We start from the raw sequence: 57,671 nt of genomic DNA, 5'->3' as shown, positions 1-57,671 counted from the left end.
CAGTTTTAGAGAGTGATGAAACTTTACAATTACAGGATTCCGGATAACCTAAAAACAGCCCAACCACGAGGTTGAGCCGTTCAACATTTACAATTAAATTAAAGTTTTACCACATTAGCCGCTTGCGGCCCACGAGCACCTTCAACAACCTCAAAAGATACTTCTTGGCCTTCTTCTAATGTTTTGAATCCTTCAGCCTGAATAGCAGAGTAATGTACAAATACATCATTTCCATCTTCAGATTCGATGAATCCAAACCCTTTTTCTGCATTAAACCATTTTACTTTACCGTTTTTCATGAAAAAAAATCCTCCTAAATCGGCACAGGATAAGTGCCATGTGTAAAATTCACCATTTACAACGTATTGCATCTTCTTACATTACTCGAGTCCATTTCGTAAAGGCTTTCATCTATGAATAATGGATTATCAAACTACATTATTCTAGTACCTTTAGATTGTGAAATCATTCGAAACATTTTGGAACAAGTGTCTTGAAAAAACAAACACGTGCTAACGGCTGTTTTTAATATAACATTTTCAGTTAATTCTGTCAATGTGGATAAATCCGACAAACCCTTATATATCAATGTTTAAACGTGTCGAAACATGACAAAACATCCCGAAAAATTATTATTCTATCTTAGTTTTCTCAGATTAGATTCTTCATTTGAACATGAATTCAAATTTGCCTATTCTTTTAATTGCTCAGGGAGGCTTAGAATAGATTGCACAACTACATCCAGCTTTGCCTCGATTCGATAAAGTAAGTAAAGGGTAACGATAATTGGAAACCCTACCTCGCTTATGAATGGAATGAATTGCTCCACCTCTCTCTCCTCCTCTCCTTATATAGGCAGCTTTTAAATGCTCTAGTTTTTCTGGCTCGTTGTAGTTTTCTCATTTTCCCGAAAATATACGTTGTGCTGTTGTTCTTTTTTTATTTCAAAATAACACTAAGGCATTTGGATCTGATCTACTACTGGTTCAATACTAAGATTTCAAAAGGAGCCAGATTGTTCTTCTCCCGGCTCCTCCGCAAAAATTAAATCTCATATTCCGTAACATTTCGCTCAATCACACGGGCACCTTTTATATTCGCCAATCTTCCTTTTGAACTACGGAAAGCATTTGAAGCGATAATAGCTTCCATTGCTGCTTTCACCTCAGCCTCATCAATCGGTCCTTTCGGCGCATCTACGGTCAGATTTTGACTTTGTCCAAATTCTGTAAGAAACTGTAACTCCAATGTTTTCGCCATATTTTCACCTCCTCATCTAAAACTGCATATCCTACAAAAAACAAAAGCTTTACACGCTAACCTACAATTTCAAAATTATCCGTACGCTCTACACCCAGAACCGGATAGACTGATAACTGTCCCAACGCTTGCGCAGTTTCGAATAGCTGGTCAGCCGTTGCATTTTTATCAATATTGCTATAAGTCTTCGCCTTGTAGAGCGGTTCTCCTTTTTCATTCAAACCTATCTCAAACAATATTCGTAGCTTTGAATCTAGAATTATCGCTTCTGCCATCTTTTTCACCTCCCTCCACCCTTTATATATAGTGAAGAGTAAAAAAAGGGCAGGGAGAAAAAAGCTCCATTATGATGGAGTGCTAGATGAAATAGCCACCGTGAGTCCGCTCGGGATATTTGTTTTCTGGAGGCTGACAACAATCCCCTTAAATGGACTAATCTTTCAAGATCCAAGTAACCTTTTGCTTCAAGCGATTTATTTCCTTTCTAACAAAAATTTACCAAGACTTGAATTTAGCAGTTTTAAAATTTCGAAGCACTCCTGCAAGATAAGGTACTACTCAGCTACTTCATTTCGCTTTTATTCAGCTCCTATTTAAGAACTTTGTAATCTTTGTTAAGTCGTCTATTGTCGAAATATCAGAATCGAACACTGGAATCACAACTTTTCTTTTTTTGGAAATAACTTTTCAATTTTTAAACGATATGTATACTCATTTTCTTTTTTCTTGTTATAAATTCACCATCTTCTTCACTTGGGATTCGTTTGTTGACGACCATTGTTGTTACATCATGTATTGCTCAAAAAAATTCATGCTACTTTCATAAAAAAGATAAACACTATCGCTATCCAGTCTCTATTTTACTTACATATTCTTCAATTTTAAGGTGGGGCATTTTTCCGAAAAATGTGATTGCTTCTTTCTATGCTCCAAATGACAAGAATTAAAATGAGCGTGATGAAAGCGCATACAATACATCAATATATTCTGAATATTATAATTAAATAACGTTTGTCACACTACTTCTCTATTGCAAATGAACAAGCATTAAGATAAGTCCGGCATATAATATTGTACGTACCATCTATTAGCTGGGTCGATTTCTTTAAACTAGACTTCTAATTAAAATAAATCTACCACCGTACCATAAACGAAAAAGATTAAAAATAGACTCAGAAAAAAGGAGGTTTATTTATGGATTTACTAGATTTCTTAAACAAAAACTATTATATTCTTGTCCCTGCACTGTGGGTAATTGGTTACGCCTTAAAGCAAACTCCAAAGATTGCAAATTGGACAATTATCTGGATTCTCTTAGGTTTATCAATTACGATTGGAACATTTGCTTTTGGCTTTTCCGCAGACGCAATTCTGAATGGCATCATTGCAGCTGGAGTAGCCGTTCTTGGGCATCAAATGTTTAAACAAACTTTAGGGGGAAGAAATGGAAAGAGAAAGATCATTACTGTTGAGGAAAAAAAGACGGAGAAAATCGAAGAAACATAAGAAATGATAAAATACTTTCTAACTTACTCATGTCAAAATTCTCCTCAACAAGATTTTTTTACTCTCCTTTCCAAATTAAAAATACAAACTCTCTTAAAACTTTAGAAGCCTCTTATGTAAAACAATATTATTAAAATGAAAAGACCGAGATTGTACAAAAAGAGCAGAAATACTCCTGCTCTTTTTGCTCTGCTCCATATTTTTCAACGCTCACTTAGTTATTCCATCACTCTGTTACAATCTTGGATCAACAGGATCCGATTCCATCGCTAGAACACCGAGGACACATTCATGCACTCTTGAAATCGATTCTCCTTTGACGAATCTTTCGACTCCTTCTAACCCTAAGGCGAATTCTTTTAAAGCAAGCTTTTGCTTCTTTCCTGTATTTCGTTTCTTTAGCCTTTTTAAATTCTCTGCCCGTAAATAATCCATTCCATAAATAATATTAAGATACTTCCTCCCCCTTACTTTTATAGCAGGCTGCACAAGCCTTCCCTTCGATTTAGACATAAATGTTTCTGGTTTAATAACGATTCCTTCATGTCCATCATCGGTGATCAATTCCCACCATTTGATTACCGCTTCTTCACTCTTTGGATCGTCTATAATCATATATTCCGTTTCAACAAAAAGATTATCTACTAATGTAAGTTGCTTGTTCTTTTCCATATGCCAAGTATGCGGTTTATTAAAGAATGTTTCATGACTATGGGCTAGTAAATGGAAAGGAGCAATTTGAATTTGATGAATCTCGTTAATTTCCCAGCAGTATTTCTGGAAAACTTCCTTGAAGACATGGGCATTTGATAGTTTCTCTTCATATTCTTTGAGCCATGACTTTAGTTCTTTATTATTCTCTACTGCATTTTCAAGCCTCTCCTTTAATAGACTTCGATCTAATATTGCCTGTTCCGAGACATGGGCATACTGACTAACAATCAGTTCTTTCGCTTTTAAATTCCACGGCATAATTTCAGCATCTAAAAGAAGAAAATCGGTATTATTTTTTGCAAAATAATCACTTTTGACTAAACTATTATTTAGTTTCGATACTACTTTTAACTCCATCTCTTCATTAAAAAATCTCCTGCCTGTCCGCGTATATATAATTCCTAACGTTTTGCGACCAATATATTGAAGAGCTGTTTCCTTATCCTTGAATAAAAATAAAATCCCCCTGCTGCCCATATGTTTCTTCTCAGCGACCATACGTTCAATTCCCATGCTTCGATAGTAGTCTATTACTTCTCTCGGATGTTCTAGGTAGTCCTCTAATGTGGAAGGAGTTGGCGCAGGACTCATCGTAGGTGGAATATAGACCATCTCTTCAATCGGGATAGTAAAATGCGATACGGTGTCAATTGATGGAACAATATGCTCCTTAGGTATTTGTATTTGACCTAAAGCTTCGGTTAAAACGGTATACCCATTTAGAAAATTCCCTATATTCGGAGGATCTAGTCTTTTTTTCTTTTCTTCTATTAAAGGATTATTTTTTTCATGGGAATATACTTCTTTTGCTTGAACAGAAATAACTTCCTTTTCTGGATAACGAAAAGCTGTTAACTGACCTCCAAAAACGACTCCTTGATCAATATTAATCGTATTGTTGATCATTAACGGTTTTAGCTTAGGATCATGTCCCCAAACGATCAACGTGCTATTATGATGATGAATTGTCCAATCCTTCCGTTTTGGTCTGCCATTTTCGTCTAATCCGTCCACATCTCCATAACGGCAAAAATCACTAATTTTATAAGACTGTTTGCCAATAAATTCATCTTTAATCCCAGCATGGGTACACACAACTGTTGGGATACTGTTCTTCGTTAAAACATAATGGGATGGGGCTTTAAGAAGGAAATGCTTTAATTCCACTTTGAAGTCATCAGCTTTATCTTTACCCATTACTTCTGCATACTTCTTCAGCTCTTTCTCTACATTTTCATCCCCGTGAGTTAACGTTACGTTTCTCCCATCTAACCAACGGGCAATTTTCCACCCGTGATTGCTATCTATCATATAAGCAAGTTTTTCTTTTGAATGACGTAAGAAAAACTCCAAAGTTTGCAAAGATTTGGGTCCTTTGCTCATAATGTCTCCAAGTGACAGAAACTTTCTTCCTGTTGGGTGAATGTAAAAACCTTCCGGATTTTTTACATAACCTAGCTTTTCCAGTAGAAGAATTAGCTCATCATAACAGCCATGTATATCCCCGATTATATCTATTCCATTGTCGGCTGCTAAATAAAGCGGATTACCCCTTCTCCTAGTTACTTCTACTTCATCCGTATTGGAGATAAAATAATGAGCGAAATATCCTTCTTTCTTTATGAAACGTCTCCCGCTTTTAAATATTTGATATTGCTGTTTTATTCTCCTGCTACCTCTTGGATGTTCACGGCTATTATCTCTTTCAAGCAAAATATTCAGATCGACATCCATGACTAGAGCCATAATCGGCACATGATTTTTCTCAGCGATCGCAATATATCTTTTGCGGTCTTCAGGATTAAGATGGGTTGCATCGACAATAGTTAGTTTGTTTAATCTACATCTAGTTTCAATTAACTCATCCATTAGCGTAAAAGCTTCTGCAGAAACTTGTTGATATTGATCATAAAGACTATTGGCTTCATCATGAGACCGTTGTTTCCAATCAATAAATTGAACATCACCTACTAATATTCTAAAATTATCAGAACTTGCTATCTCAGATGGAAGAATCTTACCTCTGTTTATTAAATGTTTTAAAAAAGTAGATTTCCCGCTATTTGAAGGGCCAATAAGTAGGATAATTCCTGCATAAGGTAGCACAATTTCCATGTTTACTGCTCCTTTCTCATAAACAAACACATTTGTGTAGGGGTGCCGTAAAGTTCGTGCTCCTCACCTATCCCATCAAAAGTTAATTCGTAATCATTTTTTCCATTTTGGATTTCACACCATTCACGAAATTCGTCTCTCGTCCACTCAAAGCGATGATCCGGGTGTCGATACTCTTCATTCATTTTATACACTTTATTATATTCTTGATTTGGCGTCGTAATCATGACTACCTTAGGCTTGTAATCATTTAAAATGGTTTTCATGATTTTCGGGAGTCGGTGCTTGTCGATATGTTCGATTACCTCACAAAGGATTACAATATCTTTATTTTTTAATCTTTCATCAAAATAAAAAAGAGAACCTATGATTTGTTCTGGCATTAAAAAATTTTCTTTCCGTGCCATTTTCTCATAACGTTTTAAAGCTTTTATGGAAGCAGATTCTGACGGTTCCACTGCTAAAATTTCTTTAACCCCTTCTATAAATCCTAGTTGAACAGATAATTTCCCTTCACCAGAACCAAAGTCTACAATACTATCTTTAAAGGGAATTTGTCGAATACTATCAATAATTTTCTCGTATCTCAGATCATTTAATCTCATAGTTCTTATTTCATCATTATTGTCTTGATTATTTGAACCTTTCTCAGTTTGCTTTTCCACTAAGCTGTACAGATCTTTAAATCGTAATGCTTGGCGTAATATAAACTCTCTTTGCGGATGTACATCAAGCCAACCTTCTCCATATCTTTCTAACTTTTCTATTTCTTTATCATCAATGTAATAATGCTTATAATTATCTAAAACAGGAATCAACACAAATAACTGCCGGAGCCCCATTTGCAGCGTTGTTAAACCTTCAACCGTAATATATCTGGCAGAGCTTTTAGTTTTGAAATTCATATGATAGTCGATTTCTCCAGCAGAAATGGTCGTTTTATACCCCATTGGAGCAAATAAATCGATAATATCATTATCAGATAATTGAGAAGAAAGTGGACCAAAGCTAAATTGTAGATTAAATCGATGATTTACCCAATGCTCATATTCTTCATGTGGCTTTCCATTCAATGCAGTTGCAAGAGCAGATCTTAAAAATGTACAAAAGATGCTACTAACAACAAATTCACGATCATTAATATATGAAGTTATCTCGTATCTTTCAGAATTATTCCTTGAAAGTTCGATTGGATCCGGTGTGACAAAAAAGGTCACTTCCACTTCCTCTTTTGAAAACTTACTAAAAAACATCCGTACGAAATGGTTATTTACTTGTCTTTCATAAAGATGGTTTGGATTTTTTGCCAATAAGTACGAAAGCACCTGAACATCCCGTCCTGACGCTCTAATTGTTAATTGCACCGTATGAACACCTACTATCTTTTTTACGCATAATTTGTAATTTGACTTCCTGTGAGTCCAAAGATCATAAAAATTGACTTTTTGACACCGTAATTAAACTGCCTCATAATGCCATGTACCGTCATCAGAAAGATATTTCCGACATTGATTATTAGCAACCAAATATTCTAAATGGGCCAGAGCCTCACCTATAGCAAATCTCATTTGATGAAGATTTAAATGTTGAAATAATGAGATGGTCACTTCATATACTGTTGCTGGCTGCTTAACGATATGATATGTAAACTCCAGCCGTTCTTCATGATGATCAATCAACTCATCAATGCGGCTATTAGCATTTTTAAAAGGCTTAAAGTGCGACGGGAACACATATTGTGCATTTAATTTTTTAATCTTCTCCAAAGAGGTAATGAATGATTGCAATGGATTGGGATTCCCTCTAAATCTGTAAGAAATATTTGGTGATACTTTCGGAAGAATATGATCGGTTGAGAAAAGAATACTATTCTCCTTATTATATAAAACAAATAATCCATCAGAATGTCCAGGTGTGAACATGACTTCAAACTCTAGCTTCCCAAACATGATTTTCATTCCTTCGACAACTTCATGCTGGACAACAGGATATGGCTCAACCCGCGCAGTGAAACTTTCTTCATCGGTCATGAGCTGATCCATTAATTCTCGTGGAAGACCGCATGTAAAATAGTCTTGACGCTTCCTCTTTAATGATGAGCTTTCCCAATAAGTTAAACCAACTTCAGCATCTGTTTTTGTCATCCACACATCTGCACCTGTTAACTTTTGCAAACTGCCAGCATAACCAAAATGATCGGGATGGTAATGGGTAATAACAATATTTTTAATGTCATTTTTGGCAACGATCGGAGCCCATATATTTTTTGTTACCTCCGAATGTAACCCTGTGTCCAAAACCGTTTTTCCATTACTGCCATCGGCGATAAAACAATTGACATGATTTAGTCGGAAAGGTAAAGGGATGGTTATTTGTTCAATTCCAAACTCAGAAAGCATGCTCTTCCTCCTCAATCAATCTCAGGTTGAATTTTATACAAATAAAATGATAGCAATTTTCAGAAACTTATACAATAACTTAAATTTTGCCTAGCTAGTTAAAAATAAAAGGCTATCTTTCTTGATATATTCAAAATTAAATAAAGAAAGCAACACATAATGTGAACTGTACTTTTCACTCAAATACTGTACACATGTGCTGCCGATTTATATTTTTTTATCAACTTCTGAAGTATCAACATTTGTACCAAACCAGTGAACGAGCTTTTCTTTAGCTTTCCCTTTTACTTCATCATCAATATGAACAGCAACTTGAAATAAAGCAACACCAAGCGCACCTAAGTCATCGGTAAAGCCTACACCTGCCATAAAGTCTGGGATTAAATCAATCGGAAGAATGAAGTATCCAAGCGCTGCTAAAATGGTTATGCGCGCTTTTTTAGGCAGCTCAGGCTTCTGAAGTGTGTAATAGAGCAACAGTGCTGTATACACGACCGAATGCCCTGCCTTTAACGCAAATCGCTTTAATTTGCTCCAAAACTTTTGCTCTGAGTAGTGCTTTTCCATTCCTTCCATCTCGATAACACCTTCTTTCAACTGCCTTATATTATATCTTATCTTCGGCAAATTTACATGGATAACTAATAAACTTTTAACGCCTCAAACTTAAATCCACCGTATCGATAATTTTGGTTTTTGTACATTTCCTTAACGCTATCCTCTCCGTCTGCTACTAAAATAATTCGTTTGTCGGCAAACTCCTCCATGATAAATTGTTGAAGTTGGCTTGCTACTCCTCTACGGCGATAGGAAGGTAAGATAACAAGGCCGTCTATTTCAACCGTTTCATGCCCAATAATAGCGTCGACCATACCAGCTGGATTGCCATCATAGTAGGCCATCAACTGCATAAATTTTTGAGAGCCGAAGTTTTGCACATGTATATCTCTTTTTTGTCTCGCAAAATCCAGACTAATCTCTGAGTCAATTTCATATGCGAGTTTGAGAAACTGACACAAGTTTTGATCTGTTACTTTGTCAACAGTAATCGTTTGATTTTTATCCACTTTAGCAAAATCACTCGGTAAAATATAATAAAATTCTTGAGAACCAATATTAAAACCAGTATTTTTTAAATACTGCCAAAGCTCGTCGGGTATCTTTTCGTTCTCTGGAAATAAAAGCTTAACATGCTCTTGCCCGTTTTGTTGGTGAAAATCTCTTAAATATTGCACCGATTCTACTAATTCTGCCAACGTCGGCACTCTCTTAAACTGTATGAAGTTTCCATCATATAATAATAGCATTTCAGCAGTATGATAATGCCTTATTAACTGATTTTCAAATACCATTTTCCCTCTATAAAAAATATCACTAAACACCCCGCTGAGCCCCCTCACTTTTATCAATTAATTTACTCAAAACGCGGTTCTTTCTAAATAATGGCACCTTTTTTCTAATAATGCGTGCGCCGATGAACATAATGACGCATATCGTTGCTATGAATAAAAATCCAGAAAGTTGAAATGCTACCTCAGCAAAATTCATTCACATCAACCCCCTTTTTCTTTATTATGTGGGCGCACAGGCTCTACCCAAAATGAAAACAAAGAGCAAAAATAAAATGGTAGATCCTAGATAAATAACCGCCAGCATGGAAGCCAATAACAGCTTGTAAAATGCATGATTAAAAATGGCACCTGCATGATTCTTTTCTTTCTTTTGAGTAGTCTCTCTCTTTCTTGCTGTAATTGCTCAATAAAACAATCTTTATAATAATTTACCATTGTACGCATACAATCGATGTTGCTCTACAAACCCCGCATGACGGTAAACACTTAACGCAGCATTATTGTCTGACTCGACTGTTAAAGTAATCACCTCAATCTCTTGAAATGAAAAAAGAAAGTCCAGGCCAGCGATGATTAGCTCTCTTCCAATTCCCCGATTTCTAAAAGCGGGAGAAACAGAAATAAAATGAATATCCCCTTCAGCAAATTTCGGATCTGCTTCACAAAAAATGTAGCCACAAAAATGCTGCTCCAGCTCTGCCACTAATATTTTTTGTGTTTCCCCATGCATTTTAATCATCTCATCAGCACTAAAGTAAGCATTTGGAAAGGACTCCTTATGCAGGTAACGGATATGTTGAAAATCTTTTTTCTCCATTTCACGAATCGTTACTGGAGAAGCTGTTTTTAACGGTAAATGATTTGCTGAAATTTGCAAAATCGAATGCTCACCACTTTTTACTGCCCCGAGACTTTCCATAAACTGATTTCCATTTACATTGTGCACATTGTAAAATCCATAAACCGTCTCCAACGAAAAAGGGAGCTCTTCAATAAGTTTTTTCCACATTTGTTCCGCCACTTTATGCCACTCTAAATGGGCAATAAAAGGACCCCACACTTCCGCTTCTTTTGATTCCTTATCAATATCTAAACCAAGTACCCCAACCAATTGCCGATTCTGAAATGCACCGATGACAGAATCCGCAAATGCAAGATCGGAAAAATCAGTCGAAAGTGCATGCTTGATTTCCTCACTATCTATGCCACAATAACCGACATGCTGAGTCGGTTGAAGATTCATTTTACTAATAAAAGCGGAAACTTTTTCAATCTCTTTCATTCTTCTAATTTCAATCATAAATATCTCCTCCATTACGTCTTAACTTATTTTATCATATCCCTAGAAGGCATCTGACTAATTTTTCTATTTATTAAAATAATAAGATTGACATAACACCAAATGGTGTCGTATATTTTTTCATATATAACCTTTTGGTGTTATATTAAAAACTTTGGAAGGAAGAGTGAAAATGGAAGATATTAAAGATATAGAGCAAACGGTGGTCATCAATGCCCCTATTCAAAAAGTATGGAATCATGTTTCTACCTCTGTTGGAATAAGTGAATGGTTCATGCCGAATGATTTTGAAGCAATAGTTGGACATGAATTTCATATTCAGTCCCCTTTCGGCCCATCTCCATGCAAGGTGTTGCAAATCGAAGAACCGCATCTTATTTCGTTTGCTTGGGACACTGACGGCTGGATCGTTTCTTTTCAATTGAAAGATCTAGGAGATCGTACAGAATTCACCGTTATTCATGGCGGCTGGAAGGCACCAGATCATATTGTACCAAAAGCAGGTGAAGACGCTACAATTATCCGCGACAGAATGAACGGCGGCTGGGCAGGAATTGTTCAAAAACTTCAAAAGGTAGTTGAAGGATAGGTGGGAGCAGCAAAGCATGACGTCTTTCAAGCTATTGCTGATCCTACTCGAAGAGAGATGCTTCGACTACTTGCTGTTAAAAATTTGCCTATTTCTGAAATTACAGCACATTTCCCAATTAGTCGGACGGCCGTTGTCAAACATCTCCATATTCTTTCTGAGGCACAACTTGTTCAAGGAACAAAAGTCGGACGAGAGAAAATCTATCAATTACATCCTGACCCCCTTGTAGAAGTGAAGGATTGGCTATCGTTTTATGAACAATTTTGGAGCAATAAGCTTGCCCTATTAAAGTACCAAATGGAGAAAGATTAAATCGCTTGGGCTATTCCAAGCGATTTTTCTTAAGGAATGAACTAAACACAGCTAAAGAGATTTCAACCAGCTCCAAATTGTATCCAGTCATGTCAGCGATTTTTTTTGCCCATTCTGAGTTCGACTGTAATGCTTCCTCTTCCTTTAACCCTTCATTTGAGCTAAAATAACTCTTCCAATCGTAAAATTCCCAATGTGCTACTTCTTCTTTATATGGAACACGACATTCAAGCAGCGGCTTATGAGAAATATTTCGTTGCGAAAGCTCAGCGGCAATTAAAAACTCGTTCATCTCAATCGCTTCAAGCTGATAAGATTGCTTCGAGACCTTTCCGTTCGGTCGATAATAGAAAATTTCCACCTCGTCATTTCTGGGAAGTACTTGAACAGATGCCGCTGGAAAAAATCCAGTAAGCAACTCGTTCGTATAATCTTCACTATTTAAATCAAGCAGTATTGGATTTAGCCATTGATCGCCCAGATCACATAAGTAGCGATATCCGTTCTCATCTTCTGCAACTACCGCAGCATGCGCCCTCTTCGTCTTCATTTTTGAACCGATAGGATAAGCGGTTATCCCCTCTTTGTGAAATTGATCAAGCAGCCATATTGCTAAATCAAAACAATTTCCTGTAATGCCATATTGTTGACGATGCTCTTTCATAAGGGCTATATCACGCTGTTTTTTTTCTGTTCCTAAAGTACTGTACCAAGCTTTCGTCAATGTTTCCATAGGAAAGCGATCAAATTTTCGCCAAACAGATAGAATTTGTTGTGGAGCGTTCATGTTTTACACCTACTTCATCTTTTTCTTTGTTTGATTTCATTTTGCATGGGTTTTGACAACAACTACTCATACTCATTTTTTACATCACAGTTCACATAGACTGCAGTATCAATTTAAGGAGCGGAGGGTAACGAAAAATACTGGACTTAAAAATATTCTCTATACATGCTTTAAACTCCTTTTTTATCACAAGTGAAGCACTACCATTTTTCATAATTGTTTTTTCTATTCTTCTCTACATTGTTGTCTTCCAACTATTCGTTTAGAATGAGACTATACTTAAAATTCAGGTGATGAACAATGTTTAAAATTTTACTTATTGAAGACGATATCTCTCTATATCACGAGATAAAAGAAAGATTAACGGGTTGGTCCTATCATGTTTCAGGAATAAAAGACTTCGGCAACGTCTTGCAGGAATTTTCCACCTTCAAGCCTGATTTAGTTATCATTGATATTCAATTGCCAAAATTTGATGGTTTTCATTGGTGTCGAATGATCCGTTCCCATTCAAATATTCCGATCGTTTTTCTATCTTCTAGAGATCATCCAATGGATATGGTAATGGCAATGCAGCTTGGGGCCGATGATTTTATTCAAAAGCCTTTTCATTTCGATGTTCTCATCGCAAAGATACAAGCGATTCTTCGACGTGTCTATAATTACAGCACAGAACCAGTTCAGTTAAAAACATGGTGCGGAGCTACTATTGATTATGAAAGAAACATGGTGACGAACGAGAATGGAACGATTGAACTAACCAAGAACGAGATTTTCATATTGAAACAATTAATTGAGAAGAAAAACAAGATTGTTACAAGGGAAGAACTGATTAGAAGCCTGTGGGAAGACGAGCGTTTTGTAAGTGACAATACCTTGACGGTAAATGTTAATCGCTTGCGTAAGAAGCTGGGGGAAATCGGTCTTGAACCGTTTATTGAGACGAAGGTTGGGCAAGGTTATATGGCAATTGAAGAGGAATTAGCATGATAATAAAGTATATTCAAGAACGTCTCAGCTGGATTCTTTTTTTCCTTTTTAGCCAACTGCTCATTATCCTTATTACTTTTCTAGAATCAACAATCCCCTTGCTACCGATACTATATAGTGTTTTCCTAGCGACAATAGCGTTTATTGTTTTTCTCACTATCCGCTACCATAAAGAAACAAGGTTTTTCTTAGTCCTTGAACAATGGGAAAAGGATTTTGATCTCTCGAAATTAACTTATGCCGAAAGTCCCTTTGAGAGAATGGTCGAAGAAAAAATCTCCAGTCAAATCGAATATTTCAAACAATTCGCAACAGCCAACAAATGGGAGCTTGAACAGGAGAAAGATGAACTATTATCTTGGATACATGAAGTAAAAACCCCGTTAACTGCCCTTCGCTTAATGATCGAGCGAATCGAAGATGAAAAATTAAAAGAAAGAATGAGCTATGAATGGCTTAGAATCGAACATCTTCTCGACCAACAGCTGCATCAAAGGCGACTGCCATTTATGGAAAATGACCTGTACATAGAAGAAACAGATTTAAAAAATATCGTAATTCAAGAAATAAAAGGGCTGCAATCATGGTGTATGCAAAAAGGAGTCGGTTTCGAGATAAGCCTTGAGAAAACACATGTTTTAAGTGATGCGAAATGGCTTTCATTTATTATAAGACAGCTGCTTACAAATGCAGTCAAGTATAGTAAATCTTCCGATATTCACTTAAGTAGCTTCAGTATAAACGACTCTGTTGTTCTAAAAATAACAGATTTTGGACGCGGGATTGCTCCTAAAGACCTGCCTCGCATTTTTGATCGAGGTTTTACTTCAACTTCCCATCATCAGGATCATTCAGCAACTGGGATGGGGTTATTTTTGGCAAAAAAAGCGGCACAATCTCTTTTCATAACGATCGAGGTTGAATCAAAGTTAGGACATGGTACAAGCTTCACTTTGACTTTTCCAAAAAAGAATACATTACTCAGCTTGGCGACTCACGTATTTCATGATTAGTGTGAACGAAATCTTTCTTGCATGTGACAAAAATGTCACATGCTTTTCCATTTTGTTTGCTCAATCGCGGGAATTTTCTAGTTCCCCCCTTTTATAATAGGCCTATAAAGAAAAAAGGAGTGCTTGGTATGACCATATTAGAAGCCACAAAAATATATAAAAGTTATGGAAATAAATTTAATAAACAAGAAGTCTTGAAGGGTTTAGATATTCATATTGAAAAGGGTGAATTTGTCAGCATCATGGGTGCTTCAGGATCTGGTAAAACCACCTTACTAAATGTGTTGTCATCCATCGATAAGTCAAGCGAAGGTTCTATTAAAATTGAGGGTAAGGAAATAACTAGGTTGAAGGAAAAAGAACTTGCAGAGTTTAGAAAAAAGCATCTTGGATTTATTTTTCAAGAATACAATTTGTTGGACACGCTCACGGTGAAGGAAAATATTCTTTTACCCCTATCAGTAGCCAAGATATCTAAACAAGCAGCAGAGCAAATGTTCACCACCCTTGCAAAAGAACTCGGGATTTATGAAATTAAAGACAAGTACCCAAATGAAATTTCAGGTGGGCAAAAGCAACGTACCTCAGCAGCGCGAGCATTTATCCATGAGCCAAGCATCATTTTTGCCGATGAGCCCACGGGAGCATTGGACTCAAAATCAGCTTCTGATCTTCTTAGTAAACTGAGCGATTTAAACAGAAATCGAAAAACAACAATCGCCATGGTCACTCACGATCCAATTGCAGCAAGCTTTAGTCATCGTGTCATCTTCATAAAAGATGGCCGCATCTTTTCTCAAGCATATAGAGGCGAACAAAGCAGAAATTCTTTCTTAAAAGATATTATGAAGACACAAGGCGTCTTGGGCGGTGTACAGTATGAAGATTAATGAACTTATTTTACGCAATTTAAAAAAGAACTTAAAGAATTACTATCTTTATGTCTTTGCATTAATCTTTAGTGCTGCTTTATATTTCGCCTTTGTAACCCTTCAATATGACCCATCTTTAGATGAAACAAAGGGCACGGTTAAAGGTGCGGCGGCAATTCGGTCTGCCTCGATTTTATTGGTTGCTATAGTATCCATTTTTCTTCTTTATGCAAATAATATTTTCATAAAAAGACGCAGCAAAGAGATTGGTTTATTCCAGCTAATCGGAATGACGAAAGGGAAAATTTTTCGCATATTAAATACAGAAAACTTTGTTCTCTATTTTATCTCTTTAGGATTAGGAATTTTTGTCGGATTTGCCGGTTCAAAATTAATTCTCATGATTCTTTTTAAAATTACAGGTATTGAGACGGAAACGTCATTGCGCTTTTCAAGCGAGGCTCTTTTGCAAACAGTCGTCATTTTTACGATCATCTATTTGTTAATTATGCTTATGAATTACTTATTTATTAAACGACAAACGATTTTATCATTGTTTAGAGTAAATTCATCAACAGAGGGCAAATTAACACGAATGTCCTTTTGGCAAATTTTGATAGGAATTATGGGAATAATCCTTATTATTACTGGCTACTACGTTTCCTCGAAACTGTTTAGTGGAGAATTTACTACATCGATGGAATTGGTACTAGCGATGACTTTTATTCTTGCTTCCGTTATATTAGGAACCTATTTATTTTTCAAAGGCTCAGTTAGCTTTATTTTTCATCTTATTCGAAAAGGTAAAAAAGGCTATTTAAACATTAATGAAGTACTATCTCTTTCTTCTCTAATGTTTCGAATGAAATCAAATTCGCTGATGTTAACGATTATTACGACAGTGTCCGCGTTGGCTATCGCTTTATTGTCATTGTCCTATATCTCATATTATTCTGCTGAATCAAAAGCCAAAAACTATGTGGTTAGTGATTTTTCAATTACAAATGAAGAAGATGCTAAACTTTTTAAAGAAGCGCTGGATAGTAAACAAATCCCATATACTACTAAAACCTTTAATATTATACAAGTTGAATCTGATCTCAATGATATCATTGAAAGTGATACAGAAGGATTGTACGCAGACATTGGCAAATTTGTGCTTCCTGTGATAAGTGAGAAAGAAGCAGTGGGCTTTAATGTTTCGGCTGATGAAACTATTTTTTCAGGCTATGATGACCTTCTGCAAAAGTTTATGGAGTTTGCAGACTCTGGAGAGGTAGTGTTGACGGGAAAGACTGAAAAGATTCCTCTAAAATATAAAGGACTTGAGAAAGATTTTCTAGTTTCCTGGCAATTTACCGGTGGTGGCGTGCCTGTCGCAATCGTTGATGACAGCATCTTTAAGCGATTATCCACTGACTTGGATCCAGCCATTCAAAAAAGCTCCTCCTTGTTCGTTGGCTTTGATATAAAAAAGGAAGAGCATTTGGAGAAAGCAAATCAAATTTTTGAAGAATTAGAATTTGACGAAAATTCATTACATGCATCGCAAATGCAGACTAGTAATGCAGAAAAAGGAAATATGGGGCTTGTCATGTTTATTGTTTCCTTCCTAGGCTTGACCTTCCTCATTACATCCGGCTGTATCCTTTATTTTAAACAAATGGGTGAGAGTGAAGAAGAAAAACCAAACTATACGATTTTACGAAAACTAGGCTTCAGTGAGCAGGATTTAATAAAAGGCATAAAGTTTAAGCAGTTATTCAATTTTGGAATTCCCCTCATTATTGGTCTGTCGCACAGCTATTTTGCTGTACAATCGGGGTGGTTCCTGTTCGGTTCAGAATTGTGGACACCAATCATCATCGTCATGGCTATCTATACCGTACTTTACTCGATCTTCGGCTTCCTATCTTTGTTTTATTATAAAAAAGTAATAAAGTTGTCGCTATGAATAAGAGGGTGTCCAAAAAAACTAAGCATTTTTGGATACCCTTGATTTCTCATAAGAAATCTTCGGAAAATGGTTCGGACAAGGATAACCTTGGATGAAACGATGTGAAAACATCTGGCTCTAAACATAAGTGTATAAAACGACTTTCCATAAAAAAATGCCTGACTAAACGAGCACGTTGGAATGCAGAGGTTTTCGCTTTTTTCATGTAGGTTTGATATTTAATCAGTTTATTTGAATGTTTTAACTGATCGGAAGAGGGAGACCCAATGAAAATAATACCTGAAAAAAATAAGCGATTTGAATTTGAAGACTGGATTAGAGAAAATGGTTCCTCATTATCTCTCTATATATATAAACAAGTAGGAAATAAGGAATTAGCAGAAGATTTATATCAGGAAGTATTAATTGCAGCGTATTTAAAGTTAGAACAATTTGAAGCGCGAGCTAATTTCAAGAGCTGGATGTATAAGATCGCAATCAACAAATGTCGTGATTTTTGGAGAAAGCAAAAGACCCTCCAAAAATTCTGGGAGGAAAAGGTTTATCATTATGTAATGGAGTGTTCGATCCCAGAGCCTGAGGATTATGTGTTAACTAAATATTCAACAGAAGAAATGATCGATACGATCAACGAGTTGCCTACGATTTACCGGGAGCCCATTCTTTTATACTATTTTAAGGACAAGTCATTACTAGAAATAAGCACAGCCAAACAACTGCCGATATCTACAGTAAAAACAAGGATAAGAAGAGCAAGAAATCAATTAAAAGAAATGCCACTATTAGCGGAAATAGTGGCAAATTAACTTTAGGTGAAAAAAGAAAGTTTTCACTGATGTGATCGTCAATACGAAATAAAAATTCCTTTGGAAAATGCGGCTGCCTTTATCGTTTTCTCCCTTTTGCTTTTTTTGCATTGGAATTTTTATTCTTTCTTGACCCAATCGATAAAACTCTCGATAACACTATCTGTATAATTTAATAAAATCTATCAATAAGTTTCCCCTCTGCCAATTAGCGTCGGCATGATTAATTAAACTACCTTAGTCGCTGTAGAGTAAGATTAATTATTTGCTTGCAAAAATGCGATCAATAGCCGCCACTTCAAGCTCTGTTAATTGGACTTCGACAGCTTTAAGATTACTGGTAATTTGTTCAGGCGTTTTTGCTCCTGGAATAACGGCATTAATCGCCTCCCGAGTTAAATACCATGCCAAAACAACATGACCAACCTGACAATTTTTCTCATTAGCGATTTTATGTAATTGATCCATTTTAGCCAAATTCTCAAAGTAAGCATCCCCTTTAAATAATGGGTGCTGCTTTTGACTATCGGTTAATGGCGTATCTTTTTTATACTTCCCTGTTAACAAGCCTTTTGCTAACGGGAAATACGGGATGAAAGAAATTTCTTTCTCCGTCACGTAAGGAAATATCTCTCGTTCCGCTTCCCGGTTGAACAAATTGTAATGGGATTGCAGCACTTCGACATAGCCATCTTGATTTGCTTCCATTAACTGCTCTAAATTAAAATTCGAAACACCGATAGCTCTTATCTTCCCTTGCTCTTTTAGCCTTTGCAATGCACCTACTGCTTCTGCTTTAGGCGTTGTTTCATCAGGAAAATGAATATAAAATAAATCAATATAATCCGTTTGAAGTCTTCTTAATGAATCTTCTACGCTTTCAATCAAAAATTGCGGTGTATTATTGTGAACGACCTTGTGATCAACAAACGTATAGGACGCTTTTGAGGCAATGACAAAATCATCCCGTTTACCATGTTCTTTCATGACTTCACCAATTAATTCCTCTGACCTGCCTAAACCATAAAAATAAGCAGTATCAATGAAATTCATGCCATTATCAATTGCAGTACGAATGATTTTTTTTGAAATTGTTTCGTCAATATCCTCATAAATATTATGGCCACCAATCGCATTTGCCCCCAGTCCGATCGGGTTTACTTGCAAATCCGTTCTTCCGATATGAGTTTTTAACATCCATCATCCTCCTCTCATTTCATACACTTTTACTATAAACGTCTAATTTTTGATTTGCGAATATAAGGACTCAATTTTAAGAATATTTTTCTTAATTAAAAATGCAGCAGCAGGTCATGATAAACATTGATTAATAATATTTTTAAGTAAACAGCAACACCGTCATATAACACACCTTTTGAATAAAACGTCTCAGGTGCCATATCAACTAAAGTATGATTTATTGCTCCAGCGAATAGAATTCAATTCACTATGCGGATGCAGCTCCATTTTTAAGTTTCTAAATTCTTCTTCCAGCTCGCTTAATGAAAGTTTATATAATTCATTTTCTTCTTTTTGACAGACGAAATAAGGATGGAGTCTACAAATCAGATCATTGCGCCGTTTTTCGACAGCATGACGAAGCCATTTTCCCATGTATAGCTCTCCCTTCTTCCTTTTTGTGTAAAAAAAGACTCCTTTATTCACTACGTTGTAAAACGTGAAGGAATAAAGGAGCCATTGGTTGACCAAAAGGCATTTTTCTTACTTTACCAACTTATTTACTAGGTTTAAAACTTTGCTTAAACTTTATAATGATTTGAGGCTTTTGTCAATAATTTTTTCAAATTGTTCCAATCAAGTTCACTCAAAAAGTAATATATATATTACATTATGTCAATTATATGTTACAATGGGTGTGAGAGGTGAACTTTAAAGGTGGAGAATAACGTTAAAATCGCTAGAATTCAAGTTGATTTAACACAGCAACAACTTGCAGAAAAAATTGGGGTCACTCGGCAAACCATTAGTTTGATAGAAAAAGGCAAATATAATCCATCCTTGAAATTATGCCTAGAGATTTGTTATGCCGTCAACAAATCATTGGATGAGTTATTTTGGATTGATCAGGAGGAATCAAAAACATGAAGATAATTAAAGATGAACGATTACAAATGCAAAGTTTAAAAAATATTCGCATCGCTTTTATCGTACAAACGGTTGGGATTCTCGCAATTCTACTGTATGAAACGATAACCGTGGGATTTACTCAGGCTAGAGCAAATCCAATATGGATCGTCTTTATGCTTTCTGCAGTTGTTTTAGGTTGGCTAAACCTCAGAATTTCTGTTGACACCTATGAAAATACAAATCCACGAAAAAAACCGGCACCCTATTATCGAGTTATCATGCTTTCTTTAGGAGTCGGTATCGCTGTCATGCTGCTCGCCGTATTAGGTCCTGACAAAAGCAGCGTTAATGAAGCACTGCTTGTCGGCGCAATTGTTTTCATTTGTTTTCTTGCACCTTTTTCATTTGTGCATTTCTTGCAAAAGAAGCGGACAGAGGATCATGAATGATGAACTCATTTAATTTCAGCACCTGATGCTTTCTTCAACTCCGCGAAAGCAAGAGCTCAGGTTGTTCAAGGCCTTGACTCTAAAGAAAATCGAGCAAGGCCAAAATTTTACTACATTGCTTTAAAGTTTCACTTTTTACTGCTTAATCAGCCAGCGATAAACGAACTTAGGAAGAAAGCTTTTGAATCGATATCTCCTCATTGCATTTTCCTCCCTTATCTTGTAAATTTTTATCCTTTATAAATCCACTTTAATAAGTTTGTAAAATCTGCTTCTGACACTTCCTTTGGATTTCCTTGTGTACATATGTCCTTTTGTGCACTCTTGACAATCTCTAATAAATGCCTCTCATATGAGAGTTCAGCAATATTAGCCGCCTGCATAGTCTGTGGAATTCCCAATTTTTCATTTAGCACTTTTATGGCGGTAGAAAGACTGATGACAGCTTCTTTTCGAGTTGAGCAAGGTAACCCAAGGATTTTTGTCAACTCCATATACTTCTTGGCAGCCTCTGAAGTTTGATAGGTATTGTCGCATAATCCGCCATTATACTGGATAACGTAAGGGAGCAATAAGGCATTGCTTCTGCCATGCGACATATGAAACTTGGCTCCTATCGCATGAGCTAAGCTGTGGGTAATTCCTAATGAAGCATTTGTAAATGCAATACCGGCCATACATGAGGCAAGATGCAATTTCCCTCTCGCTTCCAAATCATTGCCAAATCGAAATGCTCTAAGCAAATACTTAAAGACACTCTTTATCGCCTTTTCGGCATACAGATCTGTAAATTCTGTTGCCCTATTGGAAACATATGCTTCTATGGCATGGGTCAATACATCCATTCCTGTATCAGCCGTGACGGAAGGTGGAACCGTTTTTGTCAATTGTTCATCTAAAATGGCTACATCTGGAATCATTCGCTCATCATTTAAAGGAATCTTTATATTGTTTGTCATATCTGTAACAACCGAGTATGATGTAACCTCAGAACCCGTTCCACTGGTGGTAGGTATCGCAATAAATAATGGTTTAACACCTCTTTTATCGCCTGGTTTTTTTTCCATTATTTGATAATAAAAAAGTAGGATTGCTTTTGCTACATCAATGGGTGAGCCTCCGCCGAGAGCGATTATCACATCTGGCTTCTCTTCAAGAAAAAAAGCAAGACCGTTTTGAACGGTTTCAAGCGAAGGATTTGGCTCCACCTCTGCAAAAATTTTACAAGCTCCTGCTTGCAATCGATCTGTAATAGCATCTGCGATCCCGAACTTCACCATCATTTGATCGGTAACAAGAAAGGCCTTTCTTGCCTTTAATTCTTTCAAATAGTCAATGGAATCGCTGCCGTTATAAATTTTTGGTCCTACAAAAAAGGATTTCATCTGCCGCTACCTCCGTGTCTCTAGCTTAAAGCTTCTTAAATTGTGAAAATAATCACATAAATACAAAGATGAAGAAACTGCAAATAAAGATTGTTGTCGCTGGAGGATCAATATACGTATCTACATAGGAATTAAACGTTTTGTCTGCAATTTCTCCAAGAACTCCAGCAATTACTGCAAACAATGCGCCGTACAGTATGCTGCCAGTAGCAATTGTAGCGTAACCAGCTACCAGGGTGATATGATGTGTTGCTGGAATATCAAATCCAAATTGTAAAAGGATTAAAAGAGATGCGCTGATAACAAAACCAAGAACATTAATCTGAGTAAGATCAACAAGATAGGAAATAACCAGTCCAAATCCGAGCGAATAGATTATGATAAACCATAAGGATTTCGCCCCAGGTGCAAAATCCCTCTTCTCTCCATTCGTGGGTGCAAACTTTCCAATTAATCCTGATTTGCCAAAAACAAATCGAGAGATAACACATGAGATAAACACCGTTAAAGCAACTGTATCGACAGGTGTTTCAAAATGAACCAATGCGCTGTTAATAAGATGACCGATAATTCCAAACATCCCGCCGATCAATAAAACACTAATATCATTTGTCTTCTTTAAAGGAGTTACAATATCCAATGCACTGTCAAGCACTTTCTTTTTGTTTGCGGCAAATGCCGCAGCTGCGACACCACCGGCAAATGCAATATGAGGACCTAGCAATGTTCCAAATACGACATCATTCAATATAGTCGGAGGCCCACCAGCTGCGATGACGCCTACCCCAATTAATCCGACAAACCCAGCAAAAATGAAAGCCGGCAATGCTCCAAATAATGCACCAAATACCCCACCACCAAATGATGCTAAAATTAATTCCCAGGACATACAACCCTCTCCTCTTCAAATTCTTTTTTGAGCTTAATTATGGAAAAATAGAATTTAGTAAAGTGCGCTAGCTTATTATTGTTATCTAACTGATAGACCATCTACTAAAACACATTTTCTTCTTCTAGCAAAGTTTTTTGCCGATGTTAGCCCTTCTCCTGTAGGACCAGCAATTGTAAAGGTGGTATAGCCTTCCCCTCCAACGCCGATTCCCGCATAGGACGGTCCATTTTTTACAAAGATTGTCGTTTGGATTGCCTTTGCAAATTTGGTGAGATTGTCGACGTTCTTTGAATGCATAATCGCTGTATGACGGAAGCCGTGCTCCACTTTAACCGCCAAATCAATCGCAGCATCCACGTCTTCAACCCGTACAATTGGCAGAATAGGCATCATTAATTCGGCTGATACCAAAGGATGGTTGCCCTCAACATTCATAATTGCGACTTTTGCACCGGCTGGTACTTCAGTGCCAATATGCTTTAGAATATAGGTAAGGTCTTTCCCCACAAATTTCTTATTAGCGTGTCCATTATCGACAACCAATTCCGTTAATTTCTCGATCTGATCCTTGCTCTTTATAAGAAATGCCCCATTTCTCGTCATATAAGAAACTAAGTAATCAGCAACCTTTTCAACCACAATGACTTCTTTTTCTGCTACACAAGGCAGGTTGTTATCAAAGCTGCAACCATCAATAATGTCCTTCGCTGCCTTTTCTAAATCTGCCGTTTCATCAACGAGTGCAGGTGGATTTCCTGCACCGGCGCCAATCGCTTTTTTCCCACTTGATAAGACCGCTTTGACAACGCCTGGACCGCCTGTTGCCACCAGCATTCTGATTTTTTTATGTTTCATCATCACGTTTGCCTGTTCAATCGTTGGCTCCTGCACCGTTGTAATGACATTGTCAGGTCCGCCAGCCTCAACGATCGCTTTATTCAATACTTCAATCGCTTTAATTGAAGTTTCTTTCGCTGTCGGATGTGGACTGTAAACAATTGAATTTCCCGCTGCAATCATCCCGATAGAATTGCATATAATCGTTTCTGTTGGATTTGTTGTCGGCGTAATAGAGCCGATAACACCATAAGGAGATAGCTCAACAATCGTTAATCCATTGTCTCCTGAAAAAGATTCGGTTCTTAAGTCTTCAATTCCAGGCGTTTTTTCAGCAGCAAGAATATTTTTAATCACTTTATCTTTGTAATTTCCCATGCCCGTTTCATCAACTGCCATTTGAGCAAAGAATTCTGCGTTTTCGATGGCGGCCCTGCGAATAGATTCAATGATTTTGCCTCTTTCTTCAAAAGAAAGCTTAACAAGTTCTTTTTGAGCAACTTCCGCAGCCTCAATAGCATCATTCATATCCAAAAATATTCCATTTCCAATGCTGCCTTGAGGTTCACTCCTCGTCGAACTCATTTCCTCCAATACTCTTCTTACAATTTCTTCTATTCCCCATTCTTCAATAGCCAATTTAATCCTCCTCTTTCTTTCTCAAAAATACTTCAATTGCTTCTGTTGCAATGACCATATCCTCTTCAACCGTCCCACCGCTGACACCAATACCACCTATAACTTGTTCTTCAAGCTTAAGTGGATATCCACCACCAAACGTGACAATTTTCTGATTTGTCATTTGAATTCCATAAAGCTCTGTTCCAGGTTGAATAATTGGAGCAAGTTCATGGGTCGCCATTTTTAAAGCAACGGAAGTATAAGCCTTATTGAGCGCAAGCTCTAAGCTTGCTAATAAAGAATTTTCCATACGATGTAATAAAATTGCATGTCCAGCAGAATCGACAATCGAAATCACCACTGGAACACCTATTTCCATCGCTTTTTTTTCAGCTGCTTGTGCCATTGCAGATGCTAATTGTAACGAAAGGCCAAACGGAGCACCTCTGCCTTTTAAAGCTTCTAGCCTCCCGATAACTTTTGTTTTTATCTCTTCCAGCTGGCAGTAGTATACTTCGGATCGAGCCAGCATAAACAAAAGATCTGATAAACGGTTTACATATTGGATAACTTCGCTTCTGACAATCGATGTCTTCGCAAGTTCTACAATCAGTCGCTCTGCTCTCCGTATAATCGCTCGCGATAAATGGAGATTGGCGGAGGCGTTCGTATCTCCAGGAATGATAAATTCATGGATTGGACCGATCGTTTGTTCAAACTTATCTATGAGTTCCTCAAATTCAACTATTTCTTTTGTGCTAATCTTATTCGTTAAAAGGTCCTTCCCCTTCTCATCGCTTGCTAATTCTGCCCCAACAACAAAAAGTTGTTTTTGTATTTCCCTTATAATCGACTTAATTTCATCATTGGCTATTTGCGAAAAAGCAACACCCAGCGCTGCATTCGCTTCGTCCAGAGTCCCATAACAGGACACCTTGAGGCTATCCTTCGAAATGCGACCGCCGCCTAGAAGCCCTGTCTCACCTTTATCACCTTTTTTTGTATAAATCGCCATTTAGGTCACATCCTCTTAACTTACTTCCATGGAATCGACGATGCCAACAATCGCCGAGTCGATACACGAAGGAGTCGTTCCAAATACATACATGGCAGGTTCCCCCTTTGTCACCAGTACATGTTCGCCCGTTCCTGCTCCTACCGAATCGACGGCAACTTCAAAGGCGCCTAAATTGCCGTCCTTCGGATTGACTTGTTGAACAATAAGAAGTTTTTTCCCGACGAGTTCTTCGCTTTTTCTGGTTGCAACAACACTTCCTAAGACTAAACCTACATACATTTTTCCATTCACCTGCCCCTATTCTTCTTGAACAATTTTCACTCCAAGCTCTTTCGCTGTATCAAGTGCAAGAGGACTTAAAATGGTTGTACGGGGAATTTCTATTTCCATTCCTCTCTCCTTAGCCCGGGCGATATCCTCTCGTGTCAGAATCTTTTTCTTTAAAAAAACCTTCGATTGTTTTTCTGCTGATGCCTGAATGACATTTTTGGAAAAAGTAAAGATATTTTTTTGAACAGTTTGAAAAAGCTCCCTCGCAGCTACAAGCATTACTCCATAGCTTTCTAATATTTCAAGGTAATCGTTCATTTTCTTCACATATGCTTGCTGTCCTTTATTCAAACCAAGGTTTTGCCGAAGAGGATGCCCAACATCGCAAGCATCCTTCGCAGCAATGAATGGTATGCCGCTCATCAGCATATGTGATGCTAAATTGGTTGCCATATTATCAGCCATTCCCAAAGATACTTTCACCATCGTATTAATCGTCAAAGTTGGGACAATAAAGACGCTGATTCCCTCATAAAAAGGACGTAATTCCTTAATCTCTCTTTCGCAGTACACTTTGGAATTATTGAGTTTCTCCTTTATCAATTGAGGTGTGAGAACATATTCGGCACTATTGGAAAGGAGTATTTGCAAATCCCAACCATCAGCCTGTAGAAGTTGAATCTGTTGCAGTGCCTCTTGAAACCCTCCGTATCCTCCAGTAAAAAGAACGGTCGCTTTTTTGCTTCTATTCTGCAATCTCCTCAAGACTTCTTCTACAATACTGTCCAATATTAGCTCTGTGTTCATACTTTCACCTCATCTCCAACTGTTTAAAGCTATGCCAAGCGGGGTAATCAGAAGCGGATGGGCAGGCTTAATTGTTTCAATCCCAATTTCTTTAAAGAAGACTTTTTCAAAATCATCAAAACAGCTTGCGCCCCCTACCACGTAAATTTTTTCCACATCATAATCTTGCACATGTCTATTCACAATTGCGGCCATTTTTTCAACAACTGGCTTTATGACTGGAAAAATCTCATTTTGCTTCGTGCGCTCTTTCTTTAACTGCTCTGCTTCGGTTAGTGGAATTCGATAATGTCCAGCAACAACCAAACTCATATGTGTTCCTCCAGTCGGTTCGTCTGCTGTGAAAATGACTTTTCCTTTTTTTATAATGCTTATACCTGTCGTACCACCACCAACATCAACAACAGCTCCGTCTGTTATGCCTAGTACGGAAGCGGCTGCGGTCGGTTCAGCAATAACATTTGTCACTTCCATCTCACAAGCTTCAACAACATTGGCTATCGCTTTCATATTTCCGCCGATAGTACCTGGTGGAACAGCGGTGGCAGCGTGCGTTAACCGAACTCCAATCATTTCCTCAACTTGCTCCTTTAGTTGTTTGACGATCTGTACAGCACCTACATAATCTACTACTAATCCGTCCTTCACCACCGAAGCCGGATACGTGGCTCCTGCTACTGGGTTTCCTTGCTCATCAACAACAGAAATAATGATATTTGCTGTACCGAGATCGACTCCAACCTTAAAGTTTTCTGTAACTAAGTTTGCTCTCCTTTCATCTATCAACCTTGCAAAGCTTGTTATATAATTATTGACTTTTTCGAGATTTATAGACATAAGCATCTTTAGCCTTTCCGAATTAGTCCAAGATCACCGTTACCCACACCGGCTGCATTTGCTTCATCTGTATCCAAATGCATCTCCAATACATATTTTTCCGAAACTCGAATCAATACATTTTTAAAAATCGTCTTTCTTTCGCCACCTAGTTCAACTTCGACTAATTCTTTATCTTTGAGTTGGAACTTTTCAGCGAAATGTGGCGGAACATGAATATGACGAAATGCGACAATAACTCCCTCTGTAACTTCCAACTCACCACAAGGTCCTTTTAATAATATCCCTGGTGTCCCTGCTATTTTTCCAGATTCTTTAACTGGTGCGCGCACGCCAAGCTTGAAGCTATCTGTTCGCGAAATTTCCACTTGTGTTATATTTCGAACAGGACCAAGAATTCTCACATGCTCCAGTTCGCCTTTATTGCCGACAATGGTTACCGTTTCTTTTGCAGCAAACTGACCGGGTTGCTTCAAATCCTTCCATTTTGTCAATTGATAGCCAGCCCCAAACAGGATTTCGAGATCCTCCTGCTTTAAGTGAATGTGGCGGTTAGAAACTCCAATTGGTACGTACGGCTGTTCTTCTATTGTCTGCACTCTCCGCACAACTTCTCGGATAATCTGCTCTTGCAATTGCTCTGTCAATATCATATAAAAACTCCCCTATCTTTAATTTCAATCTTTTTTTGCAGGGAGGATGATTTCCACATCTGAATGTGGTCTCGCAATGACATGAACAGAAATGACATTCCCGACTCTTTCGGCTGCAGCTGCCCCAGCATCCACTGCCGCCTTCACCGCGCCAACATCACCTCTTACCATTACCGTCACAAGTCCAGAGCCAATTTGCTGATACCCTAATAAGGCGACGTTTGCTGCTTTAGCCATTGCATCTGCTGCTTCTATTGCCCCAACCAAACCTTTTGTTTCTATCATTCCTAGTGCATCCTTCATTTTCCATACCTCCTCATTTTTTTTCATGAATACAAAGTGACCTCAAGTCCCCTTTTCTTCGTGGACAATGCGGATCTTTACATATATTGCAAACCTCCGACTCTCCTTTTTCACTCGTTTTGTTGAAATCTTCCTCTAGCTTCTCCATTACATCTAAATCAATCTCTTCTGTCTCGTTTTCATCGGCGCCTGTTTTTACTGTAGTTTCCTCTTCATTCAAAGGAGAAATGGATACAAGCCTGACATTAGCATTCGCATTTGAACTGGAATTTTCATCTTTGATCATTTTCTCCTCATGAGCGTTGTCAGTTTTTACTTCATCTGGCACTTCTATTTTAGGCGTGTCCGTTTCGTGCGTTCCTCCTTCCGCCTGCTCAACAACGTTTTGCAATTCCCCATTCATGTTGGGCTTTCCTAGACCAACCGTCTCATTCGAATAAACCATTTTTTCTACACCGCTAGCTACTCGTGGAATGATCTGTTTACTAAAAACACCCCCGACTTTCTCCGCTGCTGTGACTCCTGCTTCAACTGCCGCTTTCACTGCGCCAACATCGCCTGCAAATTTAACCGTTACCATTCCGCCGCCCTTGGTTAGCTCATACCCTATTAATGAGACGTTGGCTGATTTAACCGCTACATCAGCAGCTTCTATTGCGGCTGCTAAACCGACTGTTTCTATCAATCCTAATGCACGCATGACCATAGACAAAGGTACACCTCCCTTTTACTTGCTTTCTAGCAATCTTTTCACCACAATCGCTACTATTTTGGCAATATCCTCTTTTGTTAATGCCTCTCCCACAAGCTCAACATGTTCTAACTCCTTTTCCTCTTCAATTTCAAAGGATTTAAATGGGATTCCTTTTACAAGTCTTGCAGCGTTCGCACCTAAAATTCTCAGTTTATTTGGATCTCTAAGATTGACCTCAAATAGGGGTTGGTTTTTATCAAGCTTCGTATAATGCAGGATGACCTTTCCGTTCTGACTAATTCCAATGCCAACTCCTAAAGTGGAATCAAGAGCAGCTTCATGGCTTAGTTGCAAAGCTGACTGCTGCTTGCTCTCTTTAACAAATGTGGGGATACCTTCTTCTTCAATACCATATAGCAGCGTACGAAAAAGGGAGGGATCATTCAGCTCTGCATGATAATAAACATGGATCGCTTGAATCTCATTTCCATCGTTTATTTTCACTGAATCCTCCCCCCTTGACCAAGAGCCAATATTAAACCAGTAGCTACAGCATTTCTTGGTCCTTCTGTGCCTCGAATATTCCCTCTTCCAGCCACAACGCTGTATTGAGAAAGCGCATCCGTCACTAACTGAGGTACCTCGAAATCAAGAGCTGATCCTCCTACTAAAACAACAAATTCCATATCGCGAATATTTCCTGTTGGTGAGACCATTGTCAACGCGCGTAATGCATTCGTAACAAAAACCTTCTCTTTTGCTCCACGTCTCACCATTTTTATTTTCTCAACGGATAGTTGTCCTGGAACAGGAATCATACTCCCTTCCTTCAAAATAACAACTCTTGCAAATACTTGAGGCTCTAACGGATTCTCAAAAAATTGTACGGTTCCATCTTCATGGCGAATATGGAATAAACTTTCAACTTTAGCAAGGGGGTATTTTTTTATATCCTCAGCCAATCCAATGTCATCCAACCCTAATTCGGAATTGATCAGCATCGTGACCATATCCCCGGCACCAGCTAAATGTACGGATGTCGTTTTTCCCGCCTTCGTCATGATTGATGCATCTGTTGAACCTGCTCCCATATCAACAATGGCAATGGGAACCTTCGTTCCAGGAGTAGAAAGAGCGCCTCTTATGGCCATGTCTGCTTCAACACCACCAACTTCAACTTCTACACTGATTAGAGTGCGCAATTCATTCGCTATCATTTGCATTTGCAACTTGTCAGCCTTGACCATCGCTGCAATTCCAACGGCATTTTCCATGGAAAATTCTTCTGCTAAGCCACCTTTAACCATTTGCGGAATAAATGTATTGACGGCCAATAAATCCTGAATTTTTATATCATCCGGATGCTGCTTCGTTAACTCAGACATTACTTGTCTTACCCGTTCAAGCATCCCTCCAGCATTGGTCCCCGCTTCTCCTTTTATATCTTCGATCGGCGTGGCCGCAGTTAATACTTCCATCATTTTTTCGGCGCCTTCATCGACATCAATCGTTAAATTCCGTTTCCCATAAACGGTAATCTTTCCTGCCGGAATGCTCCTCGCTTGAACATCACCCTTTGGTGTCTTAATGACAACAGCAGAACGGTTACCGATCAATGCTCTAGCAATTGGAACAATCATTTTCGTTTCTTCACTTGATAAATCAAATACAGTTGCGATCCCATACGGGTTAGCAAGGACTTCTACAACACCGCCTGGAGAAGCCACCTCAATGGCTGCTTTCATTCCAAGCGGAACTTTCTCAATCAGACTGACTTCATCTATAATAGGCATTTTTTTGTCAATCCTGTTGCTAATAAGAACGCCGTCGTCTTTCTGTGCTACGGCTCCGGTTATGGTAATCCCTTTATTCAAAGCAGCATTAATGAACCGAGCTGCATCTTCAAAATCAACTTTCTTTCCGATTAATACGATATAATCATCTTCCTTATTGGCATTGTCCAAATCGATAATATCAATGGTTTTCCCGATGCCCAAGCCCACTCCCCCTGGAGTAGAGGGGTTGTGGCCAATCATTGTCGACTCTGTAATAATCGTCTCCGTGATCGTTTCCATCGCCACATCCCCAATTACAGGGGCTGCCTCATTAATGCGAACTAAGTCTAAATCCTCTATCCTTCGATTAATTTTCCCAAGAGCTTGTTTAATGGCAGCAAGTACACCATGGATATTTTGCCGCGTTCCTTTAATTCCTGTTGTTCGTACAAAATCGCTCGCCAAAAAAGTAACATTTTTATCTTCTGTTACGGTAGCGATGGCAACTTCTGTTGTGGCATTTCCGATATCCACTCCTGCAACCAATTTCATCGATTCTACCTCCCGGAATCTAACGCAAGATGCTAGTCTTTTTTCAATCGGTCACGCTTTTCATATACATCAGCAGCTTCACGAACTAGTTTCGCATTCATTTTTGCATTAAATTTTCCTTCTAGTTCCTCTGCGATAGCGAGCAATTCTTCTTTTGTAGAACGATATGGTCTTAGTGCATTATATATTTCAAGGATTCGTTCGTCTGGAACCGCAATTAGTTCAGCAGCCCTGCGGAAATTTTGCGCTAACGGTTTTCTTCTCATAGACTCTGCCACTTGGGCCTGTAATTCTAAAGTTTCGGGAGCAATTCGGACATCCTCTGACGTTACGCTTCCATCGATTACACCTTGGAGTGTAATTTGGTCCAAATCTTTATTCGTAGGAGTTTTAATAAGTTCAGGTCGTTTTTCTCCTAACGGATAATCCTTTTGCGCATCAACCTTAACTGTCATGCTATCAGTTTTACTTGTCTCCTCCGAAACCGTTCCCATAGAAGACATGACCTCTTTCACGATCTGCTCGATAAGTTGTTGATTCATAGTGCTCACCTCCGTATTAGTTGAATTTCACTTGCAAAGCTGTTGGTTTTTTGCTTCGATCAACATGTTCCGTTTCTTTAATATGAAGCAATGCAGCGATTGCCTGATACTTCGGACGCGCCATTTGATCATTTTTTGTCGGCACAGGGTTTGGCGATTCCCCTTTTGCATACTTCGCTGCATTTTTTCCAATGGATCGATATGTTTCCGGATCTAATAGCGGCGCTTGCGGGAACAATTCTAAATTTGATAAAGGCGGCAGATCCTTCTGATGTATAACAGTTGTACCTTTGGATTGAATTCCAATCCCAATTCCTGAACCGCTGAATTTCGCTGCTTGATGGGCGACAAATCCAACATCTGATGTGTGATAGACACGAATCAGACGAGCTGATATGCCTTCTTCTTCAATTCCAGCGATAATTTCTCTCAATACTTCGGTATGTGGGAGCCCCACTATCGTCTTTGTTTGATGGACACCGAATGCTGCAGCAACCGCAATCACGACTTCATCCTTTCTAGTTCCAATAGCAGCAGAACCACTTTCGATGATTTCTAGTCCTTTCGAGCTGGAAGGAATCACTGCTTGTCTAGCAGTTTGCGTAACTGGTATTGCTTCTGTTTTTCCCTCCATATTGAAGTCTTTTAAAACCTCTTCTATCACTTCTCTAATTAACTTCTCGTTAATAGTCATTCACATAACACCCCTTTCGGTTTTAATTCACATCTTCTGGACGAATTGCACGAGGAATGGCTTTAATTTCTTCCCATCGAGCGTCACTCATACGGTAGCCAGTTCCAGGTCCTTGATAATCATTTAAATCATTGACGGCGCTGACAATCTTCCAATCTTTATCAATAATCGCTGATGTGTGTAAATAATCACCTGAAACACGTTGTTTTAACATATTTAGGACACTCTGTGCTACATCATCAAATCCGCCCTTACTTAGTGCTTTAACAATGTCAATTCCAGTAATTCCACGTTTCATCATGTCATCTGCCGCTCTTAAGTCTTCTACTACATTGCGGTCAGGCATATCATTACTTCCGTGTGCATATGTAGCAGCTTCTACTTCTTGATCTGTGATGGCAGGCAATCCTAAGCCCTCAAAAACGACTTGAATAGCTCTAGCTGCTTTATTTCTAATCGCCACTACTTCATCTTCAGAAACCGGGCGCAATCCTCCATCTACTTTTAAATCACGCTGCAGCACGTTATAGTCATCAAAATCTTCTGCGTCAAAGTTTGAACCGGCAAACATATTGTCATAGTTTGGCGTAGCACTGTATCCTGAAAAAATAAAATCAGTACCTGGAAGCATTTGCATTAAAGTTCTGGCGGTTCTTCTAATATCAGAATGGGAGAAGGTTTGGTCATTACCTGAGGCAACCTCCATATCCATCATGGTCGTGAATAAGTTCTCAGCTAAAACAGCACGAATTCCGGATGGTACCCCACCAGGGACACCGATACAACTGATTGAACCATTTTGCAGCCCTTGTGAGCCGGCGCCTTTCGTTACAAAAATACAGCGTGCTTCAAGATATAACATTGATTTCCCTTCAGCATAGCCCATTTGCACCTCAGAGCCAGTACCTGAAGTGAAGCGCATTTTCAAGCCGCGTGAAGCATATGCGGATGCAAGAAATGCTTTAGAAAAAGGAGTATCATCGCCATCGACGAAAACAGGCTCTGTTCCATATACAGAAACCGTTTCTGCATAACAGGTAAGTCCCCGCATTCCCATTTCTAACTCTGTCGCTTCTTCAACAGAACATTGCGTTAAAATTCCTCCACGTCCAGTTTGGGCTCCGACTAAAAGACCAAGGGCATTGAAAGGAGCATAACGGACGATTCCTACAGTTGTTTCTTGTTCATCGAAGCCACGTAATGCTGCTTCAGCAGCGTCCGCTGCTATTTGAACTGGATTATCCTTCAAGTTTGTAACATGACATTGATTAGAAGGAGTTTTTCTAGCTCTCATTTTTTGCAACGCCATCATTAATTCGACAACGTTCATATCTTTGACAACATCACAAAGCTTAGCTGGAGTCATCGCCGTGCTAAGAGGAATGATCTTCTCCCTCGGTACATTAATATCGACTAGCATTCTGGCAAACTCGTTTGAATCGATCGACATCGCTTCTTCAGCTTTTTCTAAATTTATCGCATAATCTGCGATAAACGTATCAATAAAGTCAAATTCCTCTCGCTTTTTGCCATCTAATTCCACAACGATGCCACGCTCAATTCTTATACTTGGCTTCGGGTCATTTGGACCACTCATTGCCACAAGTCCCACTTCAGGCCATTCAGCGACAAAGCCATCCTGGTTGACCGGACGCTCAGACAACACTTGAAAACGTTTGGATTTCATTGATTTCCCTCCTCAAGTTAGATGTAAGGAACTGTATCTGATACAGGTTCGCTTCCAAGAGTTCCTAATAATTTTTTTCCCACTTCCCGTGCTGCGATTAAAGCTTGCCTTACAGCACCCGAATCACCGCTAAATGTTAAAATCACTTCATTTGAAAAACTGGTTCCTTGAGCTGGTGAACTATAACCAATCACGTCAACATTGGCAGCTTTTACGGCTGTATCAGCTAAAACGACACCGATTGCAGCCGGAGCACCAACCAGTAAACCGAATGATTTTCCGACTTCAGCATTAAACGCTTTCTCACAAGCGTAACTCGCCCGGGCTGTATATTGGAATTCAAGATGGCCCGCTTCATTGCCATAAACATCACCGAATGTCCGCTCTAATTCCTTCAAGGCAACTTCCACAGCACGTCGAGCATCAGCCACATCCTCAGCACCGAATATAATCAGCGAGCCGTGGCCTGCTCCTCCTTTTGTGTCACGCGCAAGTTCAACCGTCAATACTTCTGTATTGGTCGCTTTCACAGCTTCATCGGCTGCCATAATTTGTGGACCTGCACCTGTACGAGCTCCTATAATCCCGATCGAACGATATTTTTTGTCTAGCTTCATCGCTTCATGAACACTTGAATCAACATTGGCAATAACAAGTCCGATTGTGTCACCTCGTCCAACACCGACAAACTCTGTTAAACCACAGAAACTCTTTTCCTTTTTTATAGGCTCCGCTTCCTTTGGAGCATCTACCTTTTTCATGACTTCTTCCATGATTTTTTCAATCATTTGTTCCTTCATTTATTAGCACCTCCAAAAAAAATATTATTGCTCTAATTTTGGTAAGATCCCTTCTACTTCTGCGTGTGGTCTTGGAATTACATGAATCGATACTACTTCTCCAACTTTTTCTGCAGCCGCAGCCCCAGCATCTGTAGCCGCTTTCACAGCACCTACATCACCTCGAACCATAACAGTTATTAGTCCAGAACCGATTTTTTGGTAACCGATTAGCGTAACATTAGCTGCTTTCACCATCGCGTCAGCTGCCTCAATTGCACCAATTAGCCCTTTTGTTTCCACCATGCCTAATGCTTCTTTAATCATTCTAAGTTCCTCCTCTAAAAAAGTGATTTGAGCAACCGTAGAAAAGAAAATTCCTTTGCTACCATTACTCTCCTAACGCCTTACAAGCTTTATAATAGGGCTTTTTAAGTGACCGTTCTCTGTACAATATTGGCTAGTATAGGTAAAGATTTGCCTTGATTGTGACAAGCAACCAATCTTTTTTTGTCCAGAAAAAGATATTTTTTTGCTCTAGAAGTGGATTTTTTTAATCCTACTTTTCTCAACTCCGCTATGAAACCGCGCCTCATTTCTGTGACCACTTTGAACTCTTAGAAGAAAATGGAGTTGTTCTAACATTTGAACAGATTTTAAAAGGTATAACCAGCTCTTTTCATAATGGGTTGAGACAACAAAAAAACACCTGTCTTTAACTTTGACAGGTGTAACTTTTTGCTTATATAAACCATTTCCCGTTTAATATACTAGTATGTCTTTTTAACATATCAGATTGTGAACTAATTTCTGCTGCCCGCTTGCGATATTCTGATGGAGTTAAGCCAACAACTTTTTTAAAAACCTTGCTAAAATAATTGGGCTCCTGAAAATTCAATTCCATAGCAATATTAATAACAGGCAGATCTGTTGATTCTAAAAGTTCTTTCGCCTTTTCCATCTTTCGTTTCGTTACATAATTAACAAAATTGATCTTTAATTCTTTTTTGAACAATTTACTTAAATAATAGGGACTTAAATGGACATGTTCCGCTGCTGCCTCGAGCGTGACCCCTTTTTGGTAATTCTTTTCTATATATTTAAGCACCGCTTGGATTACTTTTATCTCTTGGTCGCTTTTCGAATCTCTAATCGTATCGAATATACTATCAATAAGGATTTTAAGCTTTTTATGGAAATCACGAGTATCGACTTCATGATAGGCAGTCCATTCTAACTTATGCGAGAGGAATATTCCTTTTTGCCGACATATCAAATCCAGCATCTTAATGAGCGACTGAGTGGTTAAATGGATTTTATCATGCTCTTTATCATACTCCGAAAACAATTGTTCAGTAAGGATTTCTGCCATTTTGATGGAGTTATTATAATCTTCATTAGACACATAGCCAAGCAAACGCTCCATCGTTTGTTCCAAGTTTATTGACTGAGCATGTTCTTGTGATAAATACATATTAACAAGGCGAAGAATGTCTGTTTGCCGATACGGCTTTAAAAGATACGAATCTGCTCCCATTTCTAATGCCTTAAATACAAAATCATAGGAACCATAATCTGTTAATAAAATAATACGATTTTTTGGATTTCTCCGCTTCATATATTTTATTAAATAGATGATATCCGCACCAGGTATTTTAATATCTAGGAAGGTCATATGAAGCTGGCTGTTTTCAAATAGCTCTTTCGCAGACTCTGCAGAATTAGCTGCTCCTATTACTCTCGTATTTTCTATTTGTGCAAAAATTACTTTAAGAGCCTCAATGGCGATAATTTCATCATCAACTAGTAAGATATTATACATGTGGAACCCCTCCATTAGATTCCATCGGGATTTTGAATCTAACAGTTGTTCCACCTTTTCGATTTTGCGCGATTTCAAGCTGATAATCATTTCCGTAAAGTAATCTCAAATTGAAGTTTACATGTCTAAAACCGATGCCCTTAAATTGATTATCTTGTTCTGATACTCCTTGCTCTTTCATGAAGCTATTTATTTTATCTACTGAAATCCCCACTCCATCGTCGATCACTTCACAAACGAAATCTTCATTATCTGCAGAACCTCTTACCATAATCGTCCCATTGCCTTCTTTCGGTTCAAGTCCATGAATAATGGCATTATCTAAGAGGGCAACAATAATCATTGGAGGGATTTGGATCGTTCTTAATTCTCTAGGAATGTCGATTGAAATGTTCATTCTATCTCCAAAGCGAATTTTTTGTAATTTTAAATAGAGATTCATATATGAAATTTCATCTTCGACAGTAACTAAACTATTATAGCTCGTAATCAAGTACTTCATCATATCGGAGAATGTAAGAATGACATCTTGTGTCTTTGGCGCCTTTTCAATAACAGCAAAACAGGACATTGTATTGATCACATTAAATAAAAAATTGGGATTTACTAAAAGACGAAAAAATTGATTTTGTTTGGTAAGAAGCGATTTTTCAAGCTCTGCTTGAATTTTCATTTGATCCAACAGCTGCTGATCTTTCGCTCGTAGTTCTTCCTGCACATACTGAGTAATATCCTTCTCTACCATGCTATTAATGACATGAAACATCATATCTGCAACGGCGGCAATCTTTTCATAAGACATCACTGGTACTTTTTCTAGCTCTTGCAAAACCTCTTCATCTTCTTTCCATCCAAGAGATTTGCTCGTAATATATTCAAGATTCTCATGATCATCATCACTAGACTTAACTTGTCCGACAAGCATGGAACCGATTAATCGCCCTTTTATTATAATGGGTACTGCAAAATCTACCAGTCCGGTGTGACAACGGTAAATGAAGACACCTTCTCTTCTTGATGCCTCCAATCCACCAAAAGCATCACATTTGAGACAAGTATCATAAAGCTTTGGATTTTTGCGGATCTTTTCACAGAACGACGAAAAGTTGCTGTACTTTGTTATCGGATTTCCACGAAAATCCACTGTGATCGCAGCTAAACCAGTTGCTTTCGTAAAAGAATCCTGAACCCTCTGAAGTGCGTCAAAATCAATGATTTCCTGTATATTCATAGAATCATCTCGCTCAATTTATTATCATCAAGTGGATAAGTTTCAATTGGATACATTACTTAGTAGCACTATACATAAAAGACCAAGAACATAATCACCTTGGTCTTTCTCTGATGCAACGTCTCATCTGCTTAGCCTTTAACGAAAATCTGATCACAAATTTTATAAACATCTCTTGCAATCATTAATTCTTCATTTGTAGGAATCTTCAAAACTTTAACGAGAGAGTGAGGGTAACTAATGTACATCTCTTCTTCATTTATTTTGTTTTGCTCTGGATCCCAATAAACTCCCATAAATTCCAAACCTTTTAATACCTTCGCCCGGATCGTCGAACTGTTCTCCCCGATTCCTGCAGTAAAGATAACAGCATCTACACCATTCATTCGCGCAGCGTATGAACCAATATATTGGTGAATACGACTAGCAAAAATATCAAGTGCTAGCTCAGCGCGATGGTCTCCCTGCTCCGCTTTCATTTCAATATCCCGGAGATCACTTGAAAAACCAGATAATCCTAATAAACCACTCTCCTTATTTAAAATCGTTAATACTTCATCAACACTTTTTCCTGTTTTCATCATAATAAATGGAATAATCGCTGGATCAATCGTTCCAGAGCGAGTCCCCATCACGACGCCTTCAAGCGGTGTAAAACCCATTGATGTATCAATTGATTTCCCACCTTCAATGGCGGCAATGCTTGCACCATTGCCTAAGTGACAAGAGATAAGTCGAAGGCTTTCGATCGGTCTGCCTAATATTTCTGCTGCTCTCTCTGAAACAAATTTGTGCGATGTTCCATGAAATCCGTATTTACGTATGCCATATTTCTTATAGTAATCGTACGGTAACGCATACAAATAAGTGCTCTCAGGCATCGTTTGATGGAAAGCAGTGTCAAATACCATCACGGAAGGTACTTCGCCTAATACACGTTGAAATGCTTTTATTCCTAAAATATTTGCTGGGTTGTGCAATGGAGCTAATTCAGTCAGAGGCTCTAGCTTTTTCAATTGCTCCGATGTAACTAACGTCGATTCCGTAAAGACTTCGCCACCGTGAGCTACTCGATGACCAACCCCATCTATTTCATGAAATGAATCAATAATTTGATGGGCAATTAATTTATCTAAAAGGATTTCAACCGCTTTCTCATGATTGCGGATTTCCGCAGTCTCCTTTTTCATGTGTCCATCGACAAGAATTGAGAAAATTGATTCATTTAAACCAATTCGCTCCACAATTCCCTTTGTAATTACTCGTTCTGCAGGCATTTCAATCAATTGAAATTTTAAAGATGAGCTTCCTGCATTAATGGCCATAATCTTTGACATACACCTATCTCCTCTATTCATTATTTAATATCATAAGCAATAAGAATTGGTTAATGGATTAATCAACCATTGATTTAAGGCTGTTAGGAATTAAAATCACTCTTCATGCTCTAAGAGGAGAAAAATATAATGCTGTCAATTTAATGATACATGCAGTTATATTTGCAAGCACATCAATTTTGTTACTAAAATTCGAACTTTATGATTTATTCGCGGTAATTATTGTAATGAAACTGGAAAACACTTATAAAATTCCTAAATTCTACTAAAATATGATAGGATCTGCATAATTTCTCTCTTTCTTCAGCTATATTATAGAATGCTGCTTGGTTTGTCCTTCCCTTCACCGAGGACAAAATGAATCAAAATGGCTTGATAAGTAAGATCGTTAAAGTAAACATGAAAACACTTATATTAAAGGTATTTATTACAATAATGTGAAAAACTCCAATTACACAGGATGAAATCCCTAATTATTATTGTAAGAGCATATCTTTCTCGGTATAATGATAATTGTTCAATTCGGGGCTGAATGGGGTACTGGTGTCCTCCGCGGTCTTCAAAACCGTCTGTGTCCTGCGTGCCAGGATAGCTGGGTTCGATTCCCAGGCAGTCCCGCCAATAAAATTATTGTTTTTAAAGCGCCCGACTTCATAGGAGCTTTTTTTCATGTTTGGATGTTATGTTTGACTTGAATACTCATGCCTTGTCTAATCATTGCCATAACGTCTATAATATAGGTGATATGATACTTAATGTAGGTGAATGTGATGCTAGAAGGTTGGTTTGCTTGGTTTATTGTCATTTGGGTTTTCGTGTTCACTGGAGCGATGGCTATTGGTGGTTATTTTATGTTCAGAAAATTCCTGAAAAAACTTCCAAAAGAAGATGGGAAATCGGACATGGAATGGGAAGAATACTACGTAAATCAAACTAGACATTTATGGACTGAAGAGCAAAAGGAATTACTCGAAGATTTAGTAAGTCCTGTTCCTGAACTATTTCGGGATGTGGCAAGGCATAAAATTGCTGGAAAAATAGGTGAGCTCACTTTAAATGAAAAACGAGACAAGGTGACAGAAGACTTAGTAATTCGCGGATACATATTAGCGACACCAAAAAGAGACCATAAATTTCTATTAAAGAAACTGAATGAAAAAAAAATCGATATTACGCCCTATCAGCATTTATTTTAAAAGTTGATAGGGTTAAAGAAAGTCTTGTTTATCATGAATGGGTTACACACTGAACGATAACAGCACAATGTCTTAAAGTAGTACTGAACTGAGAACAAAAACACAGGACGTCGTACAAACTTAAAAGGGGTAGTTCTTTCGATATAGGAAACCTATCATGCTAGCACCTCCAGTTGACTTATCGTAGGTTGTAAAAATTCAAATAACCAATGTTTGTTGGGCTTTGGCTGCTTGCGCTGCACGTAGATACACTCACTGAAAGAGTTATACGCAACTGTGAAATCTATATTTCCTCAACAACCAAAAATAGCAAATAGGAGCATATTCATTATGCTCCTATTTGCTATTTTTGATTTAGTTCATCAATTGTTGTGAAAATTCTTGAATACATTTCTTCAATGTGTTCATCAGTCTTTTCATCATTGTACAAACTATATTTCCATTTTTTTAATGTATCATCTTCTTGTGATGTAAGAACGCCAACAGCATAACTAGTGCCAGCAGTCCAATTCGAGGTCTTGTCGTACTCCAATTCGTTCTCTGTAAAAGGAAGAAAATTGTCAGTTCCAATAAAGAAAAATGGAATTGTTGAATTCAGATAAATATCTGTATATTGGCTTTCAGAGGCCTCTGAAAGCTTATCTTCCCTAATAAAGACCGCATCATAAGACTTTAATTTTTCCGTTGTCATTTCATCAAATGAAACTTCTGTAAATTTAACTTGTTCCTCTTTTACGTCTGGTTGTTCTCCTACTACTGCTATTCTTAATGGATGTCCTTCATACAGTTCGAAGGTTGGGCTTGAAGTACAACTTATTAGTACTACTGATAAAATGAATAAGATAGAAATTATATACCTCTTTCCTTTTAATCTTTTCATATGTAGCCTCCTTTACAATATTTTAACATAATATTCCAAGCTCTTGTTTTAAAATGTAATAATGGGGGTCCAATTCATTTTGCAAATTGAACCCCCATTTGTATTGTCTTTTTTCAATTTTGCACTCAAGAAGCGAACCCGTTAGTTAAAGCCAGCCTCTTGTTATACGGTCTTTGTTGGAACATCGTCAAATAACTGCTGCTGCAGTTTCCGATAGTTTACATACATCGCAATCCTCCAAGGAACGATCATACCAAACGCTAAGATCCAAAACATTCCACCCAATTGACCGACATCGATCGTTGCGCTTAAAACGAGTTTGGCAAGCACTCTGATAACAAGGAGGCTTATTAAAATGTAGATAAACGCTCTCGAGCGTTTTAAATAAATATCATTATCACGAATCTCAAATTTAGATGTTTTAATGAGTAAAATCGAAAATAGCAAGCCTACTGTTACTGCTTCAATCAGTTCTAATGGAGTAACGCGAAACATTGGAAAAATAAACATTAATGCACCCGAACTCATAAAAATAGGTGGCAAAATAATCTTTTTCGCAGATACAGGTTTTTTGGCAGCTTTCATCCGTACAATCATAGCGAAAATCGCCATGAATACCGCCCCAATTGATGTAATGACTACATAGTCCATAGGAGACATCCTTTACTCTTAATTTAAACAGTCCACAGTACTTCAATAAAAAGATTCGACGCTTTTTATCAAGATACTCCCTATCATTATATACTAAATAATGAACAAAAGAGACAAGGATTTGTCTCATCTGAGTGAATTTTACACCATTTTTAAAATACGCACAAAAGCCATTCAAGGCTATTCCCTTAAATGGCTTTTCATTAGCTTAACACCCGGTTGACTGCTTCTACAACTCTTCCTTCATCAAAAGGTTTAACAATAAAATCTTTTGCTCCTGCTTCAATCGACTCAACCACCATTTTTTGCTGTCCCATCGCTGAACACATGATCACTTTCGCATGTGGAAATTCTTTTCTAATTTCCTTTATTGCATCAAGACCGCTCATTTCTGGCATTGTAATATCTAGCGTAACTAGATCTGGAGTGAGCTGTCTGTAAAGTTCAACAGCATCCCTTCCATTTTCGCCTTCACCGACAATCTCATGGTTTGCTTTTGTCAAAATATTCGATAAAGTCATTCTCATAAACTTTGCATCATCGACTATTAATATTCTCGCCATCGTTGTATACCCCCAGAACTAACACAAAAGAATATCCATGATAGATTTATCTTTAACAAAAGCTACTTCACGAAGAAGATATCCTGATGGCTAACTTCTTCCAATTCTAGTAAGTGCATCTATCAACTTCAATTTGCGTTACTAAAAAAATACTTCAACGAATCGATTTCACTAAGTATGATAACCATTAAAAAGCAAACAATATTAGCAAATAAAATTTGTTAAAAACAAATAAGCGCTCGCTTTTAAACATGAAATAGATTCAATAATAATATAAAGGAAAAAGTTAGAAACTTCAATGAATAGTATCCGACAAATTTCTTACTAATTTGCCAATTTATATCCAATTACAGTAGCTCTAACAGGGTTAAAAGTCATGTCTTGAAACTATTAAAAGCCGAGAAAACCACCAAATAAACCAGAAAACATAGCAATGATCTTCGTCATCCAATCAAAGAACAGCACAATTCCCATCACAATCATAATATAGCCACCAATTTTCATGATTAAAATATTATGCTTCCTGATCCACTTCATTTTTCCAATGAAGAAAGAAAGGACAAAAAACGGAATCGCGAATCCAAGAATATAGGCGACCATATAAACAAGTGCGGAGCTAGGATTAGCTGCTGCTAAAGCGATGACCGACATTAAGATTGGACCTGTGCACGGAGTCCAACCTGCTGCAAACGCAATCCCAATTAAAATAGAACCAAAGTAGCCAGAGGGTCTATTTTTAAATTCAAATTTTCGATCCTTCATTAAAAACTCAGGATTTAATATTCCGACAACCATAAGGCCAAAGAACACGATCAAAATCGCTCCTAATTGGCGAATAAGGTCTTTATATTGAGTATAAAATTCCCCAATGAAACTTGTACTAAAGCCTATCGCTATAAAAATAACCGAAAATCCTAATAGGAAAAAAAGCGTGTGTAAAAGGCTCCTTCTTTGCAGCATTGCATTCTCATTTTTTAATTCACCCACTGACATTCCCGTAATATAAGAGAGAAACGCCGGGTATAATGGCAAGCAGCAAGGTGAAATAAAACTAAGGAAGCCAGCCCCGAATGCAAGAAAGACGTTCACATCTGTCATGACAACAACTCCTGAAAATGGTCTTTTTACTTATCCATTTTAACAAATATCCCTTTAAAATGATATGGAATAGAATATGAACATCCTGTGTCAATCTTACATGCCACTTAACCTACCACATCCTCCAACTTTTCCGTAACACCATTTTGTAGTAAATACATTTTATGGTACAGCCCTTTTTTGGCTAACAATTCCTGATGTGTTCCTCTCTCAACAATCTCTCCATGATGCAATACAAGAATGAGATTTGCATCTTGAATAGTAGAAAGGCGATGGGCAATGGCGATCGTCGTTCGTCCCTCCCGCATGCGAGCCAAAGCTACCTGAATCGCTTCCTCTGTCTCTGTGTCAATGTTTGCAGTCGCCTCATCAAGCACTAAAACCTTCGGATTGGCAGCAATCGTACGCGCAAAAGCAATCAATTGCCGTTGACCACTCGAAAGAGTCGAACCACGTTCCACCACTTGGTGTTCCAATCCATTATCAAGTTTCTCTATAAAGTGATGTGCCTGAACAAATTCAGCTGCCTCTACAATTTCTTCCTCAGTTATTTCACCGTTGTGAAGCCGGATATTTTCCTTGATAGTCCCGTAGAATAAAAATGGATCTTGAAGAACAAGGCCGATTTTTGCTCTTAATTCATCCTGTGGGTAACTTCTAATCGATTTTCCATCGATAAGTATTTCTCCGCGCTCAAATTCATAGAATCGCATCATTAAATTGATAATCGAGCTTTTCCCGCTGCCAGTGTGTCCGACAAGTGCTACTGTTTCACCCGGTCTTGCGACAAATGAAATGTTTTTTAAAACATCTCTTTTTCCATCATAAGAAAAACTGACATCTTTAAATTCAATTTGACCGTTCGTCATTTTTCCTCCTGTTAGGGCCTGCTGAGGTGCTAATTCTTCTTCATCTAATAATGTAAAAACTCTTGAAGCCGCTACAATCGCTTGTTGATATAAAGAAAGTCGAGCCATTAAATTGTTAACCGGCTCAAAAAAACGATCAAGATAATTAATAAACGCGTACAAAACTCCAATTTCGACAGGACTGTTAAATGAAGTAATGCCGAAGAAGCTTAAAATTAAAATAAGCGCACCAATATAAACTAAATCAATAGCTGGCCTGAGCAAAAGCCCATCCACACGAATATTTTTCATGCCAGCAAAAAAATGCTTCTCATTTATCTCCTCGAATTCTTTCCGAAGCCTTTTTTCCTGTCTAAAAACTTGGATTACGCCCATTCCTTGAATGGATTCACTAAGCTTTGCATTAAGCTGGCTTAACCTTTCTCTCATATCATGGTAAAACTTTGAACTCAAACGTCTATAAGTACGAATAATAAAATAAAGAACCGGCAGAATCAATAAGCAAAATAGTGCAAGCTTTACATTGAGTACAAACATTGCAATTAAGATTCCACCCATTAAAAAACCGCTTTGAATAAACGTAACAAGGACAGTCACAAACATTTCTTTAATCGCTTCTGTATCATTTGTTACCCTTGATACGATGCTGCCAGCTGGTGTTTTATCAAAGTACCTCAATCCTAATGATTGCACTTTCGCAAAAACGTCCACTCTCATTGCTTGAATGATTTTCAAAGCAATTTCTTGAAACTTTAGAAGTTGAAAGTATGAAACAAGCACATTTATAATTTGTATGCCCATGTAGGAAGCCCCAAGAATAAGGAGCGGTTCAAAAACAATATTCCTTGGTCTTAAGTAATCATCTATAAAAATGGACACGAGAATAGGCCCAAGAATATCTCCAACTGTTGCGATGAGAAGCAGCATAAAAGCAAGTACAATCGTCTTTACATGAGGCTTTGTGTAAGCAAGTAGGCGGAGTAAGACCCGTCTTTGCTCACTGCTACTGTTATTTTCCATAAAGTGAACCTCCCTGCTCCACGAGTTCTTCTAACTGCTGACGTACATACATTTCCTTATACCAACCATCCATTTCCATTAACTCCTCATGGGTACCTCTTTCTAAAATTTTGCCTTCATCCAATACGACGATAAGATTTGCGTGTTGAATAGCGCTCAAACGATGTGCTGTAATGATCGTTGTTTTCCCTTCCCTTTCATGTTTTAACGCATGTAAGATCTCTTCCTCCGTTTTCGCATCAACAGCAGATAAAGAATCGTCTAATATTAATACTTCCGGTTGCAATAACAGAGCTCTGGCAATCGATATACGCTGCTTCTGACCGCCGGAAAGAGAAACTCCTCTTTCGCCAACAATCGTGTCATAACCATCTGTAAATTCAAGAATATCATCATGAATATTAGCAATTTTAGCGGCCTTAAAAATTTTTTCCTCGTCAATCAAGGGGTTGGTAAAGGCAATATTTTCACGAATCGTAGCTGAAAATAAAAAATGGTCTTGAGGTACATAACCGATTGCCTCTCTTAATTTCTTTATTTTATATTCAGTGATCGCTCTTCCCCCAAAAGTAACTTTGCCATTTTTCAAATCAAACTCACGAATAAGAAGCTTTAATAATGTTGTCTTTCCTGCACCTGTTTTTCCTACAATCCCTAATGTTTCGCCTTGTTTTAAAGAAAAACGAACATCCTGCAAAACGGGTTCTTTTTCACCCGGATATATAAATGTTGCAATTTGAAAGCCAATCTTTCCACTCGGAATCAAATCAAGCGCGTCCTTCTGTTCTAATACCTCTGTCTTTTCAGCTAATAACCGGGAAACACGGTCATAGGAAGCTCTGCCTCTTTCTACAATATTAAAAAGCCAACCAAACGCAAGCATTGGCCAAATCAACAACCCTAAGTAAGTTGTAAAGGAAATAAGTTCACCTATCGTAATCTCATCATTTAATACATAACGCGCCCCAAAGACAATGGAAAGAAAAAAGGAGATTCCTACTACAATTGATATCGTTGGGTCAAAGAGAGAATCAATTTTGGCGACAGAAATATTCTTTTTAACCACATCGTCAGATTGTCTGCGAAAATCCTCAATATCCTCTTTTTCCTGCCCAAATGTTTTTAGGACTTTAATCCCACTTATACTTTCCTGTGTTTTATCGTTAAGAGCAGAAAATGCCTCTTGTGCTTTATGAAAGCGGCGGTGCAGCAAATTTCCATACCAGCTCGTCAAAATCGCCATTAATGGCATTGGAATAAGGGCAATGAGGGTCAACTTCCAGCTAATTGTCGCTGCCATTGCAATAATGACAAAGCCTCCGGTTGCCAAAGAATCTACTAAGGTTAGCACCCCGGATCCTGCTGTTTGCTGAATTGCCTGCAAGTCATTTGTGGCATGCGCCATCAAGTCCCCTGTTCTTTTTCTTTGATAGAACGATTGCGACATATTTGTAAAATGATCAAATAATTGCTTTCGCAGCTGGCGTGCCAGCTTCACCGCAGAACCGAAAATCATAATTCGCCAATAATAGCGCAGAACGTACATAGAAAGACCTGCGCCTACAAGCAGTCCTATCCATAACAATAGCTTGCCTGCTGCTAACGTTCCTTGGTCAATTTCATCTACGACAATGCCAATAATTTTCGGTGGTACAAGCTGTAAAAAAGCTACCATCAGTAAGAGGACAATCCCCGTTATGTATGCTTTTTTTTCTTGCTTAAAAAACCAGGATAATTGTAAAAAAACTTTCATTCTTTTGTCCTCCGTCAACAAAATACTGATTATTTGTGATGCGAAATGTTCATCTGTAACAGATAGCGATATTCTTGAAAGAAGATTCTGAATTTTAGTCAACTAACGTAGTTTAACAAATAATATTGCATTTAGAAAGACTATTTTTCATTTTGTAATGACTTGTTCTTTGCTAAAATTCAACTTCTTCATTCATACATATTTTCCGCAATTAGAACATTTGTTCTATTTTAACATATCAATCATTTTTAAGCTAGTGATTTTTATGTGCAAAATAAAAACCACCTTATCATCAAGATAAAGTGGCTTCAATTTCATTCTTTTATTTTCCTTGCTGCTTGTTCATCGCAGCCATCATTTGATTGATTTTCTTCTGGGATGGTTTTTGCCCCATTTGCATCATCATCATTTTAAGCATTTGTTCATTGATTGGCGGATTTTTCTTCAAGTAGCTCATCATATATCTACGAGCGATGAAAAATCCTAACGCTACTCCACCAAGCAGAGCAACTACGATTAGTAGATATCCCCACCAAACCATTTTATTTCCTCCTTCATGTTGTCTATCATACAGTGTACTAGACCAAAGGCTATTATACAATATTTGCACCAAATTTTCCTACCTTTATGAAAGGTTTTCGGAAATTTAATCATTATTCAATCGTTTTGCCTACTTACAACCGACTTCGATCACTTAAATCTAATCGTTTAAACAAATTTCCGTTCCTTTATAGGCTTCAACCAACCATAACGATCATTCAATAAATCGATTGCTAAGAAAGCTCCTTCATTTTTCCGTAAAACTTCAAAAAAGCATGTTTCTGCTTCATAACTGCCTTTGGCATCAATGGTTAAATAGCGATCAAAAATTTCTAGTTTGGCGAAGCTGCTTTTACCATAAGAAATTTGATAGATCCCGTTCTCAAACGAATATCCAGCCGTATTTTGCAATTGTTGTTGAATGTATTGATGAAGTCTGATACTAGGAATAGGCTTTGTAATATAAATAATTTGTTTAGTAATGATCGAATACAATTCTCCATAGGCCGATTCGTATTCCTTAAAAAGTTGAAAAAACATAGACTCTCTTCCAAAATAATGGGAGGCAAATTCATCTGTAATTATGTATAATTGATAACTTCTCAACCATATCTCCTCCTTCTTTCACATCCTTTCTTTCATTATAGTAAAAATTAAAGCGGATGTTTGTCTTAAATAGTTGAAAAATTCCGCTTTTTTTGTCGAAATCATTGTAAATCACTCATTTCCTTTGAAAAACGATGACCGATTCGCAAATAACGAATCGGCCATGCTATAAAACGAGCTATTTTTTATTGATTGAGTAATGATTTCACACGCGCCACAACATTTTGAACTGTAAAACCATATTCCTCCATAATTTTCTCTCCTGGAGCAGATGCACCAAATTGATCGATAGCCAAGACATCTCCCTCATCACCAGTATATCGGTGCCATCCGAGCGAAGTAGCCATTTCAATTCCTAAACGTTTCTTAACATTTTTCGGAATAACACTTTCTTTATATTCCTTTGTCTGTTGTTCAAAACGATGCCATGAAGGCATGCTTACAACAGATGCATGGATTCCTTCATTTTGCAGAGATTTTTGCGCTTCAACCGCTAATGATACTTCTGATCCTGAGGCAAGTAGAAGTACATCAGGAGTTTCCGTATTAGCAGGTGAAACAACATAAGCTCCCTTCGATACACCTTCGTATGCCTTATCTGCTGTACCATTCAATGTAGGTAAGTTTTGACGTGTCAGTACAAGGGCTGTTGGACGAGTAGTCGATTCTACAGCAAGCTTCCATGCAGCAGCTGTTTCATTTCCATCAGCAGGGCGCAACACATCAAGATTTGGCATTGCTCTTAAGCTGGCTAAATGTTCAACCGGTTCATGTGTCGGTCCATCTTCGCCGACCGCAATACTATCATGTGTAAATACATAAGTAACAGGCAAATTCATCAGAGCTGCCAAACGAATAGCAGGACGCAAGTAGTCAGAGAAGACAAAGAACGTTCCGCCAAATACTTTTAAACCTCCATGAAGAGCCATTCCGTTCATCGCAGCCCCCATTGCGAATTCACGAACGCCAAACCAAATATTTCTTCCTTCATATGATTCAGGTGTAAAATCTCCAACACCTTTAATCGTAGTTTTATTTGAACCTGCTAAATCAGCAGAGCCCCCAATTAAATACGGAAGGTTTTTCGCAATGGCATTTAATGCCTCACCAGAAGATGCGCGGCTTGCTAGACTCTTACCTTCTTCATAAACTGGCAGATCCTTATCCCAACCCTCAACCAAATCGCCACTATTAGCAGTTTCGAATTGAACGGCTAATTCTGGATATTCTACTTTATATGAAGCATAAAGAGCATTCCATTCTTTTTCTTTCTTTTCGCCATTTTCAACAACCAGCTTTTTAAACTGTTCATACACTTCATTCGGTACATGAAAATCCTCTTCAAAAGTCCAATTATACGCTTCCTTTGTTAGCTTTAACTCATCTGCCCCTAAAGGAGCACCATGAACATCTGACTTACCGGACTTGTTTGGTGAACCGTAGCCAATAACTGTTCTAACTTCAATCATGGTTGGATGAGTTTGATCATTTTTTGCTTCCTCAATCGCTTTTGCAATCGCTTCAAGATCATTTCCATCTTCCACGCGAATATATTGCCATCCATACGATTTAAATCGTTTCTCAATGCTTTCTGAGAATGAACGATCTAAATCACCATCAAGAGAAATATCATTTGAATCATAGAGGACAACAAGTTTACCCAGTTGTAAATGACCGGCTAGTGAGGCGGCTTCAGCTGAAACTCCCTCCATTAAATCACCATCGCCACAAATGCTATATGTATAATGATCAACAAGCTCATAATTATCTTTATTATAGACAGCTGCCAAATGCCTTTCTGCCATTGCCATTCCAACGGCCATAGAAATTCCTTGACCAAGCGGGCCTGTCGTTGCATCAACTCCTGGAGTGTGACCATATTCAGGGTGTCCAGGAGTTTTGCTTCCCCACTGACGGAATTGTTTTAAATCTTCGATAGTAAGATTATAACCTGACAAATGTAAAAGGCTATATAAAAGCATGGAACCATGTCCAGCAGATAATACAAACCGATCCCGGTTAAACCAATGTGGATTTTTCGGATTATGGTTCATATATCTCGTCCAAAGTGTATATGCCATTGGGGCAGCTCCCATCGGCATACCAGGATGCCCTGAATTCGCCTTTTCAATCGCATCAATGGATAATGTTCTTATTGCGTTAACCGATAATGCATCTACTTGTCCAAACATTTGTTCTATCCCTCCTAATTATTCCAAACCTAAGTGAATTTTCGATCATAAGCAACTGTTTTATTACCTCGTATGTCTATCATTTCTAAACAAAAGGAAATCCACTCTACTTATTAAATATATAGCGGACGATTTGTTTTCTCAACAAAAAAGTGCAATTTGTTCCTATTTTTCCACTTTTGAATACAATTCTAAGTGTCCATAACAAAAAGGAATACAGTACACTGCATTCCTCAAAAAATTAGTGAAGTTTGTTTCTTTTTTGATATTCCTTAAGTTTTTTTGGAGTAACATCATTCCCTTTTGGATCAATAATTGTAACGCCCTTTAGCGTATTTAACATTGACGAACGAAAAGTTTCCAAATACTCTTTTCTAAGTGCAGATTGCTCCTTCACTTCTTCCTCAGTTAAACTCCCTTGCTTCGCCTTTTTAGCTAATTCATTAATTCTGGCCAACTTTTCTTTTGACAGCATAATTAAGCTCCTTTTTATGTTTGTTACATCTATAGATTCTTCATAATATTCGTGTCTTCATTCTATGCCCAAACTAGTAAATTTCATATTACTAGAATCTATAAGTGATTACAAGCAAAGAGCCTAGTTTTCATGTTTGTTGACATCATCCATATATTCCTTATATCTACGATGAACGGTCGCTTTTGAGACTGAATATCCAAAACCTCTTAATGTCGCAGCAATCTCAGCAAAAGTCAACTCATTTCTGCGCAAGCGAATGATTTCTTCTAAAGGTACCTCCAACTTTTCTCTACCACTGTTGAAACCAAGATTTTTAAGGTTTCTTTGAGGTTCGTAACCATCTTTAACAGCCCGCTTCATGCCTCTTTTAATTTTACTATTATGTAATTTCCTTTGGTATTCTTCCACCATTGCAACAATTTGTAAAACCATTGAATCCGATTCGGAGATTTGCAGCTCTCCGTTGTGAGCAATTGAAAAAAGAGAAACGCCCTCTTTCATAATACAATGAAGCAAGGCAATTTTCGCATTGCCTCTTCCCAGTCTTGTTTCATCTTGAATAAGAACAATTTTTACATCTTGATCTTTAATGATAGAAAGCATCTCCAAGATGCCTTCACGCTCATAATCATAGCCGCTCGCTTTTTCTTTTATCACTTTAATAACGTCAAGATGATATTGTTGAGCTAAGGTCAATAATTCTTCTTCCTGTCTTGCCAATGATGTTTCTTGGGTATCCTTATTTGTACTAACACGGCAGTAAATAATTGCTTTCATTGAATTATTTCTATTCATCTTCTCGGCTGCTGGCAATATATAATCCATCTTTCTTAACCGGAATGACGATAGAGTCTCCTACATAGATTGTCTCATCAATTTCATTCGCGTTTTTTACCCACTTGATAAATTCAGCAGGAGAAAGCTGATGTTCGTCAGCGTACGTTTCCGCAAACTTCCATAAGGAATCCCCTTCCTCAACTTTAATTGTTAAATAATCTTCCTCTATAGAAGTAGGCGTTTTTTCTGCCAACACAAATGCGAGTACAAAGCTCAAACCAATTAATAGAATTGCGTAACAATATTGATTCCATAGTTTCTTCATCTTTCACACCTCAAACTAAGAATATATGTTCGTTATTAATTTCATTATAATACGAACGTTTGTTTCTAGTCAATAAAAAGTTCGAACTTATGTTTGTATCAGTTGGAAATACATGCTATAATCAAAGCAAGAAATAGAATTCGAGGTGTGTAATATGGTAAAGCTATCAAAAAGACAGCAAGATATTCTTGAATTTATAAAAGACGAGGTCAAGCTAAAGGGATATCCGCCATCCGTAAGAGAAATCGGTGAAGCTGTTGGCCTCGCATCTAGCTCAACCGTTCACGGGCATTTAGCTAGACTCGAGAGCAAGGGGCTCATCCGCCGGGACCCAACGAAACCACGTGCGATTGAAATTTTAGAAGCTGATGAAGAAGCAAATATTCCGAAAAGTAGAGTAGTAAATGTACCCATTGTCGGAAAAGTTACTGCCGGACTGCCGATTACGGCAATCGAAAATGTGGAGGAGTATTTTCCATTGCCTGAGCGCTTTGCAGCAGACGACGAACATGTATTTATGCTTGAGATTATGGGAGAAAGTATGATCGAAGCCGGGATTTTGGACGGTGACTATGTCATTGTTAGGCAACAGCAATCTGCCAGTAATGGAGACATTGTGGTAGCAATGACTGAAGAAGATGAAGCAACGGTAAAACGCTTCTTCAAAGAAAAAGATTATATTCGTTTGCAGCCTGAAAACTCAACGATGGAACCGATTATTTTGAGAAACGTCTCCATTTTAGGAAAAGTTATCGGTGTTTACCGTCATATACACTAATCTTATCAATCTCTTAAAGCAGGTTATCCTGCTTTTTTTGTTCCTTTTGAATAATTTTTCTTCGTTTACTACATATTAAAAGAAAAAATTTTGAAAGGGTTTTTATATGAGCACTCTTATTTCTCAATTTCTAGTCAGCTTACTCTCTTCTTCTCTTGATATGAAGTATAACTTAAATTGGCATCGCAAACTCATTCTTCTCTTTATTCCCCTTTTTATCTTTTTTGCTTTTTTGCAAACAGAATATTTGCTTAAGAGAATAGAGATAAAACAATCGACAGAAACTAAAAAATAACTGGGAAAAGTTTAGCAATATTATCCGCTCTAGGCTGACTGCAAACAAATAAGTCGAAGACGTGAAGAACTAAAGACTACTAAAGGGCAACGATTACTTTTTCTTATCCCTCAATCATTAAAATTTTAACATTTGCAAAATCACCGGAGCACCTTTCGGGGGCACGTCTTCTGTTTTTAATGTAATTTCTCCTTTTTGCACTGCGTAGCAGTCCTTCGGCTGCAACACTCCGTTAATAAAAAGATTCATATATGATACTTGCGAGGGGGCAAGAATTACCTGCTTCCCTAATTCAGGAATTCCATCTACTTCTTTGTATGATTTTGATTCTCCATCTGAAACGGTGTAGTATTCGTATACTTCCACTTTTTTAGGAAGATGATGGCGGGAGATGACAGGAGGAATTAACGGAATGGTCAAAAAGGGTTTGATAAAATGATTGCGATCCCTATTTTTAGATGCCACCTTTTCTTTCCTCCTTTATGCTCACGATACATGCCTTTTTCAACATTATATAAATAGGTCGAGATTATGTGCTTGGTCTTACATTATCTATACGTAAGTTTAGTCAATAAATGACAACAGGCATAATATAGTAAAAACTTGGAAAGGAGGAGTTACCTTGCCCCTGCAGATTATGAAACTAGCAATTAGTGCAACTTCGACGATTAGCACATTTCCAACTGTTGAAAGATTCTTCACTGAAGCGGCAGAACAAGTTACTGGCGATGGTACTTTAACGATTGCGGTTGAGGATTTCTGGACTGACACTGGAGCAGCAGCAGACACACTTCCAGAATTAACGGCTGACAATAGCTACATTAATGTTTATATAAATGGTGTGCTGCAAATGGATGACTTAATTGCCTACACGCCAGGTGCTACTGGTGTAGGACAATTAGTGATAACTGTTCCTACTGGTTCAACAATTGAAGCAGCATCTCCAGTCGTCCTAGTTGTCACAAACTTTGCGCCAACAAGCGATACAACGATTATCACCTAAGTAAATCTCACCTCTGAAAATGATATTTCAGGGGTTTGTTTTTTTGCATATTACCATTTAATACGCATCAAAAAAAACAGATGCCTGTCAAAAAACCCTTCAGTTTAACGGAAAAGCGTGCGAGACCAAGCATCACACGAAATGAGGCAAAAATCGTTTTATCAACAATTCTGTTAATAAAGCTTATCTAATAAAGTTTATATTGATGCTTCATAAAATATTGAATATAATTTATGAAATGCCTCTGTAGCTCTAGAAGGGAAGAGCGCCGGAAAACATTGTAGAACCGGGTCGCAAGGCAAGGGTTTCAGAAGCACCGAAAAGCAAATTAGCTGAGGCAGGTGAAATTCCTAGCCGGTGAAAGTCCGTAGGGAAGCGTGTTCTCCCCTAGCCTATGCTTACGAAAGGAGTACGGGTTCGAATCCCGTCAGAGGCATCCTTTCATTAGAAAACTGATTAATTAAAGAGTGGGTTACACTTAACTTGATGGTTTTCTGAGCATGCGGGCATAGCTGCTATGATGGACTATTTAATATTTGATGAAGTATATTGTATTAGTGCACGGTAACAAAAAACTTTTGATATCATTGCTGTCGAGAAAGTCTGATGAAGAGAATTCCTGAAAATGATGCAAAAGTATCGCAAAAATAAATGACTGATATCCAAAATTAAACGATTTTCACCTTTTTGAACATTTCTCAGATGAATTGAATAAATTAAATTTGGGTACTCACCTATTTTAATTTAGGAAGTGTATTTATGAAGGAAATAATTCATTATAAATTGAGGAAGCCTATAATACTTATATTGGTCGGTTATTTACACTTGGTGGATCTGTATTATTCTTAATCGGCTCTTTCATTGCTGCAATTGTAGCTTATCAGACCTATACTAGATTGCTCATTGATTAACCCATCTTACTCTAAGGTGGGGCTTTTAGTGTTTAGAGCATATTTTTCATTTGTGATATCCCCTATAGAGTATTCTCCGATACAACTATGTAATAAAACAGGCGTTTTTCTAACTATAAACACTTACTCCACTCGAAGTCCGGTGATTAAAGCTCATTTACAGTCATACTGTGGGCTTGAGCAATGCATCATAGTATCACCGTTGTGACAGTTGATGTTCCTTTCCTCTCCCCCGCCACTTTACATCGTAAATTAAATGAACGAATTAACCCATTAATATGACTGACTAGGTGCGGTTGAATCAATGAAAAATGCCCTCTTCAACTTATCTGCATCCACAAAACTATCGATAAATCCATTCTCAGTCAAAAAAGTTGGCATCCTAAAATAATTTTGTAATCTCGTCCTAAATAGCCACCATTATCCTTCTACAAAAAATTTCACAGGCTTTTACTATGATATGTAAATAGTAATTTTTTTAATAATATTAAATTTCAGACATAAGACTTATTTTTTTACAAAGTTACTCAACAATATCATCCTAAAGAAATTTTTTAGGTACTTCCAATTTCAATTAATTCACCTTTTTTCAAGCTTGTAATGTATTTGTCCGTTTCAATTCTAGTGGTTAAGACATTTAATAAATAAAAAGGAGGTGTAGATAAATATGTCTCACTCAAGACCACGTATTTGCCCACCAAGAATTCATGTCAGAAATGAATTTGTTACACGAGTCCATCCAATCATTCATCCAGTTATCCATGTAAATCGTATTAATGTAATAGACGTACCAAAGCATATAATTAAACCAATAAGAAGAACTGAAGTTGTGCATCATAGACCAAAATTTAATTGTTAGTAAGTTTCAATGTGCATTACGAATCTATTATTAAACCATGGTTTATTGCGTTCTGTTGAAGGAGGTGTAGTTGTGAGCTACGAAGATGGAAGAGGTATGGGTGCAGGATTTGCATTAATTGTCGTACTCTTCATCCTACTAGTCATTGTGGGAACTGCATATATTGGCGGTAGATACTAATTATCCCCAGTCTGGATTTTTAGAATTCCCGTCACTAAAAGAGAAGCAGACGGTTTCGCTTCTCTTATTGTTTATGTCGCATAATATTTTATATTGTTTCTCCAGTTAATTAACCGCAATGACCATTAATTTCAATAACTTCATTCCCCTCATTCTACGTTTAGTATCAAATTCAAGCTACTTCGACAATTGAAAGTTCTATATTAACTGAAGACGATGGTCTGTTTAATGAAAAGTAAGAATAGACGCTTTCAAAAAACCGATTAACTCTCTATTAAGTAAATTGGTGCAGCTAAAATATACCTTCCTGATTCAACCACAGCAGAATTCATTGAAGAATTTAATTTTTATTTTAACTACAAAACTATCAAAAAGCTTATTTAATTCCATGTTTCTCCTCTAATGTTATTTTTTATATTTCAAAGTTCTTTTTTAATCTCTTCCCAGTGAAGCATTACATTCCACCCCACCCCCAAGATGGTTTTGGACAAAAGAAAAAGCGCTCAATGTGAGTGCTTTTTAAATAGAATATCGGAATAATCTCAGTTGGTTAAAGAACTGTACCAACTTAAACCATATTTAGATTGCACATCTGCCCAAGGAGCAAAAAAAATCGTATTACCTGATTTCATCGATTCAAAACCTGATATACAAGGACGTACAGTGTCATGATCAATTTCCTCTGTAACACTTCCTAATAGAATTGTAATACTTATCTTTAACTGAACTACCACTATTTCTTTCTGCACTTTTAAATCCTTGGGAAGGAGCTTGACTTTTAGCCTCAAAGGACTCCTCATAATCAGCAGTTATTTTTATATAATCTCCGTAATTTTTTTCAAGAAACTTCTTCTGACAGCTTGTGATATTTTTTGTTGCTAATTCGATAATACCTTTATCTTCAAAAAGAGATATCGCTCCACTAATTCCCATTTCCTTTGTATATTGAATGACCTCATCCTGCAATCTAACTAACTCATCATAGCTTTTATCAACATATTTTACTTCGATTTCAATATTCTTATCTCTTAATTCAAGGATTTTATTGACTGCCCTATCAACCTTTTTTCCTAAATTAGTATTTTCGAAATTTTTTACTCTTTGTATGATTACCTCTGATTGCTCATCATTAAAGTGATAATAACCATCTTTCTTAATTTCTTCTGATATTAATCCTTCTTGCTCATAAATTTTTCGAATCTCTCTCATGATTGCTGCTCGTTTTTTACTTTCTTCAAAAAACTGTTCTTCAAAATCTGGGTCGGCTCTTTTACCCATGGCATATCCTTTCTCTTGCCCCAAAAAAATGAAAAAAGATGCTGTTAACAAATGTCTATGGCATCATAAAAATGTAGGTTATGGCATTTAATTTATGCAGTGCCTGGAAGGTACTGCATAAATTAAAAAAACCACTTGTCAACATTCCAAAATACACATACACTTCCTGTT

The 57,671-nt window shown here is 37.7% G+C and carries 62 protein-coding genes, 1 tRNA gene and 1 pseudogene; 15 read left to right on the top strand and 49 right to left on the bottom strand.

Annotation, left to right across the window (positions count from 1 at the left end):
* Positions 1-98 precede the first annotated feature (98 nt).
* From FCJ93_RS16250 to FCJ93_RS16235, 4 genes are all read right to left on the bottom strand, one after another.
* A complete protein-coding gene (locus FCJ93_RS16250) occupies positions 99-299 on the bottom strand; it encodes a cold-shock protein (RefSeq protein ID WP_095308615.1) in 201 nt (66 codons plus the stop codon).
* A gap of 392 nt (positions 300-691) precedes the next feature.
* Positions 692-829: a YvrJ family protein gene (locus FCJ93_RS16245; RefSeq protein WP_095308613.1), complete on the bottom strand. Its 138-nt coding sequence runs from the start codon at positions 827-829 to the stop codon at positions 692-694.
* A gap of 215 nt (positions 830-1,044) precedes the next feature.
* A complete protein-coding gene (locus FCJ93_RS16240; protein ID WP_095308611.1) occupies positions 1,045-1,260 on the bottom strand; it encodes a DUF2922 domain-containing protein in 216 nt (71 codons plus the stop codon).
* Positions 1,261-1,316: 56 nt separating this feature from the next.
* Positions 1,317-1,535 (bottom strand): DUF1659 domain-containing protein, encoded by a 219-nt coding sequence (locus tag FCJ93_RS16235; protein WP_095308609.1) that lies wholly within the window; start codon positions 1,533-1,535, stop codon positions 1,317-1,319.
* A 919-nt stretch (positions 1,536-2,454) separates the two neighbouring features.
* Between FCJ93_RS16235 and FCJ93_RS16230 the strand changes: the two genes are divergently transcribed.
* On the top strand, positions 2,455-2,766 hold the full coding sequence (locus FCJ93_RS16230) for a phage holin family protein (RefSeq protein ID WP_095308607.1): 312 nt from the start codon (positions 2,455-2,457) through the stop codon (positions 2,764-2,766).
* Between the two features lie 234 nt (positions 2,767-3,000).
* Here FCJ93_RS16230 and FCJ93_RS16225 read toward each other — a convergent pair whose 3' ends face one another.
* From FCJ93_RS16225 to FCJ93_RS16200, 7 genes are all read right to left on the bottom strand, one after another.
* The gene (locus FCJ93_RS16225) at positions 3,001-5,595 is read right to left on the bottom strand and encodes a polynucleotide kinase-phosphatase (protein WP_137744178.1); all 2,595 of its coding nucleotides are present in this window, start codon (positions 5,593-5,595) and stop codon (positions 3,001-3,003) included.
* Positions 5,596-5,597: 2 nt separating this feature from the next.
* Positions 5,598-6,959 (bottom strand): 3' terminal RNA ribose 2'-O-methyltransferase Hen1, encoded by a 1,362-nt coding sequence (locus FCJ93_RS16220; RefSeq protein WP_095308603.1) that lies wholly within the window; start codon positions 6,957-6,959, stop codon positions 5,598-5,600.
* Positions 6,960-7,052: 93 nt separating this feature from the next.
* A complete protein-coding gene (locus tag FCJ93_RS16215) occupies positions 7,053-7,994 on the bottom strand; it encodes an MBL fold metallo-hydrolase (protein WP_095308601.1) in 942 nt (313 codons plus the stop codon).
* Positions 7,995-8,201: 207 nt separating this feature from the next.
* Entirely contained in the window at positions 8,202-8,570 is a 369-nt protein-coding gene (locus FCJ93_RS16210; RefSeq protein WP_095308593.1) for a YkvA family protein, read from the bottom strand.
* 65 nt (positions 8,571-8,635) lie between these two features.
* Positions 8,636-9,376 carry a GNAT family N-acetyltransferase gene (locus FCJ93_RS16205; protein ID WP_235879517.1) on the bottom strand — a complete coding sequence of 247 codons (741 nt, stop codon included), beginning with the start codon at positions 9,374-9,376 and terminating at the stop codon, positions 8,636-8,638.
* Positions 9,369-9,542 carry a hypothetical protein gene (locus FCJ93_RS25045; protein WP_170211336.1) on the bottom strand — a complete coding sequence of 58 codons (174 nt, stop codon included), beginning with the start codon at positions 9,540-9,542 and terminating at the stop codon, positions 9,369-9,371. The genes FCJ93_RS16205 and FCJ93_RS25045 overlap by 8 nt, the downstream gene beginning before the upstream one ends.
* 222 nt (positions 9,543-9,764) lie before the next feature.
* Positions 9,765-10,646, bottom strand: a complete 882-nt coding sequence (locus tag FCJ93_RS16200) for a GNAT family N-acetyltransferase (protein WP_170211335.1) — start codon at positions 10,644-10,646, stop codon at positions 9,765-9,767.
* 172 nt (positions 10,647-10,818) lie between these two features.
* Between FCJ93_RS16200 and FCJ93_RS16195 the strand changes: the two genes are divergently transcribed.
* Both FCJ93_RS16195 and FCJ93_RS16190 read left to right on the top strand, forming a co-directional pair.
* The gene (locus FCJ93_RS16195; protein ID WP_095308576.1) at positions 10,819-11,235 is read left to right on the top strand and encodes an SRPBCC family protein; all 417 of its coding nucleotides are present in this window, start codon (positions 10,819-10,821) and stop codon (positions 11,233-11,235) included.
* Positions 11,236-11,550, top strand: coding sequence for an ArsR/SmtB family transcription factor (locus FCJ93_RS16190; protein WP_095308568.1), 315 nt, complete (start codon positions 11,236-11,238; stop codon positions 11,548-11,550). It begins immediately after the preceding gene.
* A 10-nt stretch (positions 11,551-11,560) separates the two neighbouring features.
* Here FCJ93_RS16190 and FCJ93_RS16185 read toward each other — a convergent pair whose 3' ends face one another.
* A complete protein-coding gene (locus FCJ93_RS16185; protein WP_095308560.1) occupies positions 11,561-12,337 on the bottom strand; it encodes a hypothetical protein in 777 nt (258 codons plus the stop codon).
* A 300-nt stretch (positions 12,338-12,637) separates the two neighbouring features.
* Here FCJ93_RS16185 and FCJ93_RS16180 point away from each other — a divergent pair, with 300 nt between their 5' ends.
* The 5 genes from FCJ93_RS16180 (at position 12,638) to FCJ93_RS16160 (ending at position 17,975) form a co-directional block, all read left to right on the top strand.
* On the top strand, positions 12,638-13,327 hold the full coding sequence (locus FCJ93_RS16180) for a response regulator transcription factor (RefSeq protein WP_095308551.1): 690 nt from the start codon (positions 12,638-12,640) through the stop codon (positions 13,325-13,327).
* Positions 13,324-14,340 carry a sensor histidine kinase gene (locus tag FCJ93_RS16175; protein ID WP_137744177.1) on the top strand — a complete coding sequence of 339 codons (1,017 nt, stop codon included), beginning with the start codon at positions 13,324-13,326 and terminating at the stop codon, positions 14,338-14,340. Before FCJ93_RS16180 ends, FCJ93_RS16175 begins: the two co-directional genes overlap by 4 nt.
* Before the next feature lie 128 nt (positions 14,341-14,468).
* Positions 14,469-15,230: an ABC transporter ATP-binding protein gene (locus FCJ93_RS16170; protein ID WP_095308535.1), complete on the top strand. Its 762-nt coding sequence runs from the start codon at positions 14,469-14,471 to the stop codon at positions 15,228-15,230.
* Positions 15,220-17,166: an FtsX-like permease family protein gene (locus FCJ93_RS16165; RefSeq protein WP_095308527.1), complete on the top strand. Its 1,947-nt coding sequence runs from the start codon at positions 15,220-15,222 to the stop codon at positions 17,164-17,166. Before FCJ93_RS16170 ends, FCJ93_RS16165 begins: the two co-directional genes overlap by 11 nt.
* 269 nt (positions 17,167-17,435) lie before the next feature.
* Positions 17,436-17,975, top strand: coding sequence for an RNA polymerase sigma factor (locus FCJ93_RS16160; RefSeq protein WP_137744176.1), 540 nt, complete (start codon positions 17,436-17,438; stop codon positions 17,973-17,975).
* A gap of 261 nt (positions 17,976-18,236) precedes the next feature.
* On the opposite strand, the gene FCJ93_RS16155 is transcribed toward FCJ93_RS16160, so the two are convergent.
* Positions 18,237-19,172: an aldo/keto reductase gene (locus FCJ93_RS16155; protein WP_095308519.1), complete on the bottom strand. Its 936-nt coding sequence runs from the start codon at positions 19,170-19,172 to the stop codon at positions 18,237-18,239.
* Positions 19,173-19,376: 204 nt separating this feature from the next.
* Positions 19,377-19,589, bottom strand: coding sequence for a Fur-regulated basic protein FbpA (locus FCJ93_RS16150; protein WP_095308511.1), 213 nt, complete (start codon positions 19,587-19,589; stop codon positions 19,377-19,379).
* A gap of 282 nt (positions 19,590-19,871) precedes the next feature.
* Between FCJ93_RS16150 and FCJ93_RS16145 the strand changes: the two genes are divergently transcribed.
* A complete protein-coding gene (locus FCJ93_RS16145; RefSeq protein ID WP_095308504.1) occupies positions 19,872-20,081 on the top strand; it encodes a helix-turn-helix transcriptional regulator in 210 nt (69 codons plus the stop codon).
* Positions 20,078-20,512: a hypothetical protein gene (locus FCJ93_RS16140; protein WP_095308496.1), complete on the top strand. Its 435-nt coding sequence runs from the start codon at positions 20,078-20,080 to the stop codon at positions 20,510-20,512. The genes FCJ93_RS16145 and FCJ93_RS16140 overlap by 4 nt, the downstream gene beginning before the upstream one ends.
* Before the next feature lie 230 nt (positions 20,513-20,742).
* Here the strand turns inward: FCJ93_RS16140 and FCJ93_RS16135 are convergent, their stop codons facing one another.
* From FCJ93_RS16135 to FCJ93_RS16040, 20 genes and pseudogenes are all read right to left on the bottom strand, one after another.
* Positions 20,743-21,897 carry a 1-propanol dehydrogenase PduQ gene (locus FCJ93_RS16135; protein ID WP_095308489.1) on the bottom strand — a complete coding sequence of 385 codons (1,155 nt, stop codon included), beginning with the start codon at positions 21,895-21,897 and terminating at the stop codon, positions 20,743-20,745.
* Positions 21,898-21,949: 52 nt separating this feature from the next.
* Positions 21,950-22,786 carry a hypothetical protein gene (locus FCJ93_RS16130; protein ID WP_095308482.1) on the bottom strand — a complete coding sequence of 279 codons (837 nt, stop codon included), beginning with the start codon at positions 22,784-22,786 and terminating at the stop codon, positions 21,950-21,952.
* 81 nt (positions 22,787-22,867) lie between these two features.
* Entirely contained in the window at positions 22,868-24,259 is a 1,392-nt protein-coding gene (locus FCJ93_RS16125) for an aldehyde dehydrogenase family protein (RefSeq protein ID WP_095308733.1), read from the bottom strand.
* Positions 24,260-24,266: 7 nt separating this feature from the next.
* Entirely contained in the window at positions 24,267-25,262 is a 996-nt protein-coding gene (locus tag FCJ93_RS16120; RefSeq protein WP_137744175.1) for a cob(I)yrinic acid a,c-diamide adenosyltransferase, read from the bottom strand.
* Between the two features lie 15 nt (positions 25,263-25,277).
* Positions 25,278-25,544, bottom strand: a complete 267-nt coding sequence (locus tag FCJ93_RS16115) for a EutN/CcmL family microcompartment protein (protein WP_137744174.1) — start codon at positions 25,542-25,544, stop codon at positions 25,278-25,280.
* 18 nt (positions 25,545-25,562) lie between these two features.
* Complete coding sequence (locus FCJ93_RS16110) at positions 25,563-26,342, bottom strand: flavoprotein (protein ID WP_137744173.1); 780 nt, start codon at positions 26,340-26,342, stop codon at positions 25,563-25,565.
* Between the two features lie 9 nt (positions 26,343-26,351).
* Positions 26,352-27,185 carry an ethanolamine utilization protein EutJ gene (gene eutJ, locus FCJ93_RS16105; RefSeq protein WP_235879516.1) on the bottom strand — a complete coding sequence of 278 codons (834 nt, stop codon included), beginning with the start codon at positions 27,183-27,185 and terminating at the stop codon, positions 26,352-26,354.
* Between the two features lie 2 nt (positions 27,186-27,187).
* Complete coding sequence (pduL, locus tag FCJ93_RS16100) at positions 27,188-27,826, bottom strand: phosphate propanoyltransferase (protein WP_235879519.1); 639 nt, start codon at positions 27,824-27,826, stop codon at positions 27,188-27,190.
* A 30-nt stretch (positions 27,827-27,856) separates the two neighbouring features.
* Positions 27,857-28,135, bottom strand: a complete 279-nt coding sequence (locus FCJ93_RS16095; protein ID WP_095308454.1) for a BMC domain-containing protein — start codon at positions 28,133-28,135, stop codon at positions 27,857-27,859.
* Between the two features lie 439 nt (positions 28,136-28,574).
* Positions 28,575-28,841 (bottom strand): annotated as a pseudogene (locus FCJ93_RS25500) (BMC domain-containing protein); the annotation flags it as partial.
* A gap of 21 nt (positions 28,842-28,862) precedes the next feature.
* Positions 28,863-29,333, bottom strand: a complete 471-nt coding sequence (locus FCJ93_RS16085; RefSeq protein ID WP_095308449.1) for a glycerol dehydratase reactivase beta/small subunit family protein — start codon at positions 29,331-29,333, stop codon at positions 28,863-28,865.
* A complete protein-coding gene (locus tag FCJ93_RS16080) occupies positions 29,330-31,156 on the bottom strand; it encodes a diol dehydratase reactivase subunit alpha (protein WP_095308442.1) in 1,827 nt (608 codons plus the stop codon). The genes FCJ93_RS16085 and FCJ93_RS16080 overlap by 4 nt, the downstream gene beginning before the upstream one ends.
* Positions 31,157-31,188: 32 nt before the next feature.
* Complete coding sequence (locus FCJ93_RS16075) at positions 31,189-31,698, bottom strand: diol dehydratase small subunit (RefSeq protein ID WP_095308435.1); 510 nt, start codon at positions 31,696-31,698, stop codon at positions 31,189-31,191.
* 16 nt (positions 31,699-31,714) lie between these two features.
* Positions 31,715-32,392 (bottom strand): propanediol/glycerol family dehydratase medium subunit, encoded by a 678-nt coding sequence (locus FCJ93_RS16070; RefSeq protein WP_095308429.1) that lies wholly within the window; start codon positions 32,390-32,392, stop codon positions 31,715-31,717.
* A gap of 22 nt (positions 32,393-32,414) precedes the next feature.
* Positions 32,415-34,079, bottom strand: a complete 1,665-nt coding sequence (locus tag FCJ93_RS16065) for a propanediol/glycerol family dehydratase large subunit (RefSeq protein ID WP_137744171.1) — start codon at positions 34,077-34,079, stop codon at positions 32,415-32,417.
* A gap of 17 nt (positions 34,080-34,096) precedes the next feature.
* Positions 34,097-34,879: a propanediol utilization microcompartment protein PduB gene (gene pduB / locus FCJ93_RS16060; protein ID WP_095308421.1), complete on the bottom strand. Its 783-nt coding sequence runs from the start codon at positions 34,877-34,879 to the stop codon at positions 34,097-34,099.
* A 24-nt stretch (positions 34,880-34,903) separates the two neighbouring features.
* Positions 34,904-35,185 (bottom strand): propanediol utilization microcompartment protein PduA, encoded by a 282-nt coding sequence (pduA, locus tag FCJ93_RS16055; protein ID WP_095308416.1) that lies wholly within the window; start codon positions 35,183-35,185, stop codon positions 34,904-34,906.
* Positions 35,186-35,600: 415 nt separating this feature from the next.
* Positions 35,601-36,680, bottom strand: coding sequence for a helix-turn-helix domain-containing protein (locus FCJ93_RS16050; protein WP_095308410.1), 1,080 nt, complete (start codon positions 36,678-36,680; stop codon positions 35,601-35,603).
* Positions 36,673-37,911, bottom strand: a complete 1,239-nt coding sequence (locus FCJ93_RS16045; RefSeq protein WP_095308406.1) for a PocR ligand-binding domain-containing protein — start codon at positions 37,909-37,911, stop codon at positions 36,673-36,675. Before FCJ93_RS16045 ends, FCJ93_RS16050 begins: the two co-directional genes overlap by 8 nt.
* 131 nt (positions 37,912-38,042) lie before the next feature.
* Complete coding sequence (locus FCJ93_RS16040) at positions 38,043-39,248, bottom strand: acetate kinase (protein ID WP_095308400.1); 1,206 nt, start codon at positions 39,246-39,248, stop codon at positions 38,043-38,045.
* Positions 39,249-39,772: 524 nt separating this feature from the next.
* Between FCJ93_RS16040 and FCJ93_RS25040 the strand changes: the two genes are divergently transcribed.
* Positions 39,773-39,869 (top strand) — tRNA-Sec (locus tag FCJ93_RS25040).
* 149 nt (positions 39,870-40,018) lie between these two features.
* A complete protein-coding gene (locus FCJ93_RS16035; protein WP_095308394.1) occupies positions 40,019-40,444 on the top strand; it encodes a DUF2621 domain-containing protein in 426 nt (141 codons plus the stop codon).
* A 343-nt stretch (positions 40,445-40,787) separates the two neighbouring features.
* Here the strand turns inward: FCJ93_RS16035 and FCJ93_RS16030 are convergent, their stop codons facing one another.
* From FCJ93_RS16030 to yneA, 12 genes are all read right to left on the bottom strand, one after another.
* Positions 40,788-41,324, bottom strand: coding sequence for a hypothetical protein (locus tag FCJ93_RS16030; RefSeq protein ID WP_137744170.1), 537 nt, complete (start codon positions 41,322-41,324; stop codon positions 40,788-40,790).
* 162 nt (positions 41,325-41,486) lie between these two features.
* Positions 41,487-41,975, bottom strand: coding sequence for a CcdC family protein (locus FCJ93_RS16025; protein ID WP_095308385.1), 489 nt, complete (start codon positions 41,973-41,975; stop codon positions 41,487-41,489).
* A 203-nt stretch (positions 41,976-42,178) separates the two neighbouring features.
* Positions 42,179-42,538, bottom strand: coding sequence for a response regulator (locus FCJ93_RS16020; protein WP_137744169.1), 360 nt, complete (start codon positions 42,536-42,538; stop codon positions 42,179-42,181).
* A gap of 390 nt (positions 42,539-42,928) precedes the next feature.
* A complete protein-coding gene (locus FCJ93_RS16015; RefSeq protein WP_137744168.1) occupies positions 42,929-43,636 on the bottom strand; it encodes a cytochrome c biogenesis CcdA family protein in 708 nt (235 codons plus the stop codon).
* A gap of 107 nt (positions 43,637-43,743) precedes the next feature.
* Complete coding sequence (locus FCJ93_RS16010) at positions 43,744-45,525, bottom strand: ABC transporter ATP-binding protein (protein ID WP_137744167.1); 1,782 nt, start codon at positions 45,523-45,525, stop codon at positions 43,744-43,746.
* Positions 45,515-47,278, bottom strand: coding sequence for an ABC transporter transmembrane domain-containing protein (locus FCJ93_RS16005; RefSeq protein ID WP_137744166.1), 1,764 nt, complete (start codon positions 47,276-47,278; stop codon positions 45,515-45,517). Before FCJ93_RS16005 ends, FCJ93_RS16010 begins: the two co-directional genes overlap by 11 nt.
* A gap of 322 nt (positions 47,279-47,600) precedes the next feature.
* A complete protein-coding gene (locus tag FCJ93_RS16000; RefSeq protein ID WP_095308355.1) occupies positions 47,601-47,819 on the bottom strand; it encodes a YneF family protein in 219 nt (72 codons plus the stop codon).
* Between the two features lie 167 nt (positions 47,820-47,986).
* Complete coding sequence (gene sirA, locus FCJ93_RS15995; RefSeq protein ID WP_095308347.1) at positions 47,987-48,424, bottom strand: sporulation inhibitor of replication protein SirA; 438 nt, start codon at positions 48,422-48,424, stop codon at positions 47,987-47,989.
* 185 nt (positions 48,425-48,609) lie between these two features.
* A complete protein-coding gene (gene tkt / locus FCJ93_RS15990; RefSeq protein ID WP_137744165.1) occupies positions 48,610-50,616 on the bottom strand; it encodes a transketolase in 2,007 nt (668 codons plus the stop codon).
* A gap of 241 nt (positions 50,617-50,857) precedes the next feature.
* The gene (locus FCJ93_RS15985; RefSeq protein ID WP_137744164.1) at positions 50,858-51,091 is read right to left on the bottom strand and encodes a DUF896 domain-containing protein; all 234 of its coding nucleotides are present in this window, start codon (positions 51,089-51,091) and stop codon (positions 50,858-50,860) included.
* Positions 51,092-51,214: 123 nt separating this feature from the next.
* The gene (locus FCJ93_RS15980; RefSeq protein ID WP_095308727.1) at positions 51,215-51,871 is read right to left on the bottom strand and encodes a YneB family resolvase-like protein; all 657 of its coding nucleotides are present in this window, start codon (positions 51,869-51,871) and stop codon (positions 51,215-51,217) included.
* Between the two features lie 10 nt (positions 51,872-51,881).
* On the bottom strand, positions 51,882-52,196 hold the full coding sequence (gene yneA / locus FCJ93_RS15975; RefSeq protein WP_095308327.1) for a cell division suppressor protein YneA: 315 nt from the start codon (positions 52,194-52,196) through the stop codon (positions 51,882-51,884).
* A 154-nt stretch (positions 52,197-52,350) separates the two neighbouring features.
* On the opposite strand from yneA, the gene lexA reads away from it, so the two are divergent.
* Positions 52,351-52,974 (top strand): transcriptional repressor LexA, encoded by a 624-nt coding sequence (gene lexA / locus FCJ93_RS15970; RefSeq protein WP_095308320.1) that lies wholly within the window; start codon positions 52,351-52,353, stop codon positions 52,972-52,974.
* 412 nt (positions 52,975-53,386) lie between these two features.
* Here lexA and FCJ93_RS15965 read toward each other — a convergent pair whose 3' ends face one another.
* A complete protein-coding gene (locus tag FCJ93_RS15965) occupies positions 53,387-53,734 on the bottom strand; it encodes a DUF4183 domain-containing protein (protein ID WP_137744163.1) in 348 nt (115 codons plus the stop codon).
* Between the two features lie 157 nt (positions 53,735-53,891).
* Here FCJ93_RS15965 and FCJ93_RS15960 point away from each other — a divergent pair, with 157 nt between their 5' ends.
* Positions 53,892-54,272, top strand: coding sequence for a DUF4183 domain-containing protein (locus tag FCJ93_RS15960; RefSeq protein WP_095308308.1), 381 nt, complete (start codon positions 53,892-53,894; stop codon positions 54,270-54,272).
* A gap of 1,465 nt (positions 54,273-55,737) precedes the next feature.
* Here the strand turns inward: FCJ93_RS15960 and FCJ93_RS25690 are convergent.
* Complete coding sequence (locus FCJ93_RS25690; protein ID WP_268951597.1) at positions 55,738-55,869, bottom strand: hypothetical protein; 132 nt, start codon at positions 55,867-55,869, stop codon at positions 55,738-55,740.
* A gap of 269 nt (positions 55,870-56,138) precedes the next feature.
* On the opposite strand from FCJ93_RS25690, the gene FCJ93_RS25305 reads away from it, so the two are divergent.
* The gene (locus tag FCJ93_RS25305; protein WP_137744208.1) at positions 56,139-56,222 is read left to right on the top strand and encodes a YjcZ family sporulation protein; all 84 of its coding nucleotides are present in this window, start codon (positions 56,139-56,141) and stop codon (positions 56,220-56,222) included.
* Positions 56,223-56,894: 672 nt separating this feature from the next.
* Here FCJ93_RS25305 and FCJ93_RS15945 read toward each other — a convergent pair.
* The gene (locus FCJ93_RS15945; protein ID WP_137744161.1) at positions 56,895-57,551 is read right to left on the bottom strand and encodes a hypothetical protein; all 657 of its coding nucleotides are present in this window, start codon (positions 57,549-57,551) and stop codon (positions 56,895-56,897) included.
* Positions 57,552-57,671 lie beyond the last annotated feature (120 nt).

It is taken from the genome of Robertmurraya siralis, assembly GCF_005502275.1.
Classification (GTDB): Bacteria; Bacillota; Bacilli; order Bacillales; family Cytobacillaceae; genus Robertmurraya; species Robertmurraya siralis.
This window is presented reverse-complemented; position numbering and strand designations above follow the sequence as displayed.

Excerpts from the sequence above, each read along its gene's own strand:
- FCJ93_RS16250 (WP_095308615.1), bottom strand. The coding sequence starts at position 299 with ATGAAAAACGGTAAAGTAAAATGGTTTAATGCAGAAAAAGGGTTTGGA.
- FCJ93_RS16240 (WP_095308611.1), bottom strand. The coding sequence starts at position 1,260 with ATGGCGAAAACATTGGAGTTACAGTTTCTTACAGAATTTGGACAAAGT.
- FCJ93_RS16235 (WP_095308609.1), bottom strand. The coding sequence starts at position 1,535 with ATGGCAGAAGCGATAATTCTAGATTCAAAGCTACGAATATTGTTTGAG.
- FCJ93_RS16230 (WP_095308607.1), top strand. The coding sequence starts at position 2,455 with ATGGATTTACTAGATTTCTTAAACAAAAACTATTATATTCTTGTCCCT.
- FCJ93_RS16225 (WP_137744178.1), bottom strand. The coding sequence starts at position 5,595 with ATGGAAATTGTGCTACCTTATGCAGGAATTATCCTACTTATTGGCCCT.
- FCJ93_RS16215 (WP_095308601.1), bottom strand. The coding sequence starts at position 7,994 with ATGCTTTCTGAGTTTGGAATTGAACAAATAACCATCCCTTTACCTTTC.
- FCJ93_RS16210 (WP_095308593.1), bottom strand. The coding sequence starts at position 8,570 with ATGGAAGGAATGGAAAAGCACTACTCAGAGCAAAAGTTTTGGAGCAAA.
- FCJ93_RS25045 (WP_170211336.1), bottom strand. The coding sequence starts at position 9,542 with ATGAATTTTGCTGAGGTAGCATTTCAACTTTCTGGATTTTTATTCATA.
- FCJ93_RS16200 (WP_170211335.1), bottom strand. The coding sequence starts at position 10,646 with ATGATTGAAATTAGAAGAATGAAAGAGATTGAAAAAGTTTCCGCTTTT.
- FCJ93_RS16195 (WP_095308576.1), top strand. The coding sequence starts at position 10,819 with ATGGAAGATATTAAAGATATAGAGCAAACGGTGGTCATCAATGCCCCT.
- FCJ93_RS16185 (WP_095308560.1), bottom strand. The coding sequence starts at position 12,337 with ATGAACGCTCCACAACAAATTCTATCTGTTTGGCGAAAATTTGATCGC.
- FCJ93_RS16180 (WP_095308551.1), top strand. The coding sequence starts at position 12,638 with ATGTTTAAAATTTTACTTATTGAAGACGATATCTCTCTATATCACGAG.
- FCJ93_RS16175 (WP_137744177.1), top strand. The coding sequence starts at position 13,324 with ATGATAATAAAGTATATTCAAGAACGTCTCAGCTGGATTCTTTTTTTC.
- FCJ93_RS16170 (WP_095308535.1), top strand. The coding sequence starts at position 14,469 with ATGACCATATTAGAAGCCACAAAAATATATAAAAGTTATGGAAATAAA.
- FCJ93_RS16165 (WP_095308527.1), top strand. The coding sequence starts at position 15,220 with ATGAAGATTAATGAACTTATTTTACGCAATTTAAAAAAGAACTTAAAG.
- FCJ93_RS16160 (WP_137744176.1), top strand. The coding sequence starts at position 17,436 with ATGAAAATAATACCTGAAAAAAATAAGCGATTTGAATTTGAAGACTGG.
- FCJ93_RS16155 (WP_095308519.1), bottom strand. The coding sequence starts at position 19,172 with ATGTTAAAAACTCATATCGGAAGAACGGATTTGCAAGTAAACCCGATC.
- FCJ93_RS16150 (WP_095308511.1), bottom strand. The coding sequence starts at position 19,589 with ATGGGAAAATGGCTTCGTCATGCTGTCGAAAAACGGCGCAATGATCTG.
- FCJ93_RS16140 (WP_095308496.1), top strand. The coding sequence starts at position 20,078 with ATGAAGATAATTAAAGATGAACGATTACAAATGCAAAGTTTAAAAAAT.
- FCJ93_RS16135 (WP_095308489.1), bottom strand. The coding sequence starts at position 21,897 with ATGAAATCCTTTTTTGTAGGACCAAAAATTTATAACGGCAGCGATTCC.
- FCJ93_RS16130 (WP_095308482.1), bottom strand. The coding sequence starts at position 22,786 with ATGTCCTGGGAATTAATTTTAGCATCATTTGGTGGTGGGGTATTTGGT.
- FCJ93_RS16120 (WP_137744175.1), bottom strand. The coding sequence starts at position 25,262 with ATGGCGATTTATACAAAAAAAGGTGATAAAGGTGAGACAGGGCTTCTA.
- FCJ93_RS16115 (WP_137744174.1), bottom strand. The coding sequence starts at position 25,544 with ATGTATGTAGGTTTAGTCTTAGGAAGTGTTGTTGCAACCAGAAAAAGC.
- FCJ93_RS16110 (WP_137744173.1), bottom strand. The coding sequence starts at position 26,342 with ATGAACACAGAGCTAATATTGGACAGTATTGTAGAAGAAGTCTTGAGG.
- eutJ (WP_235879516.1), bottom strand. The coding sequence starts at position 27,185 with ATGCTTATGTCTATAAATCTCGAAAAAGTCAATAATTATATAACAAGC.
- FCJ93_RS16095 (WP_095308454.1), bottom strand. The coding sequence starts at position 28,135 with ATGAAGGATGCACTAGGAATGATAGAAACAAAAGGTTTGGTTGGGGCA.
- FCJ93_RS16080 (WP_095308442.1), bottom strand. The coding sequence starts at position 31,156 with ATGAAATTGGTTGCAGGAGTGGATATCGGAAATGCCACAACAGAAGTT.
- FCJ93_RS16075 (WP_095308435.1), bottom strand. The coding sequence starts at position 31,698 with ATGAATCAACAACTTATCGAGCAGATCGTGAAAGAGGTCATGTCTTCT.
- FCJ93_RS16070 (WP_095308429.1), bottom strand. The coding sequence starts at position 32,392 with ATGACTATTAACGAGAAGTTAATTAGAGAAGTGATAGAAGAGGTTTTA.
- FCJ93_RS16065 (WP_137744171.1), bottom strand. The coding sequence starts at position 34,079 with ATGAAATCCAAACGTTTTCAAGTGTTGTCTGAGCGTCCGGTCAACCAG.
- pduB (WP_095308421.1), bottom strand. The coding sequence starts at position 34,879 with ATGAAGGAACAAATGATTGAAAAAATCATGGAAGAAGTCATGAAAAAG.
- pduA (WP_095308416.1), bottom strand. The coding sequence starts at position 35,185 with ATGATTAAAGAAGCATTAGGCATGGTGGAAACAAAAGGGCTAATTGGT.
- FCJ93_RS16050 (WP_095308410.1), bottom strand. The coding sequence starts at position 36,680 with ATGTATAATATCTTACTAGTTGATGATGAAATTATCGCCATTGAGGCT.
- FCJ93_RS16045 (WP_095308406.1), bottom strand. The coding sequence starts at position 37,911 with ATGAATATACAGGAAATCATTGATTTTGACGCACTTCAGAGGGTTCAG.
- FCJ93_RS16040 (WP_095308400.1), bottom strand. The coding sequence starts at position 39,248 with ATGTCAAAGATTATGGCCATTAATGCAGGAAGCTCATCTTTAAAATTT.
- FCJ93_RS16035 (WP_095308394.1), top strand. The coding sequence starts at position 40,019 with ATGCTAGAAGGTTGGTTTGCTTGGTTTATTGTCATTTGGGTTTTCGTG.
- FCJ93_RS16030 (WP_137744170.1), bottom strand. The coding sequence starts at position 41,324 with ATGAAAAGATTAAAAGGAAAGAGGTATATAATTTCTATCTTATTCATT.
- FCJ93_RS16025 (WP_095308385.1), bottom strand. The coding sequence starts at position 41,975 with ATGGACTATGTAGTCATTACATCAATTGGGGCGGTATTCATGGCGATT.
- FCJ93_RS16020 (WP_137744169.1), bottom strand. The coding sequence starts at position 42,538 with ATGGCGAGAATATTAATAGTCGATGATGCAAAGTTTATGAGAATGACT.
- FCJ93_RS16015 (WP_137744168.1), bottom strand. The coding sequence starts at position 43,636 with ATGACAGATGTGAACGTCTTTCTTGCATTCGGGGCTGGCTTCCTTAGT.
- FCJ93_RS16010 (WP_137744167.1), bottom strand. The coding sequence starts at position 45,525 with ATGGAAAATAACAGTAGCAGTGAGCAAAGACGGGTCTTACTCCGCCTA.
- FCJ93_RS16005 (WP_137744166.1), bottom strand. The coding sequence starts at position 47,278 with ATGAAAGTTTTTTTACAATTATCCTGGTTTTTTAAGCAAGAAAAAAAA.
- FCJ93_RS16000 (WP_095308355.1), bottom strand. The coding sequence starts at position 47,819 with ATGGTTTGGTGGGGATATCTACTAATCGTAGTTGCTCTGCTTGGTGGA.
- tkt (WP_137744165.1), bottom strand. The coding sequence starts at position 50,616 with ATGTTTGGACAAGTAGATGCATTATCGGTTAACGCAATAAGAACATTA.
- FCJ93_RS15985 (WP_137744164.1), bottom strand. The coding sequence starts at position 51,091 with ATGCTGTCAAAAGAAAAGTTGGCCAGAATTAATGAATTAGCTAAAAAG.
- FCJ93_RS15980 (WP_095308727.1), bottom strand. The coding sequence starts at position 51,871 with ATGAAAGCAATTATTTACTGCCGTGTTAGTACAAATAAGGATACCCAA.
- yneA (WP_095308327.1), bottom strand. The coding sequence starts at position 52,196 with ATGAAGAAACTATGGAATCAATATTGTTACGCAATTCTATTAATTGGT.
- lexA (WP_095308320.1), top strand. The coding sequence starts at position 52,351 with ATGGTAAAGCTATCAAAAAGACAGCAAGATATTCTTGAATTTATAAAA.
- FCJ93_RS25305 (WP_137744208.1), top strand. The coding sequence starts at position 56,139 with ATGGGTGCAGGATTTGCATTAATTGTCGTACTCTTCATCCTACTAGTC.